The organism is Paenibacillus sp. FSL L8-0333 (assembly GCF_037965665.1).
Classification (GTDB): Bacteria; Bacillota; Bacilli; order Paenibacillales; family Paenibacillaceae; genus Paenibacillus_AQ; species Paenibacillus_AQ odorifer.
Genome location: NZ_CP150186.1, coordinates 6,458,381 through 6,516,051 on the forward strand (window position 1 = coordinate 6,458,381; position 57,671 = coordinate 6,516,051).

Annotated in this window: 43 protein-coding genes (2 of these 43 running past the window's edge); 9 read left to right on the forward strand and 34 right to left on the reverse strand. The window is 45.4% G+C overall.

Annotation, left to right across the window (positions count from 1 at the left end; genetic code table 11):
- Positions 1-650 carry the beginning of a glutamine--tRNA ligase/YqeY domain fusion protein gene (locus NYE72_RS28830; RefSeq protein ID WP_339212126.1) on the reverse strand. It extends 1,057 nt beyond the left edge of the window, so the window shows 650 of its 1,707 coding nt (coding positions 1-650); its start codon is at positions 648-650; its stop codon lies beyond the left edge, outside the window.
- 230 nt (positions 651-880) lie between these two features.
- Here NYE72_RS28830 and NYE72_RS28835 point away from each other — a divergent pair, with 230 nt between their 5' ends.
- Entirely contained in the window at positions 881-1,429 is a 549-nt protein-coding gene (locus NYE72_RS28835) for a GNAT family protein (protein ID WP_036681941.1), read from the forward strand.
- A 94-nt stretch (positions 1,430-1,523) separates the two neighbouring features.
- Here the strand turns inward: NYE72_RS28835 and NYE72_RS28840 are convergent, their stop codons facing one another.
- From NYE72_RS28840 to NYE72_RS28925, 18 genes are all read right to left on the reverse strand, one after another.
- Positions 1,524-2,168: an MOSC domain-containing protein gene (locus tag NYE72_RS28840; protein WP_339210961.1), complete on the reverse strand. Its 645-nt coding sequence runs from the start codon at positions 2,166-2,168 to the stop codon at positions 1,524-1,526.
- Positions 2,149-2,679: a GNAT family N-acetyltransferase gene (locus tag NYE72_RS28845; RefSeq protein WP_339210964.1), complete on the reverse strand. Its 531-nt coding sequence runs from the start codon at positions 2,677-2,679 to the stop codon at positions 2,149-2,151. Before NYE72_RS28845 ends, NYE72_RS28840 begins: the two co-directional genes overlap by 20 nt.
- Positions 2,680-2,747: 68 nt before the next feature.
- Positions 2,748-3,968, reverse strand: a complete 1,221-nt coding sequence (locus NYE72_RS28850) for an MFS transporter (RefSeq protein WP_036681946.1) — start codon at positions 3,966-3,968, stop codon at positions 2,748-2,750.
- A 460-nt stretch (positions 3,969-4,428) separates the two neighbouring features.
- Positions 4,429-5,256, reverse strand: coding sequence for a formate/nitrite transporter family protein (locus NYE72_RS28855; RefSeq protein WP_036681949.1), 828 nt, complete (start codon positions 5,254-5,256; stop codon positions 4,429-4,431).
- A gap of 978 nt (positions 5,257-6,234) precedes the next feature.
- Positions 6,235-7,599: an FAD-dependent oxidoreductase gene (locus tag NYE72_RS28860; protein ID WP_038573671.1), complete on the reverse strand. Its 1,365-nt coding sequence runs from the start codon at positions 7,597-7,599 to the stop codon at positions 6,235-6,237.
- Between the two features lie 334 nt (positions 7,600-7,933).
- Positions 7,934-9,568: a formate--tetrahydrofolate ligase gene (locus NYE72_RS28865; protein ID WP_076140696.1), complete on the reverse strand. Its 1,635-nt coding sequence runs from the start codon at positions 9,566-9,568 to the stop codon at positions 7,934-7,936.
- A gap of 249 nt (positions 9,569-9,817) precedes the next feature.
- Positions 9,818-10,294, reverse strand: a complete 477-nt coding sequence (locus NYE72_RS28870) for a glutathione peroxidase (RefSeq protein WP_036681956.1) — start codon at positions 10,292-10,294, stop codon at positions 9,818-9,820.
- Positions 10,295-10,435: 141 nt separating this feature from the next.
- Positions 10,436-11,311: a M15 family metallopeptidase gene (locus NYE72_RS28875; RefSeq protein WP_076105035.1), complete on the reverse strand. Its 876-nt coding sequence runs from the start codon at positions 11,309-11,311 to the stop codon at positions 10,436-10,438.
- A 200-nt stretch (positions 11,312-11,511) separates the two neighbouring features.
- Positions 11,512-13,311: a DEAD/DEAH box helicase gene (locus NYE72_RS28880; protein ID WP_076099691.1), complete on the reverse strand. Its 1,800-nt coding sequence runs from the start codon at positions 13,309-13,311 to the stop codon at positions 11,512-11,514.
- A 390-nt stretch (positions 13,312-13,701) separates the two neighbouring features.
- Positions 13,702-15,369 (reverse strand): AarF/UbiB family protein, encoded by a 1,668-nt coding sequence (locus NYE72_RS28885; RefSeq protein ID WP_036681960.1) that lies wholly within the window; start codon positions 15,367-15,369, stop codon positions 13,702-13,704.
- A complete protein-coding gene (locus NYE72_RS28890) occupies positions 15,370-15,717 on the reverse strand; it encodes a polyhydroxyalkanoate synthesis regulator (protein WP_339210967.1) in 348 nt (115 codons plus the stop codon).
- 98 nt (positions 15,718-15,815) lie between these two features.
- The gene (locus NYE72_RS28895; protein ID WP_036681964.1) at positions 15,816-16,454 is read right to left on the reverse strand and encodes a ThuA domain-containing protein; all 639 of its coding nucleotides are present in this window, start codon (positions 16,452-16,454) and stop codon (positions 15,816-15,818) included.
- A 206-nt stretch (positions 16,455-16,660) separates the two neighbouring features.
- Complete coding sequence (locus tag NYE72_RS28900; protein WP_076274837.1) at positions 16,661-17,473, reverse strand: uroporphyrinogen-III synthase; 813 nt, start codon at positions 17,471-17,473, stop codon at positions 16,661-16,663.
- Positions 17,474-17,575: 102 nt separating this feature from the next.
- The gene (locus NYE72_RS28905; protein ID WP_179090011.1) at positions 17,576-19,579 is read right to left on the reverse strand and encodes a methyl-accepting chemotaxis protein; all 2,004 of its coding nucleotides are present in this window, start codon (positions 19,577-19,579) and stop codon (positions 17,576-17,578) included.
- Between the two features lie 230 nt (positions 19,580-19,809).
- A complete protein-coding gene (locus NYE72_RS28910; RefSeq protein ID WP_036681969.1) occupies positions 19,810-20,205 on the reverse strand; it encodes a transcriptional repressor in 396 nt (131 codons plus the stop codon).
- Positions 20,206-20,296: 91 nt separating this feature from the next.
- Positions 20,297-21,394 carry a Ger(x)C family spore germination protein gene (locus tag NYE72_RS28915; RefSeq protein WP_038573684.1) on the reverse strand — a complete coding sequence of 366 codons (1,098 nt, stop codon included), beginning with the start codon at positions 21,392-21,394 and terminating at the stop codon, positions 20,297-20,299.
- Positions 21,391-22,491 (reverse strand): GerAB/ArcD/ProY family transporter, encoded by a 1,101-nt coding sequence (locus NYE72_RS28920; protein WP_339210970.1) that lies wholly within the window; start codon positions 22,489-22,491, stop codon positions 21,391-21,393. The genes NYE72_RS28915 and NYE72_RS28920 overlap by 4 nt, the downstream gene beginning before the upstream one ends.
- Positions 22,491-23,849: a spore germination protein gene (locus tag NYE72_RS28925; RefSeq protein ID WP_076105040.1), complete on the reverse strand. Its 1,359-nt coding sequence runs from the start codon at positions 23,847-23,849 to the stop codon at positions 22,491-22,493. Before NYE72_RS28925 ends, NYE72_RS28920 begins: the two co-directional genes overlap by 1 nt.
- 159 nt (positions 23,850-24,008) lie before the next feature.
- On the opposite strand from NYE72_RS28925, the gene NYE72_RS28930 reads away from it, so the two are divergent.
- The 3 genes from NYE72_RS28930 to NYE72_RS28940 all read left to right on the forward strand — a co-directional run bounded on the left by NYE72_RS28930 (position 24,009) and on the right by NYE72_RS28940 (position 27,691).
- Positions 24,009-25,556 (forward strand): FAD-dependent oxidoreductase, encoded by a 1,548-nt coding sequence (locus NYE72_RS28930; protein ID WP_036681979.1) that lies wholly within the window; start codon positions 24,009-24,011, stop codon positions 25,554-25,556.
- Between the two features lie 148 nt (positions 25,557-25,704).
- Positions 25,705-26,424, forward strand: coding sequence for a 3-ketoacyl-ACP reductase (locus NYE72_RS28935; RefSeq protein ID WP_339210972.1), 720 nt, complete (start codon positions 25,705-25,707; stop codon positions 26,422-26,424).
- 955 nt (positions 26,425-27,379) lie between these two features.
- Positions 27,380-27,691, forward strand: coding sequence for an antibiotic biosynthesis monooxygenase (locus tag NYE72_RS28940; protein WP_339210974.1), 312 nt, complete (start codon positions 27,380-27,382; stop codon positions 27,689-27,691).
- Between the two features lie 455 nt (positions 27,692-28,146).
- Here the strand turns inward: NYE72_RS28940 and NYE72_RS28945 are convergent, their stop codons facing one another.
- The 7 genes from NYE72_RS28945 to NYE72_RS28975 form a co-directional block, all read right to left on the reverse strand.
- Entirely contained in the window at positions 28,147-30,372 is a 2,226-nt protein-coding gene (locus NYE72_RS28945; RefSeq protein ID WP_036681987.1) for an MMPL family transporter, read from the reverse strand.
- 211 nt (positions 30,373-30,583) lie between these two features.
- Entirely contained in the window at positions 30,584-32,482 is a 1,899-nt protein-coding gene (locus tag NYE72_RS28950; protein ID WP_076099696.1) for an ABC transporter ATP-binding protein, read from the reverse strand.
- A complete protein-coding gene (locus NYE72_RS28955) occupies positions 32,479-34,239 on the reverse strand; it encodes an ABC transporter ATP-binding protein (RefSeq protein WP_036681991.1) in 1,761 nt (586 codons plus the stop codon). The genes NYE72_RS28950 and NYE72_RS28955 overlap by 4 nt, the downstream gene beginning before the upstream one ends.
- Positions 34,232-34,678 carry a MarR family winged helix-turn-helix transcriptional regulator gene (locus NYE72_RS28960; RefSeq protein WP_063829808.1) on the reverse strand — a complete coding sequence of 149 codons (447 nt, stop codon included), beginning with the start codon at positions 34,676-34,678 and terminating at the stop codon, positions 34,232-34,234. Before NYE72_RS28960 ends, NYE72_RS28955 begins: the two co-directional genes overlap by 8 nt.
- A gap of 354 nt (positions 34,679-35,032) precedes the next feature.
- Entirely contained in the window at positions 35,033-36,433 is a 1,401-nt protein-coding gene (locus NYE72_RS28965) for a DNA-binding protein (protein WP_076123994.1), read from the reverse strand.
- A 164-nt stretch (positions 36,434-36,597) separates the two neighbouring features.
- Positions 36,598-36,867: an aspartyl-phosphate phosphatase Spo0E family protein gene (locus tag NYE72_RS28970; protein WP_036682005.1), complete on the reverse strand. Its 270-nt coding sequence runs from the start codon at positions 36,865-36,867 to the stop codon at positions 36,598-36,600.
- Positions 36,868-36,981: 114 nt separating this feature from the next.
- Positions 36,982-37,911, reverse strand: coding sequence for a LysR family transcriptional regulator (locus tag NYE72_RS28975; RefSeq protein ID WP_036682015.1), 930 nt, complete (start codon positions 37,909-37,911; stop codon positions 36,982-36,984).
- Between the two features lie 111 nt (positions 37,912-38,022).
- Here NYE72_RS28975 and NYE72_RS28980 point away from each other — a divergent pair, with 111 nt between their 5' ends.
- Positions 38,023-38,397 carry a CidA/LrgA family holin-like protein gene (locus NYE72_RS28980; RefSeq protein WP_036682017.1) on the forward strand — a complete coding sequence of 125 codons (375 nt, stop codon included), beginning with the start codon at positions 38,023-38,025 and terminating at the stop codon, positions 38,395-38,397.
- Positions 38,391-39,074, forward strand: a complete 684-nt coding sequence (locus NYE72_RS28985) for a CidB/LrgB family autolysis modulator (protein ID WP_036682019.1) — start codon at positions 38,391-38,393, stop codon at positions 39,072-39,074. Before NYE72_RS28980 ends, NYE72_RS28985 begins: the two co-directional genes overlap by 7 nt.
- A gap of 77 nt (positions 39,075-39,151) precedes the next feature.
- Here the strand turns inward: NYE72_RS28985 and NYE72_RS28990 are convergent, their stop codons facing one another.
- Complete coding sequence (locus NYE72_RS28990) at positions 39,152-40,120, reverse strand: Gfo/Idh/MocA family oxidoreductase (RefSeq protein WP_038573694.1); 969 nt, start codon at positions 40,118-40,120, stop codon at positions 39,152-39,154.
- 53 nt (positions 40,121-40,173) lie between these two features.
- Entirely contained in the window at positions 40,174-42,486 is a 2,313-nt protein-coding gene (locus NYE72_RS28995) for a helicase C-terminal domain-containing protein (RefSeq protein WP_076274841.1), read from the reverse strand.
- A gap of 283 nt (positions 42,487-42,769) precedes the next feature.
- Between NYE72_RS28995 and NYE72_RS29000 the strand changes: the two genes are divergently transcribed.
- Positions 42,770-44,635 carry an LTA synthase family protein gene (locus tag NYE72_RS29000; RefSeq protein ID WP_038573700.1) on the forward strand — a complete coding sequence of 622 codons (1,866 nt, stop codon included), beginning with the start codon at positions 42,770-42,772 and terminating at the stop codon, positions 44,633-44,635.
- Positions 44,636-44,749: 114 nt separating this feature from the next.
- Here the strand turns inward: NYE72_RS29000 and NYE72_RS29005 are convergent, their stop codons facing one another.
- On the reverse strand, positions 44,750-45,181 hold the full coding sequence (locus tag NYE72_RS29005; RefSeq protein ID WP_051491215.1) for a MarR family transcriptional regulator: 432 nt from the start codon (positions 45,179-45,181) through the stop codon (positions 44,750-44,752).
- 243 nt (positions 45,182-45,424) lie between these two features.
- On the opposite strand from NYE72_RS29005, the gene NYE72_RS29010 reads away from it, so the two are divergent.
- The gene (locus NYE72_RS29010; RefSeq protein ID WP_076145420.1) at positions 45,425-47,122 is read left to right on the forward strand and encodes a methyl-accepting chemotaxis protein; all 1,698 of its coding nucleotides are present in this window, start codon (positions 45,425-45,427) and stop codon (positions 47,120-47,122) included.
- A 77-nt stretch (positions 47,123-47,199) separates the two neighbouring features.
- Here the strand turns inward: NYE72_RS29010 and NYE72_RS29015 are convergent, their stop codons facing one another.
- The 5 genes from NYE72_RS29015 to NYE72_RS29035 all read right to left on the reverse strand — a co-directional run bounded on the left by NYE72_RS29015 (position 47,200) and on the right by NYE72_RS29035 (position 57,157).
- On the reverse strand, positions 47,200-49,215 hold the full coding sequence (locus NYE72_RS29015; RefSeq protein ID WP_038573706.1) for an EAL domain-containing protein: 2,016 nt from the start codon (positions 49,213-49,215) through the stop codon (positions 47,200-47,202).
- A 233-nt stretch (positions 49,216-49,448) separates the two neighbouring features.
- Complete coding sequence (locus tag NYE72_RS29020; protein WP_052097381.1) at positions 49,449-51,107, reverse strand: hypothetical protein; 1,659 nt, start codon at positions 51,105-51,107, stop codon at positions 49,449-49,451.
- Positions 51,100-51,906 (reverse strand): ABC transporter ATP-binding protein, encoded by an 807-nt coding sequence (locus NYE72_RS29025; RefSeq protein WP_036682032.1) that lies wholly within the window; start codon positions 51,904-51,906, stop codon positions 51,100-51,102. Before NYE72_RS29025 ends, NYE72_RS29020 begins: the two co-directional genes overlap by 8 nt.
- A gap of 684 nt (positions 51,907-52,590) precedes the next feature.
- A complete protein-coding gene (locus tag NYE72_RS29030) occupies positions 52,591-56,328 on the reverse strand; it encodes an S-layer homology domain-containing protein (RefSeq protein WP_076274842.1) in 3,738 nt (1,245 codons plus the stop codon).
- Between the two features lie 73 nt (positions 56,329-56,401).
- Positions 56,402-57,157, reverse strand: a complete 756-nt coding sequence (locus NYE72_RS29035; protein ID WP_076272921.1) for a hypothetical protein — start codon at positions 57,155-57,157, stop codon at positions 56,402-56,404.
- A gap of 356 nt (positions 57,158-57,513) precedes the next feature.
- Here NYE72_RS29035 and NYE72_RS29040 point away from each other — a divergent pair, with 356 nt between their 5' ends.
- Positions 57,514-57,671 carry the start of a dicarboxylate/amino acid:cation symporter gene (locus NYE72_RS29040; RefSeq protein WP_036682429.1) on the forward strand. 1,198 nt of this gene lie beyond the right edge of the window, so 158 of the gene's 1,356 nt are visible here — the first part of the coding sequence; its start codon is at positions 57,514-57,516; its stop codon lies off the right edge, out of view.

Here is a 57,671-nt window from a genome sequence, read left to right on the forward strand (position 1 = left end):
TCAAGTGGATGAGCGAACGTATACATCGGATAGATACACCATTTATCCCCTGTATTATGGTGATGCGCATGAGTAATCCGATAGATGACAGGATCACGCAGATTAATATTTGGAGAAGCCATATCGATCTTGGCACGAAGAACCTTCTCACCATCTTTGAATTCCCCTGCCCGCATACGGCGGAACAGATCCAAATTCTCTTCGATGCTGCGCTCACGATGTGGGCTGTTCTGTCCTGGCTCCGTCAGCGTTCCCCGCAATTGGCGAATTTCATCCGCGCTGAGGTCATCTACATAAGCTTTACCTTTAGTAATTAATAATCCGGCACGTTTGTACATTTCCTCAAAATAATCCGATGCAAAACGCAGCTCTTCCCATTCATAACCCAGCCACTTTACATCTTCCTGAATGGAGTTCACATATTCCGTATCTTCTTTGGCAGGATTCGTGTCGTCAAATCTTAGGTTAGTCTTGCCACCGAACTCGTCCGCCAGTGTAAAGTTAATCCAAATCGCCTTGGCATGTCCGATATGTAAGTAACCGTTCGGCTCCGGCGGAAAGCGTGTGACAACTTCTTTTACTTTACCCGTACGGAGGTCTTCGGTAATAACATTTTTAATAAAATTGGAGGGGGTAGTACGGTTCTCCACAGCTATCAACCTTTCGTTCTGTAGTGTTACACTACTTCTTGTATAAACATGTTTCCTACTAATATACCCGTTAACTGTAGATTGTTCAATAAAAGGGGGCACATGGCCTGGATCAATTTTTAGCATCTTTAGACCTTTTGACTTCTCTGCGGGCGATAGAGTAGCATGATAATCATAAGAAAAAATCCATAATCATACATAAGGCCTTGTGCCGAAAAGGAGGCAACCGCTTGTTTAATTATGTCATCGACGAAGAGCTTATCTTAAAGCCACTCATGCCTGAGCATGCTAGGCACATATTCGCGTTAGTAGAGCGCTCGCGGGAACGACTTAGGCAATGGCTTCCTTGGGTTGATGCCGTTACGGAACAGGATCACACCCTTAATTTCATTAAAAATGCTATAAAACAAGGCACTGACAATGGCGCCTTCACTGCTGGACTTTGGGTCCGCGGCGAGCTCGCTGGCGTCATTGGGTATCACCAGATTGACTGGCATAACCGTTCGGTAGGGATTGGCTATTGGCTTGGTGATGGCTATGAAGGCAAAGGTTATATGACCAGTGCCTGCCGAGTTCTAGTAGACTACGCACTGCTGGAAATGGAGCTGCAGCGGGTAGAAATTCGCTGCGCGACCGCCAACGTAACTAGCCGGGCAATTCCTGAACGGCTTGGTTTTGTGCTCGAAGGTGTGATCAGACAGGCAGAAAAGCTGCCCGATGGCTACGTGAATCACGCCGTATATGGTTTATTACGTAGTGAGTGGCAGCTGCTCGGCTAAGTTACTTAAGCAAAGCAAAGTTAAACAAACACGCAAGCAGAAATAAACCTGGCTGGCATACGCCCCCAGGTTTATTTTATTGAGCAGACCAAGATTAGATCTCTGGCATACCCAGCTGTTTTCGAAACTTGTTCCGTACTACGGCTGAGAGGGCTTCCAGCTCCACAAGCTCTGCCAGAGCAGCTTCCTCTTGCAGCCCAACCTGCATTAAATGCAGTACATGCGCCACGGAAGCATTGCTGTCTCCGTTTTCTTTTTTGACAATTGCATCGCCGGTTGAAATCATTCCTTCACGAAGTACACGCAAGTAAAATCCGCTATACCTTGTATCCAGAACTTGAGCCGGAAGATCTGCGGGTCCATGCTTTTGTGAGATTTTGAAGCAAGGATATCTTGGCTGGCTAACCTGAAGCAGAGTGGTGCCTATTTCATATACATCGCCAATACACACCTCTGTCTCCAGCAGACCCGTTGTGGTGATATTTTCTCCGAAAGCCGAGTACTCCAGTTTCTTTCCCAGCTGCTGTTCCCAATAAGAATAATGCTCAATGGGATAGGCGCACACCGCCTTGTCAGGACCTCCATGATGTTTAAGATCTGCCTGACCATCTCCAACAAATCCATTGGTATGAAGCTGAACTGATCCTTCTACAGGTGTTTTATAAATTCCGGTCTCCAAAGGTTTTCCCCGATAATCCACCATCACCGGCCGACCGACATTAAGCGAGACGATCTCCATATCCAGTTCCTCCTGTCAGCATACAGCTCATAAATATCTCATCCACATAACGGCCGCCAAGATAAAACTCCTCCCGCAGACGTCCCTCTTCCACAAAACCGCATTTCCGGTAAAAAGAAATCGCTGATTCATTACAGGATAATACACGCAGGCGAAGCTTACGAATAGCATGCGCCGCAGCATGTTCCTTAATGGCTTCCATGAGCTGCCGGCCGATGCCTAAACGTTGATAGTTCGGATGAACAGCAATATTAACCTCGCACACATGCCGGTTGCTCTCCATTCTACTAGGGCAGCCAAACCCGACATATCCGCATAGCTTGTCATCTTGCAGCGCTACGAGCTGAGAGCCCGGAGGAGCATTCAGCAAGAAATCCTCTTGTGAGCGCCACAACATAGGTCCCGGGCTAGTGTCCTCTGTCCAAATCAGATGGTCCAGATCAATCAGTTCTCGCACGTCTTTAATCTCTGAGGGTCTAATAGTTAACCTTGCCTTGTTGATTTGTTTCATAAGATGTACACCCCTTGCCTTGCACCTCTATAGAATTCACAGCAGATGTTGGAATCGACTGTGTATAGTTATCTTACGGACCGCTCTAACGAATGGCCTTTACGATTGACTAAAGAATGGATGACGAAAAATCCTACAGACAGCAGCGCCATCGCACAGGCCAGCCAGGCTGTCGGTGCCAAACCACCGCTATCATACAGTCTGCCCATGAAGTAAGGGCCAATGACTCTCCCGACTGCACCAATCCCTCCGCTTAGTCCCAAATAAAATGGTGCGCTGCGCCCCGCATGATCCGAGATAAAGGATGGCATCGCTGGAGAAATCAGCATTTCTCCCAGTGTAGCAAGCACCATTCCGAGCACTAAGCCAGGATAATTAGGCATCCACAAAAGAAACGCATAGCCACCCAAATAAAACAGGGCACTTGCAGTCATTTGCGCCGTTGAGGTAGACGCGAACCAGCGCTTAATCATTGTTACCAATGGCTGAGCTGCAAAAATCAAAATACCGTTCAGTGTCCAGAGAAAACCATAAGTTTTCTTAGGCCAGCCCTCTGAAATAATGAACGGAGATACCCCTGTATTCCAGATAGAGTTACCGAGAAGCAGGAACAAAGAACCGATCCCCATATAAAGATAAATACGAGTATGCCCCATTAGCTTCCACGTGGATTGTTTCTCTGGTTCATTCTTCTGATGCCCCATTACCTCATGCGCAGGTTCTCCACCGATTTTCTTCAGATATATAAAAAAGAAACCCGCAAATACCGCCGAAGTTACACCATTCATTACAAAGCTTAGCATATAGGAAATATCGGCCAAAAAACCACTTAATGCCGTCCCCAGTGCTACACCAATATTATTGGCGACATAAATAACATTAAACAGCTCACCACGTTGCTTCGTGAAACGAAAGCCGATAAATGCCTGAATGGCAGGTAATGATAAGGAATTAAATAATCCTACCAGTCCCATTGCTACCATAAATAACGTCCAGTTGTTACTAGCTGCCGGCAAGGTGAACAGTGCCAAAGCATTCATGGCGAGCGCTCCGACAATCAGCCGGTTAACGCCTACCTTATGATAGAGTGAGCCCCCGAGTAGTTGACCCACGATCCCACCAACCGATTGAATAAGAATCACCAGTCCAGCATCTGACATGCTGCGTCCAAGCTCATCAAATACATACATCGTAACGAGCGGCCACATCAGCGCACTACCTGTTGCATTAATTAGGCTGGCAATTAGAAATATTTTCACTTCTTTTGGATATGCCTGTAAAAACTTCATAAGTAGTGTACATCCCCTGTTATATATGTGTCATTATTCCATCCAGTATCATCCCAAAACAGGGTTATGAGCAAGCATACACATTGACGTTTTATCGTGATAAAGTACGCATGAAATCTAGAGGATAAAACGCACATATCGCATGAAATATCCCGTCTCCCTTGGGGTTCACGTCCGCAGTCCTTCCTAGCTCTAGTATCTATTCTTATTTTAAAGCCGTGGCTGTCGTCCGTAAAGCAAACTAAACAAGAAGAAACTGATTCGCTATCCGAAAGACGGGGTAATAGAGCCTAGAAACACTCCCCCTTCAAAATTCGCCGTGATCCGATTTCGTTCCCCCGAGCGCGGATATATCACGGCGGATTTTTTTGTGTCTACATAACAAAAAGCACCCCTTAAACATTAACGCCACCAATAAGGCAGACCTTGAATGTTCTATGGAGTGCTCTATAAGACGAGCTTAAGCGTGTTTTTTGACACTGCTGCCGGACATGCTATCTACGGATTGAATAGCCGTAGGTGCTTTACGCAAGTATGCCATCCAATAGGCAGCTGCGACAAATATTGCTCCACCCGTTAGATTGCCGAGCCAGACGGGAACAAAGTTAGTGAAGTATTGCCCCCATGAATAATAACCTTCAAAAATAGCTGCTGGAATTAGGAACATGTTAGCTACAACGTGCTGGAATCCGATCGCAACAAAGGCCATCGTTGGGAACCAAATACCAAGGATTTTGCCGCTGAAGTTATCTGCTCCATAGGAGAGCCATACGGCCAGCGCAACGAGCCAGTTACAGCCGATACCCGAAACAAATGCCGGAAAGAATTCTGCATCGATTTTATGACCAGCCATATCCACCAATTTTTCTAAATACACACCCTCTGAAGTTAACCCCACTACATGACCGAAGAAATAAGCTACAAATAATGCCCCAGCCAGATTACTAATCGTAATGAGCAAAAGATTCTTCACAACTTCCCAGAAAGAAATCTTCTTAGCCATAAAAGCGAGCGGCACGGCCATCATATTCCCTGTCAGCAGTTCTCCACCTGCAAGGAGTACCATGATCAGCCCAACGGGGAAGACTGCGGCTCCGATAAAGTTAGCAATGGAACCCCATTCCTGTGGTGCGCCAGCAATGACGCGAATATCCAATAAAAACCCGAGCGCAATAAACGCTCCTCCCAAAAAGCCCAGAATAAGTACGGTACTTAGCGGATTATGAGCTTTTTTTATGCCGTTCTCTACAGTTACTTCGGCAATTTGCTGCGGTTTGCTATAAGCCATGGTTCCTATCTCCTTCATCTATTTACTTCAAATTTGTTCCTTTATGACCATTGTAGCGTGTCGTAAAACACATTAACGTGATAATTATCACTTTGAGAAAACTAAGTGAAAGTTTTCACTGACATGTCAAATTTACTGCGACCTGTGCACAAATAGAAGTTTATGTATGACCGACTAAGCCAGCATATCTTGTTTCGTTGGATTACATTTGAGCGTACGCAGCAGCTATCGGACACAGTTGTCCTTATATGCAGCTATATCTCACTGTAGCTATACCTCGCTATCGGACATCGGACTCAGATGACCCTATTCGTAGCATTTGAGCACATTTGGCTCGCTATCGGACCCCATAGTCGCTATTGGCACGAAAAACACACTAAATGAACCTCATTCTATGCAATAGCTGCATTGGAGTCCGAAATCACACTCAAAAGGCGATTATTTGCTAATTAGCGGCTTCTGAGTCCGAAAGCTTCTGCGGTGGGCGTTGACTCAGCACGATCGGACTCAATCGACCTTATACGTAGCTTTCAAGCACATTTGGCTCGCTATCGGACCCCATAGTCGCTATTGCCACCAAAAACACACTAGTTGTACCTCATTTTATGTAATAGCTGCATTGGAGTCCGAAATCACACTCAAAAGGCGATTAATTGCTAAATAGCGGCTTCTGAGTCCGAAAGCTTCTGCGGTGGGCGTTGACTCAGCACGATCGGACTCAGATGACCTTATACGTAACTTTTGAGCACATTTGGCTTGCTATCGGACATCGGACTCAAATGACCTTAACTGTAACTTTCGAGCACATTTGGCTCGCTACCATCGCCGAAGCCATTGGATTGTACCTACCTATGCAGCTAATCATTCTGCACCTAACAAAAAAAGCAGCAACCCTCCCGTTACAGGAGGATCGCTGCTTCTCTAGCTTTATAAGGTTGTCTTTTTCCTCAATAAATCACTCAGGAACAACGTTCCTTTTTAAACCGTTACAGCCTCTTTGCTTGGTACTGTTGTCGGCAGTGCTTGAAGACCCACTGTATTCAGGAAGTTCCAAGGTTTGTTGTAATGCGGTTGGAAGAAGAAATCGATAAAGGCTAGTTGGTCGATTGTCATATGATTTTGAATGCATACAGACACTGTGTTGATCGATTGCGTCAGATCCATCTTGGACATAATTTGTGCCCCGAGAATACGGCGTGTGGCGCGATCAAACACTACTTTTAACTGAACCTGCTCAAAGGTTGGCATAAATTCTGGACGGTAATTATCAATAATCATGGCGGTTTCCACGTCCATTCCTTCAGCCTTAGCTCCTTCTTCAGTAAGCCCTGTTGCAGCGATATTATCTTCATAAATCTTAATGCCCGAAGTCCCTTGTGTACCCATATAAGGAATGGTCTCTGTTACCAAGTTGCGTGCAACTAAGGTTCCCATCCGCACAGCATTGGTTGCCAGTGGGATATAGGCGTGTTTGCCTGTAGGGTTGTAGTGAATCGCACAGCTGTCGCCCGCGGCATATACATCTGGGCAGCTAGTCTGCATATAGTTATTGACCACAATGGCACCATTAGGCAGCATATCGACTTGACCTTTTAAGAGTTCAGTATTAGGACGGAAACCAATGCAGAGAATGACCAGATCTGTCTCATGCTCACCTTTGCTTGTAATAACCTTTGTTACCTTACCGTCTTTGCCCGCAAAAGAGCTGACCTTCTCATTCAGTGCCAATTTAATCCCATGATCCTGAAAAGATTGTTCGATCGGTGCAGTAAATTCTTGATCCAGATATTTACTCAGAATGCGATCTTCACCATCAATTAGCGTAACTTGCTTCCCATTCATTTGAAAAGCTTCCACCAGTTCAACGCCGATATATCCAGCGCCGACGACGGTGATTTTATTCGCTTGTTTAGCTTTTTCTATAATAGTGTTGGAATGATCATAGTTCTTGGAAAGTAAAATCCCCTCGAGTTCAAATCCTTCAAGCTTCGGCACAATCGGCCATGAACCTGTAGTCATAATCAGCTTATCGTAGGTGTCAGCGAACTCGTGGCCTGTCTCCAGATTGCGTACACGCAATGTTTTGGACTTCGTATCCACTGCAGTTACTTCATGACGCATATTGGTCTTTACGCCAAGCTCTGCAAGCTTTTCTGGTGAAGAATAGAATAGCCCCTCTGGGTCTTTAACCACTCCACCTACATACAAGGCAATTCCACAGGATAAGAAGGAAATATTATCATTACGCTCATATACAGTAATCTCGGCATCTGGGTAAAGCTGAGCAGTATTCACAATTGCGGCGGTTCCGGCATGGGTACATCCAATGACAGCTACTTTCATTATTTCTTCCTCCTTCAAATGGACAATCGGGTTATATATTTGACTTGCATGACCGATCAATGATGGAATCTGATCAACAATGGGTTAGTTGTGATTTATTTCACTTTATAAATTGATTATATTGTGATATTTATCACATTACAAGTCTTTTCCGCCTATATCCTCAAATTGTTCACAATTTTAAGTTTTTTCCGCCACTGCTGCCGAATGCGACGACCTCATTAGCTTTGCCACGTGAGAGGTACATTATGATCTGCATTTGCAGGAATCCAAAGGAAGCATAAAAAAGGCTTCCCCTCTAATACAACAAGGAGAAGCCCTTTATTAAACACTTTTACACCAGACCGTGAATCTCTCCGTCCTCGTCCATCCATAGTCCCTCAGCAGCTGGCTTAGCTGGCAGACCTGGCATCGTAACGATATTGCCTGTAATAACTACCGCAAAGCCTGCACCAAGCGAAAGAGTAATATCTCGGACACCAATCGTAAAACCTTCCGGTGCTCCGAGGAGTCTAGGCTGGTCGGAGAAGGAATAAGGCGTCTTCGCCAAACATACTTGAAGATCATTTAGCCCAAGCCGCTCAATAACCGCCAGACTACGCTTAGCCGCCGGAGAAAAGTTCACTTCTGCCCCGCGGTAAATCTCACGGACAATTTTGTTGATTTTGGATGAAATGTCGAGATCTTTCTCATACAAAGGAGCAAAGTGGCTCGTGCCACTATTATTCAAGAGCTTGTTCAGCTCAGAAGCCAGCTCCTGTCCACCTGCACTACCTTCCGCCCATACTTTTGAGATTGCAGCCGGCACGTTTAAATTGCGGCAGGCCTCCAGTACATCGTTAATCTCGCCCTCACTGTCCCCTTCAAAATGATTAATGGCAACTAAAACAGGGACTCCAAATTTACCGAGATTCTCTACATGGCGTTCTAAATTCACCAATCCCGCGCGCAGCGCCGTCCGATTCTCGGTTAGAAGCTCACCTTTAGGCACACCACCGTTATATTTCAAGGACTTAACAGTTACGACAAGAACAGCAGCAGAAGGGGTTAACCCGGCCTGTTGGCATTTGATATCCATGAATTTCTCTGCACCAAGATCCGCTCCGAAGCCTGCTTCGGTGACCACAACATCCCCTAGCTTAAGGGCATAACGAGTGCCAATAACACTGCTGCAGCCATGAGCGATATTCGCAAACGGACCCCCGTGCACAATAACAGGCGTACCTTCCAGAGTCTGTACCAAGTTTGGCTTAACTGCTTCCTTAAGCAGCGCTGTCATCGCTTCAACGGCCCCGATTCGCTCGGCTGTCACCGGTTGTCCCTCTTGGTCATAACCAATTAGAATACGGTTCAAACGCTTCTTGAGATCAATGAGGCTATCGCATAGGCATAACACAGCCATAATCTCAGAAGCCGTTGTAATCTGAAAGCCACTTTCCCGTACGGCTCCGTTTCCGTCTCCGAGCCCAGTCACAATACTGCGCAGGCTGCGGTCATTCATATCCATGACACGTTTCCAAACGATACGCTGCGGATCCAGTCCCAGCTCATTGCCTTGGAAGATATGATTATCAATCATTGCGGACAATAAATTATGTGCAGAAGTTACCGCATGAATGTCACCGGTAAAGTGCAAATTAATCTCATCAGCCGGAACAATCTGCGACTTCCCGCCGCCTGTTGCGCCGCCCTTCATCCCTAAGCAAGGCCCGAGCGACGGCTCACGTAAAGCAGCCACAGTCTTCACACCTGCTGCATTCATTGCCTGCGCCAACCCGATGGTTGTTAAGGTCTTACCCTCGCCAGCAGGGGTGGGATTCACCGCAGTGACCAGAACCAGCTTGCCATCTGGCTTGTTTTTCATTTCCTCCCATAAGGATGGCGAGAGTTTGCTTTTATATTTGCCGTATAGTTCCAGATGCTGCTCGTCGATCCCTGCTTGTGCTGCTACCTCTGTAATTAACTTCATGCTTGTATAAAACCCTCCTGCCGTTATTATCCTGCTGTACTCCACTTTTTTATGCATGTTCGCACAGTTGCTATATTCTCTTCAAAGGATACATGGTCTTTTTAAAGCGTCAAGTATAATTTATCACAATAAAAATTCAAGGCAATCTCCATTAATCCTTTTAAAAAAAGAAAATCCCCGCGAGCATCGGTCGAAACCGAGTCGAAGGGATACTTGGAAGATCACTCTGCAACTAACCCCATAAAGGGTCTACAGGAGTGACTCAATATGTTGTTTCATCGTTTCCGGCGATTCTTTGGGCTCCACACGAGCCACTACATTGCCGCTGCGATCAATAAGAAATTTCGTGAAATTCCAGCTAATGTCGCTGCTGTCTCCAGCACCAGGCTGCTGCTCCTTCAAATAATTGAAAAGCGGGCTGGCATCCGGTCCATTAACATCAACTTTGGCGAAGACCGGAAAGGTAACTCCATAATTAATCTGACAGAATTCCTCAGCCTCTTCACTCGTACCTGGCTCCTGACCCGCAAACTGGTTGCAGGGGAATCCTAATACTACAAGTCCTTGATCGCTATACTGTTCGTATAGCTTCTGAAGGTCTCCATACTGTGGTGTAAGTCCGCACTTACTAGCCGTATTAGCAATCAGCAGCACCTTACCTTCATACTCCGCAAACGGCACTTCTTTACCCGAAGGTGTAACGCCGGCAAAATTGTAGATCGACATCTTTATTCCCCTTCCTTCCTTGTACTTGGACTACACTACGTATCTTACCCGAACTGTAAGGGAATGCAACTTCTGAACTCTTTGTATTGCCATAGAAAAAGCAGCCCTACCCATTTCATAGGACTGCTCTCTGCGTCTGTGTTATTTCGATACCGGAATTGCGTCATAATATTCTTCCAACGTAATATCCTTCTCATTGATATAAGTTGCAATGTCCTTGCCTACATAACGGATATGCCAAGGCTCGTACTTATATCCGGTAATGTCTTGCTTACCTTCAGGATATCTGATGATAAAACCATATTCCCCTACATGCTTGGCCAACCACTCGGCTTCCTTCGTCCCACCAAAACAGCTCTCGGCGGCACACTTGCCATCACTTCCCGAGACATCAATAGCCAGCCCGGTCTGATGCTCGCTGTAGCCGGGGACTGCACTGTAAGTACGGGCTTTTTCTTCCCCATCTCTCTCCACATAACGGTTATACAAAGTCGTCTGGGTTGCCTGTGACCGGTATGCAGAAACGCCTGCTAAATAAATTCCGTCTTCCTCTGCACCTGCGAACATCTTCTCCAAGGCTTTGGCAGCTTCACTTCGCATCATACGCTTTTCGATTTTCTCTTTGAATGTAAAACGGACATCAGGATAGACAAGATCCGTTGGTTTATAATTATCAGGCAAGCCGTACTGCTTATTTACCATCACTGTAATACTATCAGGCTCTGCAGAAATAGGATCTGGAACACTACCCGCATTATCACCGCCTGATTCAGGCGGATTAGAGGGTTCAGATGGATTAGATGAATCTGGAGTATCAGATGGATCAGCTACTGCCGGGTCTGTAATCCCCCCTCCATCACTTTCCCCCGTATTCCCAGGCTCACCTTGAAGATTATCCCCCACATTTATATTAGAACCGTTACTCTCCGAAGCAGAAGGAGACGTGTACTTTCCTATTCCCCAACCGACAGCAATAACGACAATTAACAAGATTATAATTTTAAATTTTTTTGACATCTGTAAGTTCTTCCTCCTCGAAGCCGAACATTCTATTTATCTATTAGACAGGCTTTCCTTCATAAATGTTTCACTAAGAACCTAATTTAAAAATAAAAATCAATATGTTCCACGCTATAAAATAAAGGTTACCATAGGTCATTAGCTTCAGCGCTAACTACCCTATGGTAACAAGTTTCATCTATAAAACTCTACTAACTTTATCTGGAAGTGCCGCGACCGCCGCTTTTAAAGCCACCGGATCCATTGCTACGGCCACCGCGTGAAGATCCACCACCGCTGTTGCGGCCGCCTTTGCCAGCAGCGCCACCCTTGGCACCGCCGTATCCACCTTTGCTGCCTTTACCACCTTTGCCGCCTCTAGACGGGCCTGAACCATAGCCGCTGCCTAAGCCGCCACGTGGAGTGCCTCCAGTGTAGGCACCGCCGTCCGCACCTCTAGCTACGTTCTCACTGTAGCCAGTGCTTGGTCCGCCCTTCCGGTTCGCACCGCGCGAACCGGTGCTAGGCGTTGCCGCGTTGCCGCTGGCAGACGCTTCGCCTCTGGAGGCGAAGGCGCCATAGCCGCCGCCTACTCGCACTACACCGGCAGCCTTGCCGCCGCCCTTAGGAGCAGCAGCGTCATAACCGCTGCCGCCCCGCTTGCCAGCCGCCGCATCGGAACGACCGCGGCGTCCTTCTGCAGGCGCGCCCCAGCCGCCTGCTTCTTTACCGCGGCCACGGCCACCTTGCCGCGCTCCGCCTTCGCCGCGCGGAGCTCCGCCGCGGCCAGAGCCGCCGGTCTTCGGCCCGCGGCCCGTGCGCGCTGCCTCAGCGCCGCCGCTTTGGCGACCGCCGTGGCGTCCGCCGCCTTGCACAGGGATGAATTCGCCAACGCCGAATTCATCCTTCTCGTAACGGCGGCGATCCAGCCGCTGCGAGATGCCATGCTCGATCAAATCCAGACCCTCTTGATCACGTGGAGATACGAAAGTAATTGCAAGCCCTTTGCCTCCAGCACGGCCAGTCCGTCCGATCCGGTGAATATAGCTATCCACATCAAGCGGCATATCATAGTTAAAGATGTGAGTAATACCTTCAACATCCAGACCCCGAGCTGCTACGTCTGTCGCTACTAGCAGCTGCAGCTTCGCATCACGGAATCTTTTCATCACACCTTCACGTTTACCTTGGGACAAATCACCGTGCAGCTCGTCACACTCATAACCGGCTGCTTGCAGCGCTTCGTTCAGATTGGATACCCGCCGTTTCGTCCGGCAGAAAATAATAGCCAAGTAAGGACGATCCCGTTCAATGAGGGATTTGAGCGCTTCTTCTTTATTACGGTCCGAGCATTCCACTACTTGCTGTTTGATATTATCCAGCGGAATTGGAGAACCACTCTTAATGATGATATCCAGTGGCTCTTTCATGTAATTAGCAGCGAGACGTTTAATCGGATCAGGCATTGTCGCGGAGAACAACATAGTCTGACGACGATAAGGCACAGCCGTAATGATTGTCTCAACATCCTCCAAGAAGCCCATGTGCAGCATTTGATCGGCTTCGTCCAGAACGAGCATTTTTACGCCGCTAAGATCCAGCGTCTCCCGGCGCATATGATCCAAAAGTCTGCCCGGTGTACCGATGATAAGATGTCTGCCGCCTTCCAGCTTGCGCAGTTGCTTCTCTACATCCTGACCACCGTAAACCGCCAATATTTTGATATCCGTATGACGCGCCAGCTTGCGTGCCTCTTCTGTAATCTGCAAAGCCAGCTCACGTGTAGGAGCCATAATCAGCGCCTGAGGATAAGCCCGCTCCGTATGAATCTTGTCCATAATTGGCAGCAAAAAGGCCAAAGTCTTCCCTGTACCTGTCTTCGCTCTAGCTATTACGTCCAAACCCTGCACCAATGGCGGAATGGCTTCCTGCTGCACTGGCGTAGGCTTAACAATGCCTTGACCTTGAAGCAATGTACACAGTAATTCTGAAACTCCTAAATCTTTAAATCCCGGCAAATTCTCCACCTCACTATTTTCTCGGTTTAATTTGATTACATCTCTTTCTTAACTTCCGTCTTCAAAAGCCCTGTATGAGGCAGCCTGCATAGGCTGTCCTGTTCTGGGGCATATGCTTCAGATTCAGCTATATTCAAACAAAAGCGGAAGAACACCGTCACCGGCATCCTTCCGTCCCATGTATCCCTTGACCCGTTAAAAGAGTGCGGTCAAAGTTCGGTTTCTGGGCAGCAGCGATCCACCGGACGTTAAGACGGCACTCCATTTGCGTTCCATTCCACTTTATACAATAGAAGTAAAGTTAAGCTTAGAAAGTTATCTTTTATATTGTACTTGATAGAAAGGCATTTGTGTGAAACTGCTGAAGAATAATTATTCAAATCCCTTAAGCTAGAACCTTCCCGATTTAAAAATCGCATAGATCAGCCATAAGAACATCAGAAGTGCCACCACGCTGCCAATCTCCACTGTAGGGAAATTCCATAACACTGAAGGCTGTCCACGCATCGCAGTACCAATAATGAGTCCTGTCATGATGATGCTAAACGCGAGCATCACAATACTGAATGCTAAACGGTTACCTACCCGGTCCAGCTTACGCTCCAGATTCTGCATCTCGGGTGCCACAATCTCCACCTTAATCTTTCCCTTACTGATCAGCGCGGATAACTGCTTAGCCTGCCCAGGAAGCTCCAGCAGACTCTCTGTTAAATCCGCTACGCCTCCCAGAAACTTGCGCTGCAAACGACTGCCGCTAAAGCGCTGCTTTACTAGTTCCCGCCCAAAGGGTTCCGCCATTTCCAAAATACTGATGGTTGGATCTAAGTTGCTGATGACTCCCTCCAGCGTGAGCATTGTCTTCCCTAACATCGTCAAATCTGGCGGCAGCACTAGACGATGTTTTCGCGCTATGCCAAACAGATCATTCAGGGCTTTGCCTATACTCATTTTGCTAAATGGAACATCATAATATTCATCCCGCAGCCGATCCATATCATCATGCAGCGCACTTCGATCAGCATCCTCAGGAATGACTCCAAGACGCAAAATTGCCCGGACCATTGCATCCGTATTTTTGCGCATTAGAGCGATAATAAGCGCAGACAGCTGCTCCTTCATCTCCTCATTCAACCGACCCATCATGCCAAAATCAATCAAGGCCAGCTTTCCATCACCCATCCGTATAACATTGCCCGGATGAGGATCAGCATGGAAAAAACCATGAATGAAGATTTGTCTAAGCATCATCTCCACAAGTTGCTGTGCAATGGCTTTAAGCTTAACGCCTTTACTCAGCAACTCATCGCGACGACTCAGCGTTGTCCCTACCACATATTCCATCGTCAGCACTCGTGCTGACGTATAGTCCCAATAGATATCCGGGATGTACACTCCCTCATAATCCATCTGCTGATCGATTTTCTCTGCATTACGCCCCTCTTGGCTATAATCCAGCTCGCCAAGCAGCGATTTAGAGAACTCCTCTACCATACGGCACAGCTGATATTGCCTCGCCCAGCTGAGCCGCTTTTCAGCAAGCGTGCTTAAATCTTTGAGAATTTCCAAATCCCTGCTCATCGTTCGCAGAATACCAGGACGTTGAACTTTAACAGCTACGACTTGTCCACTGTGTAGTACAGCCCTATGCACCTGACCAATGGATGCCGCAGCAAGTGGCGTATCCTCAAAAGAGTTAAAGATTTCATCCATATGCTGATCCAGTTCCTGCTCAATGATCGCGCGCACGCGGTCGACAGGAAAAGGAGGCACATTATCCTGTAGTTTTACCAATTCCTGAATAATAGAATCAGGCAGCAGATCTGAACGGGTACTGGCGAGTTGTCCCAGCTTAATAAAGGTTGGACCCAAATCCTCCAGCACCAGCCGAATCCTCTCCCCGAGCGTAAGGCTTGTGTGTGCTTCCTGCGTTACAAGACGACGTGGAAGGGATAGTAAGTGATAGAGCCCCAGCTCTTCCACCATATAGCCAAAACCATGGCGCATAAGCGCCATGGCGATTGCCCGGTAACGTCCGGCATGTCTAATGCGTACTGCCATTTAGTCCGAACGCGTTTCCGCCGATGTTCCCTCTAGATGGGAAATTCCCTCTAGCTGGGCCAACCGGCGCTCCAATACTGCAATTCGCCCTTCCAGCTCGGCAATATCGTTTTGTACAGGCACATTCATTTCCTTCAGCACGCGTTGTACTTGCTCTTGTACAGCAGACTTGAACATGCCTCGTTCTTCCTCACCACGTTCAATCAACCGATCGACGAGAGCCCTAGATTCCGAAGGAGCAAGCTCCCCGCGTTTCACTAGTTCTTCAACAACCTTCTCTACTTTTTCCTTACTGACAATGGTGAGGCCCACTCCTAAAGAGATCGCTTTTTTAAACAAATCACTCATGGCACTTTCCTCCCAAAGATTCCGTTTCATTACATAACGGAGTTTATGATTAAAGTATACCCCACTGTGTACATATTTCAAAAAAAACACAACATTCCTTAGTTAGTGACCGGAATACGGGCAGCCCAAGTAGCCGCCTGTAGAATTAGTTTACGTAGTGCCGGATGACGGAAGGAGGGTTCATGATGACCAGGCATTAGGAATACTACTCGTCCTAAACCGTAGCTATGGCACCATGCAGCTGGAATCCATTGACCCTCCGATTCATATTGAAGCAGAATAGTCCGCTCTGTGAACGGGTCAAATTCAAAATGATATGGCTCCTCATCCAATTGGAAATCTTCCACACCTTCGGTGATGTCATGCTCCAGCACCTTGAAGTTCATCGGTTCGTAAGCCGTGTGTCCGTTAAAACGACCCCCGATTAGCTGAGCAAGCTCGTTACGTTTCGTCAACGAAGCTCCCGTATGAAGAACAATGAGTCCTCCTCCTCCACTTACATAGCTGAGCAAACCAGCCGTTTGTTGAGGGGAGACTGTTTCGTTCCACAATTCATTGTAAGCGATACATAGGTCATAACTTGCTAAATGCTCAATGCGCATTAATTTTTTATTTTCTGAACATTGCACGGTTAATAAATCATTTAAGATCTCGCTAATTTGTTGGTCCACTCCTTGAAGTGGATGAAACCGGGGATGGGTGTAATCACCAAGTAATAGACATTTTCTCTTGTCCATGGGATCCTCCTCCTTATTCGTTGTTATTATTCGTCACATGTTGCCTATATTCTAAGGAAAACTGCCGCGAATGTCCATGCAGATGGCAGGTATATTGCTCTTTGGACTTATTTTTCCCGGGTAAAAAAGCATCCCCGGCCATGATAACAGGCGGGAATGCTTCTGTGTGATAACGTCATTCGTGTAAAGCTGACGCAACTTGTGACTTAGCGATTCGCCGCCACATATTTGCCTAGCTCTACAATCATGCTTCCCATCCGTTCATGCTCAGGCATAATGATACGCTGTACGCCCTCTTCTTTAAGAGCCTCAGAGGTAATCCGCCCTACAGAAACAGCAAGCACTTTATCCTCGAAAGACTTCAGCATTTCGTCCAGCTTTCCCTGTTCCCGGGCAAATTGACAGAGGAAACGAAACTGTGGTGCACTCGTAAAAGCCACGGCATCAATTTTGCCTGATATGATTTCTAGAAGCAATCTTTCCAGTTCGCCCGGCTCAGGTGGGGTATGGCGATAAGGCAACACTTGGCGGGTAGTAGCCCCAGCCTCCTGCAGCCATGCAAGCATATGAGGAGCTGGATCTCCGTGCAGCTGAAGAACGACTTCTTTCCCCTGCAAATTCAGGGATTGAAGCCCACGAATCAATCCGATTGTACTTCCGTCGTCGTCACGAACCTCCGGCGTAAGTCCTCTTTTTTTCAAAGCATTCACTGTCTTATAACCCCGTGCGGCAATAATAGAACCAGAAAGTACTTCTAAGAAACGTTCTTCGATCCCCATTCGCTCAGCCATATCGAAGAGAGCATCAAGTCCCATCCCTGTAGTCAGGATCGCCAAGTAGGGAGGCTGATTGATCCATGCATTCAAACCTTCCTGCAATGCCTCATCATCAAGAAATACAGTCCCTTGAGCAGGTCGGCATACTGCCGTCCCCCCCATATTCTGAACCAACTTGGCCATTTCTTCCGATTTGCGTGGACCCGCCAAGGCGACAGTGAACCCTTTTAATTGCTCTGCCATTTCCTATTATCTCTCCTCTCTCCATTGCCTAACCCAACATTATTGTTTATCAGTATACTTGCAAAGGAGTTGAAAAGGGAAGATAAAAAGCCGGTTCTCCTATCAGAAATCATTCTTATTGCCAGAAGCGTGTATCTTAAAGCGGCTCGCCAGCTTTTGCAGTTCTTCTGCAAGACGGCTAAGGTCGGTAGACGAAGATGCCATCTCCTCTACAGAAGCAAGCTGTTCTTGTGCGGCAGTTGCGATAGTTTCCGTATTCACAGCCGCCTCTTCCGATATGCCGCGAATTTCCCCAATAGCCTTCTCCATATGATTAGACTCCACCAATAAGGTCTGCACAACCCCGCCCATGGCTTCAATCTTCTCCGCGGCACTCTTTACTGCTCTTCGGATACGGGAGAAAGAACGGCCGGAAGTATCCACAGCCTCAATGCCTTCGGATACACGCTGTCTGGTGTCTTCCATCGTATGAGTTACCAGCAGCATTTCACTATTAATAGCGGTAATCTGCTCGGCAATCAAATGTGCGGATCTCTCTGATTCCTCTGCCAGCTTACGCACCTCGGCAGCAACCACCGCAAATCCACGCCCTTGTTCCCCGGCTCTGGCTGCCTCAATGGAAGCATTGAGGGCCAGCAGATTGGTCTGGCGGGCAATCCCTGTGATAACGCCAACAATACCCTCAATTTGACTGGTTCTCTCATTCAGTTTGTCAATTACACTGCCTAGCTCTCCGACCGTTTCATGGATACCATTGATTTTGTCCACTACGCTGATAACCGAATCATTGCCTTCTGATGCTGAGAGTGAGGTCTTGTCCATCATTGTAGATACTTGCTCCATATATGTGGAAATCTGCTCGACCTCGCTGGCTGTAGCAGCAGTGCTCTCCATTCCTTTTCGTACACTAACCACCTGTCGCTCCGTCCCTGCTGCTACGTCCTGAATCGCTATGGTTACCTGCTCAATCGTTTGGGCAGTCTGATCCGCACTAGCCGTCAGTTCTTCCGCTGAGGAGGATACATTGCTTGTCATCTCCTGCACACCAATAATCATCTCGCGCAAGCTAATCACCATTAATTGAAAATTCTCTGCCAGCAGCCCTATTTCATCTTTACGGAAAACACCCATGTCTTCCGACAGATCACCTTTGGCTATCACTGCAGTTGCTTTCCGCAGCCGGAAAAGCGGTCTCAAAATCGATTGAATATTAAAATAGATCACAACCAGCGCAAGCAGAACGGAAACTACAATAACAAGCAGAGCTGTATCGCGGATTCCACTAGTTGCTGAGTTAACCTCATCAATGCTGATCGTACCTCCGATTCTCCAACCCGTCAGTTCATTGACCATAAAGGTCATCTTTTTGGACGTGTCCTTGAAAATATAATCGAAGACCCCTTGTTCTTTCTCGAACATTTTCTTTACAAAATCATCGGACGATTCCTGCCCGATAGCCTCTGTAGGGTGAACTAGAAACTTCTTGCTGTTATCAACGATGAGGATATAACCTTCCTTCCCTACCTTAATTGAGGTCAGCTCCCCTAAAGTAGACAGGTTGAGATTCATTGTGATCACCCCATCACCGCCCTTAAGAACCGTTGATATCGCAATCGCGGTTTCCTTATTTACGGTTTGAAAAGCAGGAGAAATCACAGCCCCTTTCCCTTGCTTCAGAGAATTAATATAGGCGCTTTCCTGCCTTGGATCATAACCCTCTGGCAGCTTAGCATCTAAAGCATGAATAGCCTTGCCATTGCTTGTACCCACATAAATGTCCAGTACATCCGGATGCAGCGCCACATATTCCTTCAGTCTGGCTTTTACAGCAGAGGAAGTCCCCCCAGATCCCTCACTGTTGATCCCCTCAGATGAAAATTCCGCGGCAAAATAAGAAATCGCATCTATTTTGGATTGAATATTAGAGTTAATGATTTCATTTACGGCCAGCACACTTTCGGTAGCATTGTTCACCAGTTGATCTTCCACTTCCTGGCTGGCAGCTTGATAGGTTCGCCAGCCTATTATAATACTGGGCAGCAGCAGTATTATTAGGTATGTAAGAATTAACTTGGTACGGATAGTCATACCCGCATTTTTTTTCATAGATGTCATCATCTCTCTCTCATCTGAGTCTTAGGCAAGGATACATTTACCAGACTTAATATATAATTTTATATCTGTTTTAGGAACCGATTTTCCTCCTATCTTTCTTCGTTTTTCTCATTTTTTTTGAGAATTGTCATATAAATGCAACAAAAAAGGCCGCCTCAATGAAAGCGGTCTCTTCCGATATACTTATTATTGCCGCGGCACAGGGCTCCGGCACCTCTATCCTAATTATTCTTTTTGTTCTTACAGTTCGGGCAGACGCCCCCAAATACTACATGGGCATGACCAATGGTATAACCGGTATCCTTGGCCACTGTATCCATCCATTCACGCGGAACTTGATTCATAACCTCATCTACTGCTCCACAAACCTCACAAATGATATGCTGGTGATCATCCATACGTGCGTCATATCTGCTGGCAGCTTCACCAAGCTTAAGCTCACGAATCATTTGTTTATCTGAAAGATAACGCAGAGAGTTATATACAGTACCGTATGCTAAGCTATGTCCCTGCTCTACTAGCCGATTCATCACTTCCGCAGCAGTAGGATGGTCATGTGAATTAAGGACGATATCGTAAACGGCTTGACGTTGGGAGGTCAAATTTAGACTTTTCATTCCTATCATCCTCTAACTTATTTTTAGATCAAGTATAAATCTTGTAGATGGGAACGTCAATCCCATTTTTATCCACATGTTACTTTACAAGCTACCTAATCATTCCTGAATATTTAATATCTACATCAGCCTTCACTTGGAAATCAAGTTTAGAATAGAGCTCCTTCCACACTTTCATTTCCGTATCGTTATTAAAGTGTCTTGCTCCATAATGCAGCCCCCAACCAAAGGGATCAAGGCCACTTGCTTGAATTTTGGTCAGCAATGCTAAGATATCCTCTTCCAGTTCTTTTCCCCCAGCAACTGCAATTTTCTCCAGCATGCTATGAGTCACCAGATCTGGGCTACTACTCTCTTCGAGAATACCTTTTATCTTAATATGATAACGAATAGTAGCTTTCCCTTGCTCTGGTGTCACGATTTTATAGTGCGAGGATGACCTCTCTGTGTAATATTGAAACATAATTCCCTCGGAATGGGCGGGTAAGTTAGTCCGCAGATTCGGGCGTGACAGCAGATTATATAGCCGGGTCTCATTTGGCGTAAGAACCATTTTGATTTTCTCATTATTCAGCAGAGCAATTTTATCAATTAAAAACTCCTTTTCCCCTTTAGTCTCGATAATCGGCAGGATCGGATCAATCCCCTCCTCAAAAACATTTCTCATCAGCTGATAGGAATACACACTAGAAATAAATGGAGACTCCGTGCCTTGTCCACTCATAGCCAAGATAAGAGAATTCGATGGGATACGCTCTGATTCGGGTCTTACCTTCAGCACTTGAAGTGCTTCCGGACGCCCTATTGCAAAATTAATAATAAGCTGTATATCTCTACGTCGCACGGCCCAATCCATAACATGGAGAATATCTTTACGGGCAACCTCCTCCCCCAAAATAATTGATTTACAATGGGAGTAATCAAGCTCCTTTTCCACTCTGGATTTCATTCTACGGAGGGCTTCCGAAATGCTTGGAGACTCCTCCGTCAAGATCTGCATCTTCTCATCAATCTTGGTAACATCCCCCTGAGGGATGGCAAGCTTTAAGCTAATCTTAAAATTCCCTTCTTCTGCACCTTGGTCAACGCCGATTGCTAACACGAAAATCCGCAAATCAATCTCCTTGAAGTCACAACCAGGAAGAAGAAGGAGTAAGGTAATCCCAATTCCAGCAAGTACTCTTCTCACAGCTTCCCCCTCCAAACTTTGCGATAACAATAAAACAGCAGAGCGATGATGAACATCTCACCAAACCAGCGAATTTGCAGAAACCAGGCACCAAACATATTAAGTTGATATTGATCCAGCCCCATTAAGGACAGAACCATCGCGCTAAACAAGCTTAGAATGCCCCACTCTTTCCAGCGTTCTGCTTTTGGGGAATGTTTTTTTACAGATGAAAGGGCACCTTTAAAAAGCTCTAAACCTCCATGCCAATGAACAATTACACTTACCAGAGACAAACTCAAGTAGGCAAAATAAAAAATAAACAGCATCCGTTCAATAATAAAGGATTCCATCCGAATACTGTCGGCCGTCGAGAACCATGTATACACATGTTTATCAATAGCAACGGTTCCGAAATAACCGATGGGAACTAACAAAGTCAAGAGCAATACGAACAGTCCCTCCACCCCTAAAATCCAGACATGCTTCAGCTTCAGTCCATGAAATACCCGATTAAATATGGCCAGGTTTAAGTAACCACTAAACGAAAAGGTGGCCGCCGAAAGGCTCATTAGGTCCGGCTTATGCCAGAAGTATGTAGTGACCTGCAGAACAGAATCCCAATTGAAGTCCGGATTGATTAGCGCTTTTACGAGGCCATAAATAATTAACGGTAAGGTTACGCTGAGAATGATTTCAAGCCCATACAAGAGTGATAAAGAATCGAAGCGACAGCAGATGCAGACCAAGACTAAAAAACTGATCACAACCGTATAGGGATTCGAATCCGGACTGATAAACCGCAGCGTGATATCTACAAAGGAAAGCAATGTAACTCCCCCGGCCACACACCATAAGCCAGCAAAAAGGACCAATAAGATTCTGGCTAACTTCTTAGGAAGCAAAGAGTCAAATATTTCCGGAAATCCCTTGCCGGGGAATTTAGCAATCAGTACAGTAAATATATAGACAAACAAAGTGCCCAAGATCGTTCCGATTAGGATGGACATCAAAGCACCACCAAAACGTCTGTCTATTAGTTCCCTTGGAACAAAATTAATGATGTTGATCAGGCTGTTCATCAGAAAAAGACAGTAGAAATAACGGCTTTTGGCCATCAATGCTCTCCACCCTTCTTCTTGCCTAGATTATCGAGAAAAAACAATCTGAAATAAGGTTGTCCGAAGCTGCGCTGTTTGCATAAATACATGGCAAATCCCACGACACAGACCACTACCCCAACCAATCCTAAAAAAGCTGCGGCAAAAAGAAAAATATACTTCAGCACACGTATGGACAAGCTCATCATATTCAGCGGAATTAGAAAATTGGATATCGCAACAGCTGAAACCAATATAATCATGATATTCCCTACAAGTCCTGCTGCCGTCGCTGCCTGCCCCAAGATAAGCCCCCCTACAGTTGTAGCCGTTGGACCAATCGCCTTGGGGAGCCGTAAGCTCGCCTCAGTCAGAAACTCCATCATCATGAGCATTAAAAGCACTTCCACAAAAGATGGATAAGGTACTGTTGCACGACTACCCGAAATAAGCAGTGCAATCTGCACCCGAATAATTTCTGGATTATACGAGGTGAGGGTTACATAGAACGCAGGCAGCCAAAGTGTCATGCCTACACCGATAATCCGCAAAAGCTTCAGAAAACGCCCCACGATAGGAAATTGGATTTTATCATCCATCGATGTGAAAAAGTCATTAAAAATAGACGGCAGCACTATCGCATAACCCGTAGTATCAAGCATTATCGCTACTTTTCCTTCAGACAAATTAAACACAACCCTGTCCGGTCTTTCGGTGATAATGGACTTCGGGAGTATTCTTAATTTATCACTGCTTATAAACTTCTCAAGTTCGCCTGTAGCCTGCAAAATATCAACCTTTAACGTCCCCATTTTCTCACGTAATTCCTTTAAAACATTCTTATCCACCCGACTGTCATCGTATAGAATCGCTATCTTTGTTTTGGAGACATCGCCGATGACCATGGTCTCCATTTTGAGATTGGTGGATTGATATCGCCGACGAATCATGTTCATATTCACTGCAATATCCTCAGTTAGTGCATCTGAAGGTCCCTGAGAAATGCTTTCTGCAGATGTTTCATTAACCCCACTAATCTCCGTATTCATAGCATCAAAGAAACAGAACGTATCCTTCAAGCCCAGAAGAATATAACCGCTGAGCAAAAGCTCGATCGCTTTATCTCTCGTAGTCGCCTCTTCACTGCCCGGATACGTCATAATGTAATTTTGGTAAGCGTTGATATTCTCCATCTCATAGAACGGTGTGATTACATTTCGGCTGAGGATCTGCGAATCCGCAACGCTTTTGATATAAAGTAGGTCGACCTGCCCAAAAGAGGTAACGATCGTCTTATCGATTAAATCCGCGAACCCGTTCAGCTGGTCTTTGATCCATTCCAGAGAAATATTGTCCTTATCCTGTTGAACTGACATGGAACATCATCCCTCCTATTTGTCCTTTACGTCCCGGATCCCCCCTTATTTTGGCACTGTTTCTTTGAATTCATGCACTGCACAATTGAACGGGGAGTTTCTTTTCACAGGACTGTGGTAATAAATGAGATGAGGATTGTACAGATGGAGGGATAATAGATGGACCCAAACCGTAAGATAACGCAAAGTCTTCCACAATTTCCGGAATCATTATGGAGAGATACCACGGATTTACCGACTTTTCCAAAGCTGGCTGAAGATATTTCTACAGATGTGGCAGTGGTAGGCGGTGGAATTACAGGCATTACAACAGCCTATCTCCTCAGCAAAGCAGGCTACAGAGTCACGCTCTTGGAAGCAGGGGAAATTCTAAGTGGCACTACGGGTTTTACCAGTGCAAAAATCTCAGCACAGCACGGGCTAATCTATCATCATTTGATAAAACATTTTGGGCAGGAACAAGCCCGGCTCTATTATCGTTCGAACAGCGAGGCTATGAATTGGATCCAGAATACTGCTGAGGAACTTGAAGTATCCTGCGGCATGAAACATGAGGCAGCTTTTCTGTACGCGGATGCTGAAGATCATAAGACGCTTAAACAACTGGAGGAAGAGTATAAAGCCTATGAACAATTGGGTCTGCCCGGAGAGTGGCTAGATAACGTCTCTATCCCTCTGATGGCCAGTGGTGCCATTAAATTACCAGGACAAGCCCGCTTTCACCCGCTGCAATATCTGAAGGGCCTGCTGAAGGTCATTCAGGATAAAGGTGGCGTAATCTATGAGCATACGATGATGGCAGATAAGGTGGAGAAGAACGATAAGCTTACGCTTTTTACTGAAAAGGACGAGTATCGGATCACCTGCCGCTACGCCGTTTCAGCTTCTCATTTCCCCTTCTACGATGGAGGAGCATTATATTTCTCGCGGCTGCATGCTGAACGTTCCTACTGTCTGGCGATCCAGCCTGAAACGGATTTTGAGGGTGGAATGTATCTAAGCGCAAGCGAACCCACCCGTTCTCTGCGTGCAGTAGAGTGGGAAGGCAGGAATCTGGTCATTGTCGGGGGAGACAATCATAAGACAGGCCAGGGCATCTGTACGATAGGACATTATGAGAACTTGGAGCTATTCGCAGGAAATCTGCTCGGCATCAAAACAATCCCTTACCGCTGGGCAGCACAGGATTTAATCACCCTAGACAGAGTGCCCTACATCGGCAAGATTTCGGACAACGAAGAGATTTATATCGCTACAGGTTTTGGAAAATGGGGCATGACAAGCGGTACGCTGGCTGCACAGATCATCTCGGATCAGATTCAGCGCAAAGATAATCCGTATACCGAATTGTACGATCCGTCCCGCTTCAAAGCTGGCACCAGCCTAAAAAACTTCATCGTGCAAAATGCCAATGTGGCAAAAGAGCTCGTGGCGGGCAAAGTGGAAATCGTCCATAAAAAGACAACTGATTTAGAAGCTGACGAAGGGGCCGTTGTGTTCCATGATGGCAAACGTGTGGGAGCTTATAAGGATCCAGAAGGTAAACTTCATCTGGTGGATAGAACCTGTACCCATATGGGCTGTGAATGCGAATGGAACAACGGGGATCGTTCCTGGGATTGCCCTTGCCACGGCTCCCGTTTCTCCTACGATGGCGAAGTTTTAGAGGGCCCTGCTTCGGTACCGCTGACGAAACTCCATGAATAATACTTTTCATGAAAAGGCAGTTCGGATTCATGAAAAATTGCAGTCCCTTTTCTAAGGGGCGATTGTAATTGCCCTACAGCATTCAGGTATAATAAGACTTGAATGAAGCAGCTGCTTCAAAAAAGTTTGAAGGAGAGTGACGATAGAGATGGATTTGAGAGGAAAGAGTGTTGTAATTACTGGTGCAGGCAAAGGGATCGGAAAAGCCTTGGCTATGGCACTGGCTAAGGAAGGTTCTAATTTAGGCCTGATCTCCAGAACTTCAGGTGATCTCGAAGCGTTAAAATCAGCCTTAACGGAAGTATATGATGTTAAAGTCAGCATTGCCGTGGCCGATATCGCCGTACGTGAAGAAGCTGAACGTGCTGTTGCTTCCCTGCAAAATGAGCTTGGAGCATTTGATGCATTAATCAACAATGCCGGGATTGCAAAATTCGGCACTTTAGTAGAAATGGACCCTGCAGACTGGGAGCGCCACATCCAAGTTAATCTTTACGGTACTTATTACGTAACCCGTGCTGCACTGCCTGCGATGATTGAGAAAAATGGCGGAAATATCATCAATATTTCATCCACAGCCGGAGAACGCGGCTTCGCGACAGGTTCTGCTTACTGCGCATCCAAGTTCGCTCTCATGGGCATGACCGAAGCCCTCGCACAAGAAGTGCGCAAACACAATATCCGCGTCGTAGCCTTGACTCCAAGCACCGTGAACACTGGCCTAGCTTCCAATGCTGGACTTAAAATCGGTGACGAAGACCGCATGATGCAACCTGAAGATGTTGCTGAATTGGCACTGACAGCTTTGAAGCTGCCGGATCGCGTCTTCCTAAAAACAGCAGGACTGTGGACCACCAATCCGCAATAAAATCGCGCTGGACGCGTAGGGAGCCGGATGATCTGGGGTGATTGCACTTTGTGCAATAGAATCGCTCTAGACGAGGATGAGGCCTTGGGTGATTGCACTTTGTGCAATCAATTTAGTGGCTCCCCTCCTTTTAGGCGATTGGGGCTTGATTCTATTGTACAGAATGCAACAGACTGCCTTATTCAGACAACATTCGGGTCATTCTGTTGCACATTCTGCAATGTAACTTCATTTGTGGGCTATATTAGGTAACCGGGACTGCAATTAGGTGCTAGCTGGAATGGTGGTTTTGAGTAAACACTTTGGAGTTGGGTTGGCACTTTGGCTTAGAGTAACGTTTTATGGTTGAGGTGGCACTTTACTTGCAGTAGTTACTTTCTCTTGCGATAGACACTTTACTTGCTGTAGCCACTTTACTTGCAGTAGACACTTTGATTTTTGGCAGGTACCTGAGTTTGCACAATACTTAACGTTTAAATAGATAATAGTTGCACTTTGTACATCTATTCAGCGTAATTAGAGGATAAATCATACTTTAGTTGCACTCTATACAGTTAAAAGAAGGCTATTCTCGTCAATTCACCAGATTCGCACAAATTAGTTGCAGAGAATACACTTATTCGATCGTTTGTGGTGTGACGGATAATTTAAGTGTACAAAGTGCAATTAAGCGCCCGCGTTCTTGTGTCTTTTGGGGTGGTCTTTTATTTTGTTAGTTGGTTTGTGGTTTGTGTATTGTGTTCTGTGCCTTGTACCTTGTACCTTGCGCCTTGTCCTTGTGTCTTGTGCCTTGTGTCATATACCATTGCTCCGTACTTTCGGGTGTACTGTGCTTTTGAGAATCACGATGTTACCTTGAGATCTTGATACTAATTTCCGAGGTTCTCATGTTATATTATTTCGATTCACAATGTCCTGAGAATATACTAACTTTCTGATCGGAGGTTTATCTATCATGCTGGTAGTAACTAATACTATTAAAGTAAAAGAAGGTCATGGCGAAGCTATTGCTCAACGTTTCGGAGGAAATAATGGTGTACCGGATATGCCTGGTTTTGTACGTATGGAGGTATGGCGCGGAAATGCCAAAGAAGGTATCGAGGAATTAAAAATCTGCACCGTATGGGAGAATGAGGATGCGTTCAAAGGCTGGACCTCCAGCGAGTCCTTCCGTCAGTCGCACCGTGGTGCTGGTGGTAATGACGCAATCCTGGGTGCTTCCATCGATAAATATGAGCTAATGATCAGCCGCACGCCTGGTAACTAAGTATTAGGACTAACCAATCGGAGTTGTAGCTAGATTGGACCAGCAGTGTGTACGGGATTGTTGCCCGATAAGCACAGTAACTAATTAACTATTACTGCTAGGTTAACCGTTGCAACGAGCTAATTGGCTTTACCTCCTGGCTAACCAATGCAGCGCGCTAGTTAACTCTTACCGCCGGGCTAGCCAATACAGCGGGCTAATTATCTTTACCTCTTGGCTAACCAATGCAGCGGGCTAATTAACACAGTTATCGCTTCTAAATGCTAATTGCTACAGTAAAAACTTAGAGTAATTATCGTCCAGCAGACTTATTGATTAGCCTATTAGATACAGGTCAGTTAGTTGGTACAAGCAGCACTATTATCCAGCGATGTCCTGGACCTAAGACTAAACAAACAGGGATGTCCGGAGCCAATATGGCTCTGGGACATCCCTGTTTGTTGTTTATAAACTCATTATTTACTTACATCTGGCTGAGGAGTCTCCACCTCTTGATGTTTACCCGGCCAGAACGACCAACGACCAAAGAGCGTCGTAATAGCTGGTACAAGGAACGGACGAACCACGAAGGTATCCAACAGAACACCAAGAGCGGTGATGATACCGAACTGCACAAGCACCTGAATCGGCAAGCTTGCCAATACAGCAAATGTACCTGCCAGAATGAGGCCGGCAGAGGTAATTACCGAGCTGGTCTCATTCACACCTTCCGCGATAGCCTGCTTAAGCGGCATGGTTTTACGCTTTTTCCAGATATTCGAGATCATGAAGATGTTGTAGTCTTCTCCAAGTGCCACCAAGAAAACAAAGGAATACAGTGGGATCGCTCCCTGAATGGCATCAGCTCCCATCACATAGTGAATGATAATCCAGCCTAAGCCAAGCGCTGAGAAGAAGGAGAGAATAACGGTGCCGACCAGATAGATGGTGGCCACTATTGAACGCAGATATATCAACAACAGTAAGGTGATCATTCCGATGACCACGGGGATAATCAGATCGGTATCCCGATCTCCAATCTCTTTAGTGTCGTGCTGTGTTGCCGTCTGTCCGCTTACCCACACATGATCCGCAGGGTTCGCAACGTCTACATCGATTAATGCCTGCTCTGCGGTAGCAAGAAGGGTGGGAATATGCCCCATCGCTTCTAGTGAGTAAGGATTGCTTTTAAATTCAATATCAAAACCAACAATATCTTTGTTTACTGCCCCCTGCTGCGGATCGGAAACCGTGTCCACGTAGGTGAGTCCGCCCAGAATGACCTTTAGATCCTCTCCGCTCGCTTTTCCTTGGGTATCAATAATCAGCTTCGCTGGAGCCAATTCTCCGGGGGAGAACTGTTTGCCAATAAGGTCGAACCCTTCGCGGGACTCCATATTTTTAGGAAAAGAGGATAGGATATCATAGGTAAATTTGATGCCACTGGAGAATGAAGCCAGAATCCCCAGGCCGATAACGGTCACACCTACGATAGCCCAAGGCCGGGTTACTACCAAGCCGCCAATGCCCTTTTTACGGGAAACCTTGGGTTCAGGAACAGGTTTGCCTTTAGCCTTAGCCCGTTCTACCTCCATTTGCGGTGTGCGCGGAATGAATGGGAAGAACGAGGTCCGTCCGAAGATCGCCAGCAGTGCTGGTACGAGGGTTAGACTGGCAATTCCCATGATGAAGATCGACACGCTAAATGGAATGGCAAAACGATGATAAGCTCCATACTTAGCCAGCAATAATGCGAACAGCGCGAGCACGACGGTGAAGCCGCTCATAGCAATTGCACCTGAAGATTCGGTAATGGAGCGAAGAAGGGCACGACTCTTGCTCTCCTCTACCTTCAACAACTGCCGGAACCGTGAAATCAGGAACAGACAATAGTCCGTACCAGCTCCGAATAACAAAACGGTCATAATCGAGATCGCCTGTGAATCCACTGTGATCCAGCCTTCTTGCGCCATTTTTCCAAGAATCGGGCTAGTTACGCCATAAGCGAACCCAACCGCAATAAGCGGAATAAACGCCAATATCGGCGAACGATAGATCACCAATAAGAACACCAGAACAAGCATAACCGTAGCAATTAACAAGGAAACGTCTGCGTTTTTGAACAGCCCTGTAGCATCTATGGAGATGCCCACTGGACCTGTAACACGTAAACTCAGGTCTTTTCCATCTACCTTAGCAGCAGAGGGGTCTCCGCCCGTCTCCGTGTTTATGATCTTCTTCATTTCTGTCACAGCTTCGCCGAGCTGATCACTATCTGCCGTTTTATCAAAAAGCACTGGGGTTACCAGCGTACTAAGATCCTCAGATAACGAGGCTTGTAATGCTTGTGGCGGCAGTTGTCCTAATGGTGGAACAAAATTCTGATGGGGCAATGGTTGCTGCTCCAACTTCTTGTACACAGCAGTGATATGTACTAAATCATCTTGTGAAAGCCCGCCTTCTCTATGCCATACGAGCAGCGCAGGCACTCCACTTCCACTAGGGAATTCTTGCTCTGCAATAGCTGCTGCCTGTACCGATTGTGAATCATCTGGGAGGTTAGGCGCATTATTAGCAACCTGAGAATTCACTGCAGGCCATAACAGGGTAAGTGCACCTACAAGCACTATCCATACGAGAAGAGTAATCCACTTCGTCTTTTTTCCTGCCACCCATTTTCCGTAGCCTGACATTCCCTTCATCCTCTCCTTTACCTTGCAGCCTTAAAAATGAGCCGCGGGTCATTTTTTATTCTATCATATATATGCTTTAATTTTTAATCAAACTTTTTTTATTTTTCAGAAAAATTAAAGCACCTCATCACATATAAAATACCCCTCTCTTCACATAAAAAATCAGCATCATGTGAAAAGAGGGGTTTATGATTAACTATACTTTTTTCTTCACTTCAATTTAGCCTACGTCCAAATCCCCTTCAGAGAACTGACTGTTATAGAGATCCGCATAGAATCCGCCTTGTGCCAGCAGTTCTTCGTGGTTGCCTTTCTCGATTACACTACCTTGGTTCATGACAAGAATGAGATCCGCATCACGAATCGTCGAGAGACGGTGGGCAATAACGAAGCTTGTTCTGTTTTGCATCAGCGCATTCATCGCTTTTTGAATCAGCAATTCAGTCCGTGTGTCGACACTGCTCGTTGCTTCATCAAGAATGAGGATCGATGGATCAGCAAGAATAGCGCGAGCAATAGTAATCAACTGCTTCTGTCCTTGTGAAATATTAGAAGCTTCTTCATTTAACACCGTATTGTAGCCAAGCGGAAGTGTGCGGATAAAGTGATCAGCATGCGCAGCCTTGGCCGCCCGCACCACATCAGCTTCTGATGCACCTTCACGACCGTAAGCAATGTTATCACGAATCGTACCGTTGAAGAGCCAGGTATCCTGAAGCACCATACCAAATTTACTGCGTAGGTCACTCCGTTTCATATCGGTAATGTTGACGCCATCAATGATAATTTCCCCATCGTTAAGCTCGTAGAAGCGCATCAACAGGTTAATCAAAGTGGTTTTACCAGCACCAGTAGGACCGACAATAGCTATAGTCTGACCTGGACTAACCTCAATATTCATGTCCTCAATCAGAATAGCATCCTCTTTATAGCCGAATTTCACATGACGGAACTCAACGGAGCCTTCCGGAGCACCTTCATCAAGCTTCACAAGTGTAGTATTAACTTCTTTGACTTCCTCTTCTTCATCCAGAAGTTCAAATACACGTTCTGCGGAAGCAATGGTGGATTGAATAATGTTAGCAATATTAGCCGTTTGTGCAATCGGCTGGGTGAACTGACGTGAATATTGAATGAAGGCTTGGATATCCCCGACATCAATCATTTTTTTAGTAACAAAAATACCACCCACAACACAGATAAGCACATAACCCAAGTTACCGATAAACATCATAAGCGGCATAATCATACCCGACATAAATTGGGAGCGCCAGCCAGAATCATATAGCTTATCGTTTATTTCATCAAAATCTTTAAGCGACTGCGGTTCGCGGCCGAAAGCTTTAATAATCCGGTGCCCTGTATACATTTCCTCTACATGACCATTCAACTGACCAAGCGATTTCTGCTGTCTCACAAAATAAGTCTGCGAACGTTTGGAGATCGCCATAATCACAATAAAGCTGAGTGGCAACGTAGTAATCGTGATTAAAGTCAGCCATGGGCTGATGGTAAGCATCATCACAATAACACCAATAATAGTGACGATTGAGGTAATCAGCTGCGTTAAACTTTGCTGCAACGTGGTACTGATGTTATCCACGTCATTCGTAGCACGGCTGAGAATTTCCCCGTGTGTACGGGAGTCAAAATATTTTAAAGGTAAACGCTCCAGCTTGCTGTTGATCTGCTCACGCATGTCATAAACTACCTTCTGCGCTACTCCAGCCATTACATATTGCTGAATGTAACTAAACAAAGCACTAAGCAGATACAATCCCGCGAGCAGGATCAGAATATCATTAATATATCCAAAATCAATGGAGGCACCCTCTACACCCATCAATTTGCCGTAAGCACCTTCGAACAGTTTGGTTGTAGCTTTACCCATAACCTTCGGACTGAAGATACTGAACACCGTACTGGCAATCGCCATAATTAGTACAATAATCAATTGAACCATACGTGGGCGTAAATATTTGATCAAGCGACGAAGTGTACCTTTAAAATCTTTAGCCTTTTCTGCCGGCATCCTCATTCCAGGACCGCCACCCGGTCCACCCGGACCTTTATGGCCGCGGGGAGCTGCAGGCTTATGTTCTCTGTTTTGTTCGCTCATGCTATTTCCTCCTCTGACAGCTGCGAGGATACGATCTCGCGGTACACATCACTGCTCTCGAGCAGTTCACGGTGAGTGCCCATTCCAGCAATTTCACCCTCATCAATTACAATAATCCGGTCCGCATCCATAACGGTGCTAACCCGCTGAGCTACGATCAATACGGTGGATTCCGTAGTTTCAGCTTTGAGAGCCGCGCGAAGTTTGGCATCTGTCTTGAAATCAAGAGCTGAGAAGCTATCGTCGAACAGATACACCTCAGGTTTTCTCACAAGCGCCCGAGCAATGGACAACCGCTGTTTCTGACCACCAGAGACGTTATTCCCGCCCTGGGCAATTTCCGAGTCAAACCCATCCTTCATCGCGGATACGAAATCGTAGGCTTGAGCCACCTTGGATGCATGAATGATTTCTTCATCCGTAGCATCCTCTTTACCGTAGCGGATGTTCTCATTAATCGTACCCGAGAACAATACTGCTTTTTGAGGGATGTAACCGATTTTGCTCCGCAGCTCTTCCTGTGTCATCTCACGCACATCCACTCCGTCTACGCGTACAGCACCTTCATTAACATCATAGAACCTTGGAATCAGGCTAAGTAGCGTAGATTTACCCGATCCGGTACCCCCGATAATTGCGGTAACTTCACCCGGACGAGCACTAAAGCTAATTTTGGAAAGTGCAGGCTGTTCTGCCCCTGGATAGGAAAAAGATACATTCTCAAACTCAACAAAACCACGTAAAGAATCGCGCCCGTCTTTTTTAGTAGCTTGAGCTGTTGTATGCAGTTCACTCTCAGTAGGATCTGTAAATTCAGGCTGCATATCCAGTACCTCATTGATACGCACGGCTGAAGCTGAAGCACGCGGAATTAACACGAACATCATCGATACCATAATCAGAGAGAACATAATTTGCATCGCATATTGGATAAATGCCATCAGGGACCCAACTTGCAGATCGCCGTCACCAATTCGAATTCCACCAAAATAAAGAATAGCAATCATAGAAAAGTTCATTACAATCATCATCAGCGGCATCAGGCCGGCCATGATTTTGTTGACCTTGATAGCTGTATCCGTAAGATCACGGTTAGCTTCGGTGAAACGTCTATTCTCATGATCAATCCGGTTAAAAGAACGAATAACACGAATACCTGTCAGATGCTCACGCAGCACCAGGTTTAATTTATCAAGCTTAATCTGAATGGCTTTAAACAGTGGCAGACCCTTCATCCCAATAAAGAAGATCGCCCCAACAAGTACAGGAATAACGACTACAAAAATCAATGATAATTTAGCATCTTCAGATACTGCCATGATGATACCACCAATCATCATCATCGGTGCCCCGATCATCATGCGCAACATCATAGTAAGTACGGTTTGAACTTGTGTAATATCATTTGTTGTACGTGTAATCAAAGACGCTGTACCTAACTTATCGAATTCATGCAGAGTGAAATTCTCTACATGATTAAAGACTCGAGCACGCGTGATTTTACCAAACCCAGCCGCCACTTTTGCCGATAAGTAACTGGCAATTACCGAACATAAAGCACCGCCACCTGCAACCATGAGCATGAAACTACCTATTTTCCAAATATAAGCGCGATCTCCTTGAACGATCCCTTTGTCGACGATGTCAGACATCAGAGTAGGAAGGTATAAATCACCCATGGACTGCAAAAATACAAGGATTAATACAGCACCAATAGCTACCCTAAAAGGCTTCAGTTGTTTAAATAATTTAATCAAGCTTCTCATCTCCGTTCATTTGTAGCCTATCCCAATCAGGTGGTGGATTATCCTCAACGTATTCATGTACTTTAAGCAATAGCTCTGTGAGCTGTTTAGTGTCTTTTTCGCCTAAGTGTTGTACAAGCTTATCAAGCATCACATCACGATAATGTTCCGCTTTTCGTGTGAGTTCTTTTCCACGTTCCGTCAATTTTACGCGTACAACTCTTCGGTCCGAAGGATCCGCGTGTCTTTCCACCATCTGTTTCGCTTCAAGACTGTTAATCAGCTGCGTGATGGTAGGAGGAGTGAATCCAAGTAGTCGGCTGATTTCAGACACCTTAAGACCCTCTTCATCAGAATGATTCCATTTTTCAATGCATATCATTAAAGTCATCTCACTTGGCTTGTGGCCCTCAACGCCCTTTTGCCATTGAGCTTTATGCAGGCGTTTCATCGCCGCAAAAAGCCCGTGTGCGACTGAATTTTCAGTATTTTCTGTATTTCCTCCGTTTATCCCAATTTCCTTCACCTCTATTTTAGTTAGGTCAACTAATTATTAAACACTATATTATTTAGGCTACCTAATTATATTTTCGCCGGATTGCTTTGTCAAATTATGAATACGCTATCAATTATTACGAAAAAGAAAACTCCCCAGCACGAGTGCAAGGGAGTAGTTATCGGTTTATGTATTGCTCTGTATTTTAAGGATTGAATAGATGTTTTCATCCCTTAGAACCAAGCTCCGTGCTCATAGGTTGTAATGCCTCCATTACTTCCAGAGCCCACAGGTCCAATGATAATGAAGCTAAACAATGCTAACACGCTTACCATCATCAACAGTGATTTTTTCATTTTTTCTCACCCCCTTTACTAGTTCTCTATATTTATCCTGTTGAGAAGCAGTAGCGTAATCCCTGCTCGTCTCAAATAAAGTTATACAATTAATGAAATCTTTTCCGTTGTTTTGCTTTATAGATAACTCCAAAGATTTCAGAAGATAATCTACACCTGTGCTATAACATTGCTTATTTATTTCATAGATTGCTACTTGATAGTACAAACGAAATACACGATCTACATTATTAGGCTCCTGGAACCCTTCAAACCTCAACATTTCTCGTGAGAATCGTGTAAGTACACTGTCAGCAGAGAACCCGTAACGATTAGCAGCATCCATAATAGTTATAAGTCCAGCTAAGATTTCACCTGGGTGATCTGCTAAAAAGGCCGCGTAGGAAGATAGAACATCCACATTACCCATCAACAACTCAATTGTGAAACCATTGCCCATTGCGAATAACCGAAATTGTTCTACCGCCTGACGACCTTCTTCATTCATCATTTCAAACCAGCCAAGATCTGCGTAGCCTGCAGTATACTTTTTAGCTTCTTCATATTTACCTTGCTTGGTCAGCGAAATTGCTTTAAGCAAATACCCATGACCGTAATAAACCACTAGTGGACGTTCCGTATGAAGAACTTCCTTACGTTTATCCACATTACTTCGCAGTTGCTCGCGGTAAACAGCATTAGCCAGCGTTCTTAGCTCATCAGCGAACGACTCCATTTTATTCCAACGACGAAGATCGAAACATAACTGTGTCAAAGTTAAGAGACCATCCAATTGCATATTTTCTGGTAGACGATTCCTGAAAGGTTCAAAAGTAATAACTGCATGTAACTTCTCGTCTGAATCGACGATGGATAAAATTGCTCTAAAAATACGATAATGACTTATTGCGAGCCGCTCCGAGTAACTGTCGGACTCATTCTCAGCTACAACTTTATAAAAAAATATCGATTCATCTATTTTACCTTTTTTAAACAATTTATCAGCTACCGAATAAACGATATCCAGAGACTTCGGATATTCCAGTAATCTGCTTAAAGTGTCCTCAATACAAGGCTGTTTGCCCAATTCAGCACAACGAATCAAAAAAGGCTCCACTCTACGGCGTGAGACCTTCTCATCATTGAAGCATTCATCAACATATAGAGGATATAACCAACCTTCTGGAAAACCAAAGGCTTTTATAATTGCATCTACTTGTCCCAAGGACATAGGCTTCGGCGGATTTCCATGCAGAATTGCACTGAGGCTGCCTCGATTCAGGCCACAAATTTTTGAAAATGAGGCGAGATTATGGCCGGAGCGGGACAAATTTTTCTCAATTTCTGAGCGTATAGTTGTTAACTTTCCCTCCACTCGGCACCCCCAAAGTTTGACTTGAAAAGATTCTATTAATTGACATTATAGGTGAAAGTTATGGATTGTACAACAAATAGATTGTACGACAAATAGAGGAGCCTAATACGCTCCTCTAGATCAGTAACATCTTCATAGTATTATAATTCTATGTTGTTGGTAGTTTAGCTAACAGTGATGGCGCTTTTGGAACTTCTACTATAGGATGTAATGCCGGCTTTCCGGTTGCGCAAATTTTCCATCATCTTATTTTGTGCCAGCAAAATATAGCTGTCTAATCGCTCACTAAGCTCTAAAACAGCACGGTCACTAAGACTCCGTTGCTCTGCAACCTCCAGCAATTCACATCTAAGACTCTCTATAGTTACAAGTAGCTCATCTTCTTTATAATCTTTTCTATGATTATTCTTGGAGGAATTTGGATTTTGTGTCACATCTCTCTCCTTCTCTCTATCAACATCTTCTCCTATCATAAGTCATGATACCAAAAAACATATTTTCAAAAAAAAGAAAAATTGTAGAGCTTCTAACAAAAACGGAATTACTATTTATTCAGAGTCCTCCGCATGCTGGTCAGGGAGCTCATTGGGATACTGTTCTCGCAAAAGTCCCTTTGCAAAAGAAATCCATTCGCGTGCCGCAAAAGATAAATAACGGTCTCTACGCCACGCCATAGCAAGCTGCCACGGAATTACCGGATCCGTCAAAGGCACAACAACTAACCGTGATCGATCCATATCCCGGCATATGGTCTCTGGCAGCAATGCGATTCCCATACCGGCAGCCACCATGCGGCTAATTAAGTCCCATTGGGAGCTCTCATAGATTACCTTAGGCTGAAATCCCGCCTTCACACATTCCGTAATAATCCGATCATGCAGCGTAAAATCCTCCCGGAACAGCACAAACTCCTCTTCGGCCAGTTCACTTAAAGGAACAAAGTCTGCACCGGCCAGCCGATGTCCTACAGGTAAAATAAGATTCAGCTTCTCTTCAACAAAAGTGAAACAATGAAGTTTGGCTGTATTTACAGGCAGCACAACCATTCCGATGTCCAGCAAGCCCGTTTCTACATCTTCTTCCACTTTTTTCGCGCCATCCTCATGCAGACGAATAGTAACCTGCGGATAACGTTTATGAAATTGACCAATCACCGAAGGAAAAAAGCTCGCCCCTACCATTGGAGGCAGACCGATGCGGATGTGGCCCTGCTCCAAATTTCGTAAGCTATCCAGCTCAGAAGACAAGCTGGCGAACGACTCCACGATATTTTGCGCTTTGGTGAACAGAATTTCCCCCGCATCTGTAAGCCGGACACTTTTCCCTTCACGGTAAAACAAATCCGCCTCCAGCTCGATCTCCATATTCCGGATCATTTTACTGATCGTTGGCTGAGAAATATATAAGGATTCGGCAGCCCGAGTAAAGCTTTTCATTCGTGCTGCTTGGACGAAATATTCTAATTGTCGGATATCCATCTTCCAACCTCCGATACATAGACAAAAGGAATGTCATTTATTCAATCTATTCATTTTACCTATGAAAACAATTGTTGTAAACTTTCATTATCATGAAAGGAGCGAAGCCTTATGAAAAAGATTGTTATAGGCTTGCTGCAGGTAGCGGGACTTACCCTATTCTCATTACTAATCAATGCTGTAACCCCATTATTGCATATCCCTATTCCCGGAAGCATACTCGGAATGATTATATTGTTTCTTTTGCTTGAGTTTGGTGTCATTCATCTGAATTGGGTTGAAGTTGGTGCTTCTTGGCTACTGGCTGAGCTCCTGCTGTTCTTTATTCCATCTGCTATTGGCGTAATGAAATACGCGAATATTCTGGAAACTGATGGTTTACGAATCCTCGCGGTGGTCATTTTGGGTACGATTGTTGTAATGGCCAGTTCCGGATTACTTACCAGTAGAATTTACAAAGCAAAGGAGCGGAAAGGATCATGTTAAACGCTCTGTTATTCTTCGGTCTTACGGTTGCTGTGTATCTACTGGCGAAACGCATTTATGCTTCTAGTGGCAAAGTGTACACCTCTCCATTGATCATTACACCAGTGCTTATGATTATCTTCTTACTCATCACAGGCATTACTTATGATTCTTACAATGCGGGAGGCAAATGGCTGACGGATTTGCTGCAACCGGCAACTATGGCCTTTGCAATCCCTTTGCATAAAAACTTCAAGGTGCTCAAAAAGCACGCCGCCGAAATTGCGGCAGGCGTGCTGTCAGGGACGATAACAGCGGTGATCTCTTCTATTCTGCTCGCCAAATGGCTGCATGTCAGCGGCGATCTGGCAGCCAGTCTGGTTCCACGTTCGGTGACTACGCCGATCGCTATGAGCATCTCGCAAAGTATCGGCGGTGTACCGAGTATTACTGCAGTCTTCGTCATCATTACCGGGATACTCGGTACAATGATGGGCCCTACAGTGCTCCGCATCTTCCGCATTGACAATGAAATCGCGCGTGGTGTATCGCTGGGAACCGCTGCGCATGGTACAGGAACATCCAAGGCCTTCGAGCTTAGTTCACTGACCGGAACCATCTCCAGTATTGCGATGATTCTGTCCGCGCTGTTATCCATAGGTGTGGCGCCAGCTTTACTCGCGGTATTCCTCCACTAGGCTAACCCAGCTTGAGCCAAGGACATGTCTCTTTAGCACATCTAAGGCGACATGTTCTTTTTTTAAGAGATCTAAACCTAGAATTTAACCGGAAGTCCACTTTGTGCTGAATCGTAAGCCGCGCAGGTTACTTTAAGCGTCTTGAATCCATCCTCATAGTCACTGAGAATACGTGAACGATCACCTGTCCGTACAGCATGCAGAAAAGCTTCACTTTCCACTAAATATGGATTTCCTGTGTTTTCAAATTCGGTGCTATTGCCACTTCGCACTTCCAAGAGACGATCCGGGTTCCAATCCAGCAATCCCCGATCATTATAGAAACTAAGTCCTACACTTCCCACCGGATCAGGCAGTACACATGTATTTGAAATATTAGCTATGATTCCATTCTCAAGCTTCAGAGATACGGTACCTACATCGGCTACGCTCACACCTTCATGCTGCTCATGCATAATTCGGTTTCCGAACATGCCGTATACTTCTTTTACCTCTCCTGCCAGATAACGCACTAAATCGACGATATGAGTAGTCTGCTCGGTGAACTGTCCTCCGGATTGCTCCTGATCACGCCACCAAGCTACGCCCGGCATGCCGCCCATCCACTGGCCCATAACCATACCGATCTTATCACCACGTAGTGTTTCCTTGAGCCGTCTGACATTCTCTTGATAACGGAAATGGTAACCTACCGAGGTCAATAAATTATGTTCTTTAATATCTTGCAGCAAGCTCGCAGGAATTTCAGTAGTCATACTAAGCGGCTTCTCTATAAAAAAAGGAATATCCCTCTTGATTAATGAACGTTCAATCGCACCATGAGATTGTGGAGGCACACAGATATAAACAGCATCAAGCGTCTCTGCATCCAACATCTCTGTAATATCACCATATCCAGCAGCTCCGTATGGACGTGCCATATCTTCGCCTTTGGCTTTACTGCTTCCACAGACTGCCTGCAACTGGACATCATCCATCCCTGCCAGCAAATCAGCATGTACCTTAGAGAACCAACCCGTACCCACAATACCCACTTTTAATGTCATATTATTTCCCCCTGCCGATTGATTATGAATACCCTTTCGTAGATTATAACCTCTTACGAGCGGATAAGATAATCTCTCCATTCTTCGGGGAGCAAATGCATATATGGACTCTGCAAAAAACGGTCATCAGCCAACACGATAATGCCCGTATCCGTCTCGCTGCGAATCAACCGGCCTCCGGCTTGCAGTACCTTGCACATTCCCGGATAGACATAGGCATAATCAAAGCCATTTTTTCCTCTGGCATTAAAATATTGACGCAGCAGATTGCGTTCAAGACCAAGCTGTGGCAGGCCAACGCCAACAACCATAACCCCATTGAGGCGATCCCCTGGCAGATCCACACCTTCTGAAAAAATTCCTCCAAGTACAGCAAATCCCAATAACGTCTCGTCATTGTCTGGACTAAATGCAGCTAAAAAACTTTCTCTAGCTTGCTCACTCATGCCCGTATCCTGCATCAATGTCCGGATTTCAGGGTAATTCTCCGTAAAGGCCTGATATACGTTTTGTAAATAGAGGTACGAAGGAAAAAACACCAGATAATTGCCCTTCTTGGAGACCATTTGGCTTAGTGCTTTAGTCAACGGAACTAGGGAAGCTTCCCGGTCATGATAACGTGTGGAGACAGGTAAGACGGTTACTTCCCACTGCTCCTTCTGAAAAGGAGAAGAAACAGTTAAACTGTAATCTTCCTCCACCGCACCAATCATATCCCGGTAGTAAGATAATGGAGAAAGTGTAGCTGAGAACAGGATCTGACTGCGAAAGCTCTTGGACATCTGCCGAAGCAGATGCGAGGGATCCAAATTGAATAACTTGAGATAGACATCCCCTCTACGAACCTCAGCATAGGTAATGTAGCGTTCATCATAGGTCTTAAAGGTGCGGAGCATTCCCTGAACTGCAAAATATGTATCCAAGAGGACATTTTCCCCTTCATCTTCTCCATTCAGAGAGACAATGCTGGAGCTGGGGTGAATAAGTTCCTGTTCCGCCTCCAAAGAAAATATCTCAAGCAAAGCTGGCAGCTCCTCCGGGAACGAGTCCCACTGCCCTTGCCCCTCTTCATTGCAAATTTTGCGAAGGGAGATGAAAAAAGCATTCACCGATTTAGCGGTTTTACTCAAACTCCGGTTCATTTCTTTATATTGGCGCTGGATCTCCAGGAAAGGGGCTTTCAGCAAAGAGGCGGAGAACATTTCCCGTCCCCGGTCTACCAGATTGTGTGCTTCATCTACTAGAAGTACCGTTTCTCTCTTTCTTTCCTCTGTTAGCCGTTTCAGACTGATGCGAGGATCATATATATAATTGTAATCGCAGATCACAGCATCACAGGCATAGGCCGCATCCAATGAGAACTCAAATGGGCACACTTTGTGTTTGTGAGCATACAGTGCAATGGTGTCTCTGCTCATGAGCGTCTCGTGCTCTAACAGATCCATCAACGCCTCGTTGATCCGGTCATAATAACCATCCGTATAAGGACAGGAATCCTTACCGCAAACCCCCTCTTCGCGAAAACAGGCCTTCTCTTTAGCGGTAATAGTGATGACATGCAGCTGAAGTCCCTGCGTTAGCAACAGCGAGATGGCTTCCTGCGCGGCAAAACGGGTAACCGTCTTTGCCGTTAAATAGAACAATCCCTTAGCTTGTCCTTCGCCCATCGCTTTAAGGACAGGAAACAACGTCGACATTGTTTTCCCAATACCTGTGGGTGCTTGAGCGAACAGACTGACCTTTTCCACGACGGACTTATATACGGCTCCTGCAAAATGACGTTGTCCCTTTCGATAAGAGGAGAACGGAAAGCTCAACTCCCGAAGACTCTGCTCCTTCTTAGCCTCATGATGAACCATCATCTCGGCGTACGGAGCATATCTAGCTACTGTGTCATTCACAAATGAAATCAGCTCTTCAAAAGACAACGTTCGGTACAAGCTTTTTTGCTCATCAGTGGCCCGGTGGACATAGGTAAGCTTAACCTGAATAGAAGAAAGCTCTTGCTCCAGAGCTATCATATATGCGTACATCAGCGCCTGTGCCCAGTGAACCTCATGTCCCTCATCCAGTAAATCCAGCAGTCCGGAGGTTGACTTGATTTCTTCGACCGTAAAGCTCCCATCCTCCGAGACAAGCAATCCATCACATCGCCCATCTACAACATAAAGCAGGTTTCCATAAGAAATTTCCGTTTTCAAATAAACCTCTTTGCGGTCACCTTCCTTATATTGCTTTTGGATTTTCTGATGAATTCTTGTGCCTTCGACCATAGCGCCCGTTCCATGAAAGCCAGGCTCAATGCTTCCGCTGCGAAAAACATATTCAACGAGAGTTCTAACTGATAAAGCTACTGTAGAGCCCATCCGGCATCACATCCTTTAATTTTCCATATATTCTTTTTGCTCCCAATCGCCATTTTAGTCCTGAATTCGTTGTATAACCCTGCATGAGAGCAGGAGCGTCAGCTTCAACCCTATGTGTTTAACTTTACGCGCTCCGCTAAGCTTATACTTAGGATCTCGATTTTTGACATTCTATAGCTAGCCCTGCATAATAAATTTTATTACTATGGAATTATTTTGTCTGGGGCGCTGTTTCTTCCTAGCCGGGAAATAGCGTTTTATCATGTAGAAAGAAGGCGAAGCTGTGTCATCCTTTAACTTTAAACAGTGGATCGTTAAACCTTTTGTGTTTTTCACAATAATTTTTATTCTAAAAGCTTTCTTGGCATGGGGCGTAATCTTTGACGATATATTGCCCTGGAAATCATTATTAACTGAAATCCCCTTTGCTTGGGCGCTCTTCTGTATCATTGAACGTTTTGGTTCCAAGCGCAAGCTCGGATATTACATGACCGTAAATTTATTAGTGACAGCCATTTTCTTCGCAGCCATTATGTATTTTAAATATTATGGTGTTATTGTGACTTACCATGCAGCGGAGCAGGTGAATCAAGTCACCGCCGTCAGCAACAGCGTATTCTCACTTATGGATCCATACTACCTGCTGATTTTTACAGACATCATTATTCTCGGAGTTTATTTCTTCTTTAATAAAAAAGGCCGGGTCTATAAGAAAGAGAATATCAACCGCCGCCGTGGCGGAAAACTTAAGTACAGCGTTCTGTTTGCAGTCTCACTTGCTTTATGCCTGTTCAACATCTTGCCTAATAAGGCCAGCATGAACGAAATTAAGAAAGCCCAGGAAATGGGAATTCTTAATTATGAAGCCTATACGATCTTCGCTAAAGAAGAGCCTGAGCTAGTCAATTCAAGTGACATTACACAAGATGCCATTAACAAATTGAAGGGGATTAATACTACGGCTAGTTCTCCACTTCAAGGCATCGCGAAAGATAAGAACCTTATTATTATTCAAATGGAATCTTTCCAGAATTTTTTGCTAGGACTTAAATTAGACGGTCAAGAAATCACACCGAACCTGAACAAGGTGATGAAGGACAGTCTTTACTTCCCTAATTTTTATCAAATGGTTGGTCAAGGGAATACGTCGGATGCAGAGTTCGTAGTTAATACTTCCTTCTACATCCCTCCACGTGGAGCGGCAACGATGTCCTATGTAGATAAGGTACTGCCGAGTCTGCCACGTGTGCTTAAAGAAAATGGTTATCAGACTGCAACCTTCCACACCAATGTCGTAGAATTCTGGAACCGCGGCGAGCTGTATGACTCCCTGGGCTTCGATCATTATTATGATCGCAAATTTTTTGGTGAAGATGATGTCTTTTTCTTTGGCGCTTCTGATGATACGCTCTACAGTAAGACAGCCGACAAACTAAAAGAAATGGACCAACAGGAGCAGCCTTTTTACGCTCAAGTCATTTCAATGTCAGCGCATCACCCTTTTACTATTCCGGAAGAAAAATACCGTATGGAGCTGCCAGAGCGTTATGAAGGTACTTTTGTTGGTGACTATATCCGTTCCCAGAACTATGCGGATGATGCTTTTGGACATTTTGTAGAAGAGCTTAAAGCGAAAGGTGTCTGGGACAATAGTGTAATCATGATTTATGGAGATCATATGGGATTGCCGATTTATTCCCTCGATCATGATGATAAAGAATTGATGACTGAAATCTATGGTCATGAATACAGTTATGCGGATATGATGAACATCCCTCTGCTTATTCATGCAGGTGATGGCGTAGCGCCGCAGACCATTGATGAAGTAGGCGGAGAAGTGGATATCATGCCAACCGCTGCAAGTCTGCTTGGGATTTCATTAGAGAATAACGTATATTTTGGTCAAGATCTACTCAGTCAGACTTATAATTTGCTGCCAGAACGATATTATTTACCTTCTGGTTCATTCATTGCCAGCTCAGGATTGCTTATTCCTGGTAACAGCTTTGAAGACAACACTCAGTACTCTATTTATAACGATGGAACAACACCAAGTGCCACTGAGGACGAATATAACCGTGCCTTGAGGCTTTTACAGCTTTCCCACAGCTATATCACTCAGTTGCCCGACAAACAACCTAAACAATAAATTACAGGGCGTAGGCAACCAACGAACAAAAACAGCAGAGCAGCGATTCCCCAATAATGGAGAACCGCTGCTCTGCTGTTTTTTATAAAGATATCCATTCCGAAGCTTAGCTGACTAACGCTCCTGATCCTCGATCATACGGTAATACTCTGCAAAGTTGCGTAGTTCTTCGGGCTTCAGTATGGACAAATGCTCAGCCAGCAGTTCTTTGGACCGGAAATGTCCTTCTTCCAGCACCTGCTGACCCTTCTCGGTGATCGTTACTACAACCGCTCTCCGATCCTTCCCATCCGGCTCACGCTTGATATAACCCAGCACCTCCAAACGGTCCAGCATCACCGTCACTGCACTGGATTTGACCTCCATACTTTCTGCCAGCTGTACCACCCGCGACTTCTTTTCTTTCGCTATCATATTTAACAGACCCATCTGAGGCACCGTAAGTCCGAGTTCTTTGTGCAAAGACATTTGAGACATAATCTTACGCTGTACTCTCCACATGGATAGTCCAAGACGATCAATTAACGGATCTATTTGATGTGGCATATTTGTTCAACCCCAATCCGTTTTTAATAACTCAAGCGTACCACTAGAACTGGTAATGATTCAATGGTTTTGTCTACTAAACCATTGAAAGCATGCTGGAAAGCGCAAACTTCCACGAATCTCCAATTTCCGACACAGAAATACTATATTCCATGTAAGGTTATGAGCATATCAATGCGATATAATCGTAGAGGTGAGAGCTATTATCACTGAGAACATAATTTGTCAAGGTTGGTGCGAAGAATGAAATTAGCAACTAAATTAACTTGGATGATGTTCATCGTCTTACTTCTTGTAGGATCATCCATCGGGTTCTTCGGATACCGTACAGCTTATAAGCAAGTAGACGAAGCCGCAGGTATCGAATTGGTAGGATGCGCTAATATTACAACCGGCCTGATTGACCCCGCAGATATTTCCGCATTGTTGGCAGGCGATCAAAGTAAACTGGAGGCTGTAGAGGATCGAATCGGTTGGATTGTGGCACATAAGGCTATTTTTAAAGAGGCATTCATCTTATCCTTAGACGGAAAAGTACTTGCCGCAGATTCAAGCTTCCAGGCTAGAGGTTATAAAGCAGGCGATACTTTTTATTTCCCAGATGAAGTTAAGCAACATATCACTCAGTCCAAGCATTCCTCCTACTCCAAGGTTTATACATACGAAGGTACCTCACTTAAGACAGGTTACGGCCCCATCTATCAGGATCATGATCCATCCAAACCTATAGTTGCGCTGATGGCTATTAATTTCGATGGCTCCATAATTCAAGAAAGAACCCAAGATATCATAGTTCAGCCCTTTATTATCGGAGCTTCCATTCTGGTTATAGCTATCGTGGCAGCTTATCTGTTAATCCGCCGAATGATAAGTCCGTTAACGAAGCTGTCTAAAGGGGTCAATCTTGTTGCACAAGGCGACCTTACTCATAATCCTATTTTATTCAACAGTAAGGATGAGATTGGTACATTAGCCCGTAATTTTAATGACATGACCCAAAGCCTGCGCTTGCTTATTACCGAGGTCAATGAGACCTCCATGCAGGTAGCTTCCTCGTCCGAAGAGCTCTCTGCCAGTGCACAGGAAACCAACCGGGCCGGTGAGTACAGCGTCAATGTTACAATTGAGCTTGCGGATAGCGCGAATTCACAGCTGCAGAATATGGAGGGCGAATATAAGTCTGTACAGGACCTGTCTCGCTTCATCACAGAGATTGCAGGCAATGCAGATAACGCGATGAATAATGCGGTCAGCAACGCTAATAAAGCCCGTACAGGCCGTGAAGCAATGGATTCCACCACACAGCAGATGAGAGTCGTAAGTGACAGCATTACCGACCTAGCAATCATTATTGAAACCTTGGGTGGTTATTCCAAAGAAATCGAAAATATCGTGGGTACTATTGCCAGCATCGCAGAGGAAACCAATCTCCTGTCCCTAAATGCAGCGATTGAAGCCGCAAGAGCTGGAGAAGAAGGAAGAGGGTTTGCGGTCGTTGCCCATTCCGTGCGTAAGCTTGCTGAGCGTTCAGCCCATTCCGCTGCGCAAATTGGCCAGCTGGTAAACATCATCGTGAACCAGATGGATCAAGCAGGAGAAACAATGAAACGCTCTACAGAAGAGATGGAGCACGGCAGAGAAATGATTGCCACGGCAGGCCAGTCCTTCTCGGAGATAGAAATGTCTGTCTCGGGAATGGCCTCACAAAGTCAGCAGATCTCCGGAACAGTTCGACAGCTTTCGCTAATTTCCGACCGTATCGTTACAACCCTTCAGAATATCGTAAATGTCGCTAATCAGACAGCCAGCAGTGCAGAGACATTATCCGCTTCCTCAGAAGAACAGCTTGCCGCAATGGAAGAAGTTGAGTCTGCAGCAGCTTTCCTGTCCTCACTAGCTGAGAAGCTGCAAATTCTGATTGAACGATTTAAGGTTTCTTAATAGCAAAGGGGCTAGCGTCCAAGCAGAGAAATTCTGCTTAGACGCTAGCCCCTTGTTCTATGTATTGAGATCATCTGTCACGATACTGCTGTATTCGCTATAAACCACTGGCCCAGCTCATGCACCGGCATTGGCCGCCCATAATAATAACCCTGCATCACTCTGCAGCCTAAGGATTGCAGCAGCTCAATCTGCTCTGGTGTCTCCACACCTTCCGCCACGACCTCCATATTAAGATTGGTGGCAATCGCAATGATATTACTGATAATGGCTTTCTTGGAATGCATCTTGCTCTTACGAATAAATACCTGGTCAATTTTGAGTGTGTTGACTGGAATCTCATCTAAATTACCAAGGGACGAAAAGCCTGTCCCAAAGTCATCCAGTGATACCCTTACCCCAAGTGCCCGAAGTCTGGAGAGCTGCGCAACCGTCTCTTCCATGTTATTCATCGCAATGGACTCTGTAATCTCCAGTTCAAGGAAATGTGGTTCTAGGCCTGAACGTGTGAGTGCTTCTTCTACGACATCGTATAAGCCCCCACCCTCAAACATCCGCGCTGACATATTAATAGAGACTGCGACATTTGCTATCTCTTCCTTATGCCAAAGCATGTTCTGGCTGCATACATCATGCAGCATCCAATAGGTAATAGGGACAATTAGTCCCGTTTCCTCTGCGATGGGAATGAATTCTGCGGGGGAAATTATCCCATGTTCAGGGTGCCGCCAACGCAGCAGTGCTTCAAGACCAACCGTAACATTCATATAAGAATCCCATTTCGGCTGGTAAACAACCATAAACTCGGAGCGTGCCAGCGCTTTACGAAGATCCTTCTCCAGCGACATCCGTCGCAGCTGATGGCGGTTCATCTCCTGATCGAACACACTGAATTTATTCTTACCCGAATCCTTAGAGGTATAAAGAGCTGTATCGGCTGCCTTCATTAATGCTGAGCGGTCAGTTCCATGCATAGGGGTCATACTGATCCCCACACTTGCAGTAACATATAGCTCATTACCCTGAATGCTGTAGTATTTCTTAAGTTCATATAAAATGTGCTCTGCTTCCTCTTGCGCATCCTCCACAGTACAATCTGGAAGAGCGATCAGGAATTCATCTCCGCCCAAACGAAAGACCTTGCCTTTACTTCCTACAGAGCGTCTTAATCTTATAGCGACCTCTCGCAGTAACAAGTCCCCTATATCATGTCCAAGCGTATCATTAATCGACTTAAACCGATCCAGATCCACAAAAAATACGGCGCCGGATCTACTCCCGAAAAATTCATCTTTAAAATAACGTACCAGACCATGTCTGTTCGGAAGATCAGTTAGTGGATCATAATAAGCCATCCGTTCCAGCACATGCCGGTCCAGAAATACAGCACCACCAGAAATCGCAAGCATAAATAGCGTTACCAAGGATACTCCCATTAAAAGAATAACATCAGTCTCCATAAAAAAAGTTGTATTGCCTAGCAGACCGTTATATTCAAAATGAGTCGCCCTTACACTCGTATAATGCAATCCAGTCACCGAAAATCCGATAAAGAGAGCAGAGTATAACTTCCAGCGGTTAAAACCCACATAGTCTTTAAACTTGTGAAATAGAAATAATCCGATAAAAGACGAGAGCATAACGAGGATTACAGCACATGTCTGAGTCCATATCTCATAATGGATCTCCGCTGCGATCTTCATGGAGGACATCCCGATATAATGCATAGCAGAGATCCCGCTGCCCAGTAGAACACCACTAACTATTAAACAACTTTTTCTTAAACGTGGCACAAACGTAATCCGGAATGCCGAATAGCAGCACAATACACCAACCAATAACGATAATACAGCCCTGCCTGGATAATAATTCACGCTAAAAGGAAAACGGCTCGCCATAATCCCTACATAATGTATCGACCATATGCCACTGCCGAGTACACATGCCCCCGATATTAACCATAAGCGACGAACTTTCCCAAACGAGCGAGGGACTTGCGAGATCAGATTCAGCGCGGAATAAGCTGCAGTCGCCGCTAGCGCAAATGATAGTAAAACAATCCAAACGTTATAGTGGATTCCCATTTTATCCATTAGTTAACCTCTTCACCGGTTTTGAATACCGTAATCGCTGCAGCGTATTTCTCAAGTAAAAAATCAGTACACGAATATCAGATAAATGGAAGAGTGCGTAAAGATTATAGGTTATCCCTGAAAAGCAACTTTAGATGTATTCTACCTTGTATTCAGCCGATTGTCTAAGAAAATACTGGAATTTATACCCTTTTTTTATGTCGGCAAAAAATGTCCATATTTGACGCATTCACTCACCCCGGAAAGTTGGATATGTGACCTGTGGTTGATGGGGTTTTGGGGAAGGTCTTTCGCCATAACCATTGATTCAAAACTACCAGAACTAACAGATAGATGTAAATTCCTCCGGTAAATAAAGTGAAGACATAGTGAATACCCGCCATCCCCATCAGCAAAAACATAAGCATGAAGGCGACTCCAGTGTAATCCTTTTGTTTGGCTGCCTCATAACGCTCTGAAAAAGGTAAGCTCCGCGGATAAACACGAAAGCAGATGACTGAGAAAATCAGCATGGCGAATAATACCACTACTAAATCAGGTACAATGTGCACACCGAACAACAGAATGAACAATACCGCATCTACAGCAAATAAAGGTAAGACTAGCCGCAGCAGCGCCGCCTTAAGCATCCCACGGTAAATAGGCGTGCTATCGGGTAAAGGAATCAGCCTATAAATCCAAGCTCCTTTATAACTTGTAGAGTAGCGTAGCATCTGTATTACAGTCTGCATTAACATCGTGCAGAAATAGATTAACAAGTACACTTTTGAACCTTTAAGGGAACCATCATAACTATTCTGTAATATACCAAATATAAAAATAAACGGGAATGCGATAGAAAAGCCAAGTGCAGGATAGACCTTCAGCTTAAAATCGCGCTCATTCTTCATCATGGACCAAGTAAACCGAAAGAAAATTCCCTCTGCCGGTTCCTTACATACTCTGCGAGAGAGCCACTCTGCGATCTGGCCCTTGTCTTTTCCACCGGAGCCTTGCTCTGCCAGCTTTTGCAAATTCCGCTCAAACTGTGGCATCAGCTTAATATAAGCTACGATCAGTACAAGTGGGGTTATCAAAGCCAGCAATGAGAGAATGAAGTAATAGGGTTCTCTCGCTCCACCAAGCAACAGTTCAAACGGAGCCGCGAACCAAACCGGAAAAATAAAGTACTGCCACCAAGCAGGATGATAAGCAGCACCAAGCTCAGTGAGGTTGAACAACCTGGAGATGAATTGATAGCCCACCATTATTCCGATCGTTAGAAGGATTTGCGTATAATTTATAATATCCTTGAGCTTCTCCCCATCAAAAAACCGCATGATCATCAGGTAGAGCAGTGCAGTTATTACGAGGATAAAACAGTCTAACAAGACAATTGTCACCGCATACATCAGAAAAAAAGCGATCCCCTGCTTAAATAGGCTAAATACCAAAGATGGACCAGTGATCGACAATGTAACTGTCCCTAAGTAGAGAAGAACGTGGATACTTTTGGCCATATTTAAGGTGGTTCGGTTGACGGGTTTGGAAAAAAGAATATTTTTATCACGTAAATCAAGCATTACTGAAGAAAAATCAGAGATCAGGGTTGTGGAGACAAAAAACATAATGATCCCAAAGGTTAAGCTCATTTGCAGCATATAGTGATCATTGGATAGCGTTAGCGGAATTAATATTAAACCAAACAGTAAGTAAATCCACTGCAATCGCAAAGGCGAACCTTCTTTAACGTTCTCCTTTTTCTGCATACCTGCAAGCGCTGTAGGCGTTCTTCTTCCGTCCATGGTCAGTTTGATCTGCAGAATACTCCGCATGGTGTCATAATCGACTCCAAATCTTATAAATGCACCCCGCAGCTTATCCAACAGCCTCAGCACGAAGAAATCAGTCATAAGAGGATACCTCTTGCTCTTGCATGACCGCAACAAATTCACCAGCGATATCACGGTATTTATCAAATCCGGTTAATTGATTGAAAATATCTTCAAGCGTCCCTTCGCGGCCTTTCTCCTTCAGCTCCGCAAAACTTCCGTCCGCCACAATATCCCCGCCATCAATCAAAATGATCCGGCTACTGATTTTCTCAACCACATCCATGATATGTGAGGAGTAAAAAATGGTCTTCCCCCGTGCCGCCAGCGATGCAAAAATCTCCTTCACTATCATCACGCTATTAGCATCCAAACCACTCAGCGGTTCATCCAGGAATAAAATATCGGGGTCATGCAGCATGCTGGAGATAAGCAGCACCTTTTGCTTCATCCCTTTTGAGAACGAAGAAATCCGCATATCGTAAGACTTCTCCAAACCTAGCAGTGTGGTTAATTTTTTGGCCTTGTAGTCCGCCTCCGCACGACCTAGCCCATACAGCTCGCCAACAAAGGTTAGATACTCTCTTGCAGTGAGGCTATCATATAATTCGGCTACCTCCGGCACATAACCTATACGTTTCTTGTAAGAAACATCTCCATCAGCAATATCCTTACCGAAAATCTCCACTTTACCGTTATATCCTTCTACCAAACCGAGCATAATCTTCACCGTTGTACTCTTACCTGCCCCGTTAGGGCCGATATAACCAATAATTTGTCCTCTATATACCTTAAGATCAATTCCCTTTAGCACCATTCGGTCTGTATAGTTCATCCATAAACCTGAAATCGCTATGACCGGATCGTCAGCTAAACCCATATCTCAGTCCCCTTTCTAGTAACTAATCAATAATGTGAAATATTACTACTTTATGTAATTACAATAATTGTATCATTTAGTAGAATCCTCTTCCATGATTTAGTCTGCTAATCTTATGTCTAGTTAAAAAAAGAGTGGCCATTAGGCCACCCCCTAGAGATTTATAGCGAAAGGCAGCGCCACCGATGCCACGAAATGGCTGTTGGCACCCCCTTTATTTTAGTAAACCGGGCTAAGATCAGAGTCCGTTTGGTGGGGTAGCATTTTTGCGTAAGAGAGCGAGCACGCTATCGGACACAGCTGACCTTATACGCGGATTTTTACCACATTTGGAGTGCTAAAGGACCCCATAGTCGCTATCAGCATGAAAAACACCATAAACGCACCTTTTTCTAAGCGATAGCGTCGCTGGAGTCCGAAACTATGCCCCAAAGGCTGGAATGTGGAAAATAACGTCATCTGGGTCCGAAAGTCGCGCCGATAATGAATGAGCTGCTGAATCAAGCGGGCAAGAGGGCAAGCGTGCAAGCGGACAGGGCAAGGGCAACCAGCCAGCTAACAAACAAAAAAACAGAGCGGCGATACTCCAATAAAAGAGGAATCGCTGCTCTGCTGTCTTAGCCGAGTCGCCGCACTCATAGTTGAACGCTACTTACGTGACGTCCGCTATGTCTTAGTCGCTGATTATTTGGATAGCAAATTGTAAATAACCTGTGCTGCTTCTGCTCTTGTAGTGACTTCCTCCGGATTGAGTTTACCGTTCGCTCCGGTCACTACGCCTCTCTCTACCAGCGCTTGAAGGGCTTCTTGTGCATAACCAGCGATCTGTCCAGCATCACTAAAGCCGGAAAGCGTGGCCGCTGTTTTCTCAGATGGCAGTTCACCTAGCGCTACAAGCGAGCGGTACAAGAGTGTAAATAGCTCCTGCCTAGTGATCTGAACCTCTGGCTGGAATTGATTATCTCCCGAACCCGTTGCTACCCCAAGGCGCTTAGCTGCAGCAAGATAATTCGTATAATACGTATTGCCCGCATCTGCAAAATTATCTGCGGCAACCTCATCTGGTGCGATGTCATATGCCTTAAGCAACAGGACGATGAACTGCCCTCTGGTTATTGCGGCATTAGGACTGTAATGCTCAGCATCCGTACCAGATGTGATACTGCGTGCTGCCAAGAAACCTACTGCATGGCTATACCATGAGGCATCTGGAACATCTGCAAAGCTCACTTGATTATATCCAATAATATATTGGGAGAAATGTGTGGTTACGAAATCTACAGTTCCCTTAGCGGTATTGTAATTTCCACGTACATTGTCCAAACTTCCAGTGCTGTTAATGTGATACACAATAACCGCATCTGACCGTTCTCCCGCTTGCAGCACGTACGGTACGCTGACACGAACACTGCCCCCACCGAAGGTGGAAATCGTGCTTTCACCCGCTATAACCGACAAGTCATAAACCGGTCTGTCTCCGAGAACAGCCTTGCCTTCTGCCGTTAATGACACCTTCGCGATTCTAATAATGATTTCTCCGGCATCTGAAGCTGCACTAATGCTTGCCAATGATTTGGCATCAAACGTAATCGTACCCACATTCTCATAATCAATGGTAATCTCCGCCTTCGTTCCGGCGGCTAACTCATTAATTATGCTTCTTGGAAGAGTAAGTTCAGCGGTTTGAGTATCTGAAGTAGCTGCAACACTAATTTCAAGAACAGCTTTCTTCCCATCAGCTTCTGCCTTCTTAGCGAGACTCACGAATTCAGCAGCCGTTTCTTTTGTGATCGTTGCAGTAGTCACTCCTGTGGTTTTATCCGTTTTAGTTGCTGCTGTTGCTGATAGGTTCACGGTACTCCCTGCTGTTGCCGTAGCAACCAGTTGAGGGCTTGCCGATGGTGTTGGTGTAGTCGTGCTCGGTGTAGAATTGCCACCCGATCCACCCGATCCACCTGTTCCACCTGTTCCAGGATCTGAAATAGGCACATAGGCCGGAACAACAATGTCAGTCGCTGGACTTGCCTTATAACCTTCTTTGGCTGCGTATCTCACTTGATACGTGCCCGGTATTAATCCTGTGATTTCTTTATCTGGTGCATACACATAATTAGTTACACTCGACAGCTTATATTCTAAGGCTGTCGTGGTTCCCGTAATTCTTCCATCATTGTTCGCTGCTGAGGTAGGAGCAACTCCCTGTAACCCAGTTGGAGCTGCTTGTTCCGCAGTGAATGCTGGAACGATTACTTCTGCTGCTCTACCCGCGTTAAATCCTTCTTTAGCTGCGTATCTTACCTGATAGATACCCGGCACCAGTCCAACGATCTCTACATCTGATGCGTAGACATAATCGGTAACCGTAGACAGCTTATATTCCAGCGCTTTCGTAGTTCCTATAATTTTACCGTCGTCATTGGCTGCACTGGTTGGTGCTATACCTACTAATCCTGTAGGTGCCGCTTGCTCACCATATGCCGGGACTTCAACTGTAGCGTCTTTACCTACGCTGTATCCCTCTTTTGCCGCATATCGCACATTATAGAAGCCCGGAGTAAGACCAGTGATAGCTGTACCTGTTACAGGCTTATAATCAGCTTCTCCAACGCCTTTATACTCCTGTCCTTCAGCAGAACCCGTAATTTGCCCATCATCATTAGCTTCAGAAGTAGGTGCTACGCCTACCAGTCCTGTCGGGGCTGCTTGTTGATGGGTGTAAGCAGGAACTTCCACACTTACGTCTTCGCCAGCATTATAAGGAATGATTGTGGGTCCAGCTGCGGAAGTTGGCCCTTGATAGCCCGATGTAGCGGCATATCTTACCTTATAAACACCAGGTGCAAGCCCTGTAATGGCTGATCCCGAAGCTGGGGTGTAAGCCTCGTCTCCAGCAAGCTTAAATTCCAATGCTGCACTGGTGCCTACAATTTGCCCATCCTTATTGTCGGCCGCTGTTGGTGCTACACCGGTAAGTCCTGCCGGCACAGCTTCGAGTCTGGAGAATATTTTATCCAGCGCTGTTGTAGTGTTATTGTATCTGGCTCCGATTGGGTAATTAGCCTGCACGTAATCCGGTTGGATATTCGTCCAGCTGTACATAAGTTCAACATGCCCTAGAATCGGTGAGTTTTTGCCTCCTGCATCCTTGTTGTCCTTGTTATAAGTGAACAGATATGGAACTTGAAGTCTGTCTCCGCTCACGGTGTTTCCAAGTCCATCTACATAACTAATTACAGTTGGTTTGGCAGCTGAATTGTTTTCGGTCTTGATATTGGTCAGATAAGTACGAACCAGATCAACATAAAGCTGCGCATACGGATGATTAGTGGTTCTAATCTGAAGCTCATTATTATTATGCGGATTTGCACTGCCCTTAGTGCCGCTGTTGTTATTAGGCTCAGCAACGGTCACACCAGCATCCAACTTAGTGTCGAAGAAGTAGATCTTATTGATATTATGTTTTTTGGCATATTCGTTGATATATTTAATCACCGCTTGCGTGTTAGGGCACCACGACCCGCCTAACAAAATCGCATAGTTTCCCTCACTCGCTAAAATTTGCTTCAGCTGATGATAGGTCACATGTTCATAAACAAGCGTGCCATCCGCTTCGTTGAAGATCGTAGGTTTTCCCTCATTTTCCCCTTCATAGTTCTTATTAAATGCAGCCTTGATATAAGCCGACTCGTCGATAGTGTCATATCGGGAAGCGGCACCCAGCACCTCACTTACTGATGTTTTATACGCATTAACCTTCGCCGCATCAAGTGTTCCGTTCGTCAGGAACTCATTCCACGAATAGCTCTTATCCAGGTAGGATACGACAGGAGCACTATTTCCCTGTGCATCCTTGTGATCCTTGTTGTATACCAATAAGAATGGAGACTCGAGCTTGTTAGCAGTCACAACTTCCCCGTTTTTATTGGTATAGCTGACATTGCGTTCTGGATCATCTTTGGAAGACAGATTTAAATTCTTCAAATACTTGTTGACCAGATCAACATATTTATAGGCAAATTTATTATTGCTGTCTGCAATCTGAAGGGTGTCCCCGTCCAGCTTAGTATCAAAGTTATAAATCGTAGAGATGCCATATTCCTTGGCTGCCTCGTTGATAAAGCCGATATCGGCCTGTGTATTCTCGCTCCAAGCGCCGCCAACCAGAACAGCGTATGTGCCTTCACTCTCAAAAAGATGAACGATATCTTCATACGTTGCTGTTTTAAATACATGGTTAGCATCATTTAGACGGTCATAGACATGACTGAAATAGTCAAACTGGTTAACGCCGCCTTGGGAAGAGGTTATCGCTTCTGCGGTATCCGGATTAGCATAAGCTCTTCCTGCCTGAGTAGGCAGGATTAGCAGGGAGGCTGCCAGCAGCAGCGTTACAATTTTTTTGAAGGTTAATGGTCGTATCATTATGTGCACCTCGCCTTAAATAGGTTTATGGGATGAATGGGCTGAAAGGAATCCTGAATGAGCCTGCTGCTCATCAAGGACAAACCTCTTCCTCAGCGGCTGGTGCCGGTGCGGGTGCCTGAACCGTTTCCGCTGGAGCAGCTGCTGGTGCGCTGACCGTGGATGCAGGTGCAGAAGACGATGTTTTCGGTTGAGAAGACTCAACTACCGGAGCCGGGGTCGCTTTAACTACCTCTGTTGTAGAGAAGGTTATAGCTTTTTTGGAAGGTGTCTCCGTTGCTTTTGCTACAGGAGCGGCGGTTTCCTTAGGCTGTTCAGATACAACAGGAGCTGCGGTCGGCTGAACGGCTTTAGCGGTTACGTTTGCTTTTGGAGCAGTCGTAGGCGCAGGCGTTGCCGCGCTGGTTTGCGGTTTAACAGATGCAGATACCGTTGTTGCAGCTGTTGCCGTCTTAGCGGTGTCCGCAGCCGGGGATGCGGTTGCTTTAGGCTGAGCTGCGCCCGCTTCTGGAGCTGCTGAAGCAACAACCTTCGCCGCAGAATCAACAGCTGCTGGGGCCGCAGTAGCTTCTGCCGTGACTGTCTCTGCTGCTGGAGCCGAAGCTTCCGGCTGGACAGCTTCTGTTACAGGAGCTGCAGTAGCTTCTGCCTGAACAACAACTGCTGCCGCAGAAGTAGCTACTGGTAAAGCTGCTGCGGTTACTGCTGTATTACTACTCTCTTGAATGGGTGCTGCCTCTGCTGTTTTTTTGTTAGCGGATACCGCGGCATACGTCAATGCGGAGAAGACGATAGCGGCGGCAACCAAAGAGATCGAAAGCTTTTTCATATGTGTACCATCCTTTTCAAATAAAATAAGAGACCCCTTCATTACATTCTTGTACCTTAAATCCGTAACTCTCCCTTCTCTAAAGTTAAAAAAAAGAGACTCAACGGGACGCAATTTACGCGTCTTTCGTTGAATCTCCGGCTGTCCAGTCGATTCCAATTGGCTTGTGATTAAGTTCCATATTATTCATGCCATAGTGCCTTGTCAATCAATTTTTATTTTTCACATGGTTTTTATCGGAATTAATTATTTTTAACATATAATTACATTGACTTTACTATAAATTCTATATAGATTGATCTCAATAGGATTAATCACATTAAAAAACTAGGTTTAAGGGGGTATTGGTAGTGAACATAGATAACAACTTATTATCCGCCATCGAAACGAACTGGTATGGATTTGTCGCTTCCATATTTGTGTTTGCAATTTTGTTTCTACTGGCACGTAAACGAATTGGATTTGGCACCCGGGTACTCATCGGACTTGGCATCGGACTTATTGCCGGTATATT

Excerpts from the sequence above, each read along its gene's own strand:
- NYE72_RS28840 (WP_339210961.1), bottom strand. The coding sequence starts at position 2,168 with ATGGAGATCGTCTCGCTTAATGTCGGTCGGCCGGTGATGGTGGATTAT.
- NYE72_RS28845 (WP_339210964.1), bottom strand. The coding sequence starts at position 2,679 with ATGAAACAAATCAACAAGGCAAGGTTAACTATTAGACCCTCAGAGATT.
- NYE72_RS28850 (WP_036681946.1), bottom strand. The coding sequence starts at position 3,968 with ATGAAGTTTTTACAGGCATATCCAAAAGAAGTGAAAATATTTCTAATT.
- NYE72_RS28855 (WP_036681949.1), bottom strand. The coding sequence starts at position 5,256 with ATGGCTTATAGCAAACCGCAGCAAATTGCCGAAGTAACTGTAGAGAAC.
- NYE72_RS28860 (WP_038573671.1), bottom strand. The coding sequence starts at position 7,599 with ATGAAAGTAGCTGTCATTGGATGTACCCATGCCGGAACCGCCGCAATT.
- NYE72_RS28865 (WP_076140696.1), bottom strand. The coding sequence starts at position 9,568 with ATGAAGTTAATTACAGAGGTAGCAGCACAAGCAGGGATCGACGAGCAG.
- NYE72_RS28870 (WP_036681956.1), bottom strand. The coding sequence starts at position 10,294 with ATGTCGATCTACAATTTTGCCGGCGTTACACCTTCGGGTAAAGAAGTG.
- NYE72_RS28875 (WP_076105035.1), bottom strand. The coding sequence starts at position 11,311 with ATGTCAAAAAAATTTAAAATTATAATCTTGTTAATTGTCGTTATTGCT.
- NYE72_RS28885 (WP_036681960.1), bottom strand. The coding sequence starts at position 15,369 with ATGGCAGTACGCATTAGACATGCCGGACGTTACCGGGCAATCGCCATG.
- NYE72_RS28890 (WP_339210967.1), bottom strand. The coding sequence starts at position 15,717 with ATGAGTGATTTGTTTAAAAAAGCGATCTCTTTAGGAGTGGGCCTCACC.
- NYE72_RS28895 (WP_036681964.1), bottom strand. The coding sequence starts at position 16,454 with ATGGACAAGAGAAAATGTCTATTACTTGGTGATTACACCCATCCCCGG.
- NYE72_RS28900 (WP_076274837.1), bottom strand. The coding sequence starts at position 17,473 with ATGGCAGAGCAATTAAAAGGGTTCACTGTCGCCTTGGCGGGTCCACGC.
- NYE72_RS28905 (WP_179090011.1), bottom strand. The coding sequence starts at position 19,579 with ATGAAAAAAAATGCGGGTATGACTATCCGTACCAAGTTAATTCTTACA.
- NYE72_RS28910 (WP_036681969.1), bottom strand. The coding sequence starts at position 20,205 with ATGAAAAGTCTAAATTTGACCTCCCAACGTCAAGCCGTTTACGATATC.
- NYE72_RS28920 (WP_339210970.1), bottom strand. The coding sequence starts at position 22,491 with ATGGCCAAAAGCCGTTATTTCTACTGTCTTTTTCTGATGAACAGCCTG.
- NYE72_RS28925 (WP_076105040.1), bottom strand. The coding sequence starts at position 23,849 with ATGTCAGTTCAACAGGATAAGGACAATATTTCTCTGGAATGGATCAAA.
- NYE72_RS28930 (WP_036681979.1), top strand. The coding sequence starts at position 24,009 with ATGGACCCAAACCGTAAGATAACGCAAAGTCTTCCACAATTTCCGGAA.
- NYE72_RS28935 (WP_339210972.1), top strand. The coding sequence starts at position 25,705 with ATGGATTTGAGAGGAAAGAGTGTTGTAATTACTGGTGCAGGCAAAGGG.
- NYE72_RS28940 (WP_339210974.1), top strand. The coding sequence starts at position 27,380 with ATGCTGGTAGTAACTAATACTATTAAAGTAAAAGAAGGTCATGGCGAA.
- NYE72_RS28945 (WP_036681987.1), bottom strand. The coding sequence starts at position 30,372 with ATGAAGGGAATGTCAGGCTACGGAAAATGGGTGGCAGGAAAAAAGACG.
- NYE72_RS28950 (WP_076099696.1), bottom strand. The coding sequence starts at position 32,482 with ATGAGCGAACAAAACAGAGAACATAAGCCTGCAGCTCCCCGCGGCCAT.
- NYE72_RS28960 (WP_063829808.1), bottom strand. The coding sequence starts at position 34,678 with ATGAAACGCCTGCATAAAGCTCAATGGCAAAAGGGCGTTGAGGGCCAC.
- NYE72_RS28975 (WP_036682015.1), bottom strand. The coding sequence starts at position 37,911 with ATGGATATCCGACAATTAGAATATTTCGTCCAAGCAGCACGAATGAAA.
- NYE72_RS28980 (WP_036682017.1), top strand. The coding sequence starts at position 38,023 with ATGAAAAAGATTGTTATAGGCTTGCTGCAGGTAGCGGGACTTACCCTA.
- NYE72_RS28985 (WP_036682019.1), top strand. The coding sequence starts at position 38,391 with ATGTTAAACGCTCTGTTATTCTTCGGTCTTACGGTTGCTGTGTATCTA.
- NYE72_RS28990 (WP_038573694.1), bottom strand. The coding sequence starts at position 40,120 with ATGACATTAAAAGTGGGTATTGTGGGTACGGGTTGGTTCTCTAAGGTA.
- NYE72_RS28995 (WP_076274841.1), bottom strand. The coding sequence starts at position 42,486 with ATGGGCTCTACAGTAGCTTTATCAGTTAGAACTCTCGTTGAATATGTT.
- NYE72_RS29005 (WP_051491215.1), bottom strand. The coding sequence starts at position 45,181 with ATGCCACATCAAATAGATCCGTTAATTGATCGTCTTGGACTATCCATG.
- NYE72_RS29010 (WP_076145420.1), top strand. The coding sequence starts at position 45,425 with ATGAAATTAGCAACTAAATTAACTTGGATGATGTTCATCGTCTTACTT.
- NYE72_RS29015 (WP_038573706.1), bottom strand. The coding sequence starts at position 49,215 with ATGGATAAAATGGGAATCCACTATAACGTTTGGATTGTTTTACTATCA.
- NYE72_RS29020 (WP_052097381.1), bottom strand. The coding sequence starts at position 51,107 with ATGACTGATTTCTTCGTGCTGAGGCTGTTGGATAAGCTGCGGGGTGCA.
- NYE72_RS29025 (WP_036682032.1), bottom strand. The coding sequence starts at position 51,906 with ATGGGTTTAGCTGACGATCCGGTCATAGCGATTTCAGGTTTATGGATG.
- NYE72_RS29030 (WP_076274842.1), bottom strand. The coding sequence starts at position 56,328 with ATGATACGACCATTAACCTTCAAAAAAATTGTAACGCTGCTGCTGGCA.
- NYE72_RS29035 (WP_076272921.1), bottom strand. The coding sequence starts at position 57,157 with ATGAAAAAGCTTTCGATCTCTTTGGTTGCCGCCGCTATCGTCTTCTCC.